Annotated in this window: 41 protein-coding genes and 7 pseudogenes (1 of these 48 only partly in view); 23 read left to right on the top strand and 25 right to left on the bottom strand. The window is 70.1% G+C overall.

What is annotated here, in order from left to right; genetic code table 11:
- Positions 1-327: 327 nt before the first annotated feature.
- Both AC07DS_RS40725 and AC07DS_RS40720 read left to right on the top strand, forming a co-directional pair.
- Complete coding sequence (locus tag AC07DS_RS40725; RefSeq protein ID WP_479153803.1) at positions 328-894, top strand: hypothetical protein; 567 nt, start codon at positions 328-330, stop codon at positions 892-894.
- Complete coding sequence (locus AC07DS_RS40720) at positions 891-3,536, top strand: helicase associated domain-containing protein (RefSeq protein ID WP_479153802.1); 2,646 nt, start codon at positions 891-893, stop codon at positions 3,534-3,536. Before AC07DS_RS40725 ends, AC07DS_RS40720 begins: the two co-directional genes overlap by 4 nt.
- A 52-nt stretch (positions 3,537-3,588) precedes the next feature.
- On the opposite strand, the gene AC07DS_RS40715 is transcribed toward AC07DS_RS40720, so the two are convergent.
- Entirely contained in the window at positions 3,589-3,726 is a 138-nt protein-coding gene (locus AC07DS_RS40715) for a hypothetical protein (RefSeq protein WP_479153801.1), read from the bottom strand.
- Here AC07DS_RS40715 and AC07DS_RS40710 point away from each other — a divergent pair.
- The 4 genes and pseudogenes from AC07DS_RS40710 to AC07DS_RS40695 form a co-directional block, all read left to right on the top strand.
- Positions 3,713-4,003, top strand: a complete 291-nt coding sequence (locus tag AC07DS_RS40710) for an NlpC/P60 family protein (RefSeq protein ID WP_479153800.1) — start codon at positions 3,713-3,715, stop codon at positions 4,001-4,003. The two genes, AC07DS_RS40715 and AC07DS_RS40710, sit on opposite strands and share 14 nt — an antisense overlap.
- A 564-nt stretch (positions 4,004-4,567) precedes the next feature.
- On the top strand, positions 4,568-4,843 hold the full coding sequence (locus tag AC07DS_RS40705) for a hypothetical protein (protein ID WP_479153799.1): 276 nt from the start codon (positions 4,568-4,570) through the stop codon (positions 4,841-4,843).
- Positions 4,844-4,874: 31 nt separating this feature from the next.
- Positions 4,875-5,459, top strand: a complete 585-nt coding sequence (locus tag AC07DS_RS40700; protein ID WP_479153798.1) for a helix-turn-helix domain-containing protein — start codon at positions 4,875-4,877, stop codon at positions 5,457-5,459.
- A gap of 130 nt (positions 5,460-5,589) precedes the next feature.
- Positions 5,590-5,835, top strand: a pseudogene (locus AC07DS_RS40695) (dihydrodipicolinate synthase family protein); the annotation flags it as partial.
- Positions 5,836-5,842: 7 nt separating this feature from the next.
- Here AC07DS_RS40695 and AC07DS_RS40690 read toward each other — a convergent pair.
- Complete coding sequence (locus AC07DS_RS40690; RefSeq protein ID WP_479153797.1) at positions 5,843-9,700, bottom strand: nSTAND1 domain-containing NTPase; 3,858 nt, start codon at positions 9,698-9,700, stop codon at positions 5,843-5,845.
- 258 nt (positions 9,701-9,958) lie between these two features.
- Here AC07DS_RS40690 and AC07DS_RS40685 point away from each other — a divergent pair, with 258 nt between their 5' ends.
- Positions 9,959-10,465 (top strand): hypothetical protein, encoded by a 507-nt coding sequence (locus tag AC07DS_RS40685; RefSeq protein WP_479153796.1) that lies wholly within the window; start codon positions 9,959-9,961, stop codon positions 10,463-10,465.
- Here the strand turns inward: AC07DS_RS40685 and AC07DS_RS40680 are convergent.
- Complete coding sequence (locus AC07DS_RS40680) at positions 10,453-11,184, bottom strand: exo-alpha-sialidase (RefSeq protein WP_479153795.1); 732 nt, start codon at positions 11,182-11,184, stop codon at positions 10,453-10,455. The genes AC07DS_RS40685 and AC07DS_RS40680 overlap by 13 nt on opposite strands.
- A gap of 520 nt (positions 11,185-11,704) precedes the next feature.
- Here AC07DS_RS40680 and AC07DS_RS40675 point away from each other — a divergent pair.
- Positions 11,705-11,854, top strand: a complete 150-nt coding sequence (locus AC07DS_RS40675; protein WP_479153794.1) for a hypothetical protein — start codon at positions 11,705-11,707, stop codon at positions 11,852-11,854.
- 130 nt (positions 11,855-11,984) lie between these two features.
- On the opposite strand, the gene AC07DS_RS40670 is transcribed toward AC07DS_RS40675, so the two are convergent.
- Both AC07DS_RS40670 and AC07DS_RS40665 read right to left on the bottom strand, forming a co-directional pair.
- Positions 11,985-12,329, bottom strand: coding sequence for a hypothetical protein (locus tag AC07DS_RS40670; RefSeq protein WP_479153793.1), 345 nt, complete (start codon positions 12,327-12,329; stop codon positions 11,985-11,987).
- The gene (locus AC07DS_RS40665) at positions 12,322-13,572 is read right to left on the bottom strand and encodes a serine/threonine-protein kinase (RefSeq protein ID WP_479153809.1); all 1,251 of its coding nucleotides are present in this window, start codon (positions 13,570-13,572) and stop codon (positions 12,322-12,324) included. The genes AC07DS_RS40670 and AC07DS_RS40665 overlap by 8 nt, the downstream gene beginning before the upstream one ends.
- A gap of 221 nt (positions 13,573-13,793) precedes the next feature.
- On the opposite strand from AC07DS_RS40665, the gene AC07DS_RS40660 reads away from it, so the two are divergent.
- A complete protein-coding gene (locus AC07DS_RS40660) occupies positions 13,794-14,612 on the top strand; it encodes a TIGR02391 family protein (RefSeq protein WP_479153792.1) in 819 nt (272 codons plus the stop codon).
- A gap of 45 nt (positions 14,613-14,657) precedes the next feature.
- On the opposite strand, the gene AC07DS_RS40655 is transcribed toward AC07DS_RS40660, so the two are convergent.
- Positions 14,658-15,383, bottom strand: a complete 726-nt coding sequence (locus AC07DS_RS40655) for a hypothetical protein (RefSeq protein ID WP_479153791.1) — start codon at positions 15,381-15,383, stop codon at positions 14,658-14,660.
- A gap of 150 nt (positions 15,384-15,533) precedes the next feature.
- On the opposite strand from AC07DS_RS40655, the gene AC07DS_RS40650 reads away from it, so the two are divergent.
- Positions 15,534-15,743, top strand: coding sequence for a DUF6207 family protein (locus tag AC07DS_RS40650; RefSeq protein WP_479153790.1), 210 nt, complete (start codon positions 15,534-15,536; stop codon positions 15,741-15,743).
- 120 nt (positions 15,744-15,863) lie between these two features.
- Here the strand turns inward: AC07DS_RS40650 and AC07DS_RS40645 are convergent, their stop codons facing one another.
- Positions 15,864-16,061: a hypothetical protein gene (locus tag AC07DS_RS40645; protein ID WP_479153789.1), complete on the bottom strand. Its 198-nt coding sequence runs from the start codon at positions 16,059-16,061 to the stop codon at positions 15,864-15,866.
- A 122-nt stretch (positions 16,062-16,183) separates the two neighbouring features.
- Between AC07DS_RS40645 and AC07DS_RS40640 the strand changes: the two genes are divergently transcribed.
- The gene (locus tag AC07DS_RS40640; RefSeq protein WP_479153788.1) at positions 16,184-19,339 is read left to right on the top strand and encodes a tetratricopeptide repeat protein; all 3,156 of its coding nucleotides are present in this window, start codon (positions 16,184-16,186) and stop codon (positions 19,337-19,339) included.
- A 290-nt stretch (positions 19,340-19,629) separates the two neighbouring features.
- On the opposite strand, the gene AC07DS_RS40635 is transcribed toward AC07DS_RS40640, so the two are convergent.
- The 3 genes from AC07DS_RS40635 to AC07DS_RS40625 form a co-directional block, all read right to left on the bottom strand.
- Complete coding sequence (locus tag AC07DS_RS40635; RefSeq protein ID WP_479153787.1) at positions 19,630-20,760, bottom strand: helix-turn-helix domain-containing protein; 1,131 nt, start codon at positions 20,758-20,760, stop codon at positions 19,630-19,632.
- Positions 20,761-21,455: 695 nt separating this feature from the next.
- Positions 21,456-21,719, bottom strand: a complete 264-nt coding sequence (locus AC07DS_RS40630; protein WP_479153786.1) for a hypothetical protein — start codon at positions 21,717-21,719, stop codon at positions 21,456-21,458.
- On the bottom strand, positions 21,716-22,012 hold the full coding sequence (locus AC07DS_RS40625; RefSeq protein WP_479153785.1) for a DUF6247 family protein: 297 nt from the start codon (positions 22,010-22,012) through the stop codon (positions 21,716-21,718). The genes AC07DS_RS40630 and AC07DS_RS40625 overlap by 4 nt, the downstream gene beginning before the upstream one ends.
- 566 nt (positions 22,013-22,578) lie before the next feature.
- Between AC07DS_RS40625 and AC07DS_RS40620 the strand changes: the two genes are divergently transcribed.
- Positions 22,579-22,746 carry a hypothetical protein gene (locus AC07DS_RS40620; protein ID WP_479153784.1) on the top strand — a complete coding sequence of 56 codons (168 nt, stop codon included), beginning with the start codon at positions 22,579-22,581 and terminating at the stop codon, positions 22,744-22,746.
- Between the two features lie 47 nt (positions 22,747-22,793).
- On the opposite strand, the gene tpg is transcribed toward AC07DS_RS40620, so the two are convergent.
- From tpg to AC07DS_RS40605, 3 genes are read right to left on the bottom strand one after another with little or no spacing between them, the layout of a single operon-like run.
- Positions 22,794-23,351: a telomere-protecting terminal protein Tpg gene (tpg, locus tag AC07DS_RS40615; RefSeq protein WP_479153783.1), complete on the bottom strand. Its 558-nt coding sequence runs from the start codon at positions 23,349-23,351 to the stop codon at positions 22,794-22,796.
- 9 nt (positions 23,352-23,360) lie between these two features.
- Positions 23,361-25,550, bottom strand: coding sequence for a telomere-associated protein Tap (gene tap, locus AC07DS_RS40610; protein ID WP_479153782.1), 2,190 nt, complete (start codon positions 25,548-25,550; stop codon positions 23,361-23,363).
- 23 nt (positions 25,551-25,573) lie between these two features.
- Positions 25,574-25,960 (bottom strand): hypothetical protein, encoded by a 387-nt coding sequence (locus AC07DS_RS40605; protein ID WP_479153781.1) that lies wholly within the window; start codon positions 25,958-25,960, stop codon positions 25,574-25,576.
- A gap of 495 nt (positions 25,961-26,455) precedes the next feature.
- On the opposite strand from AC07DS_RS40605, the gene AC07DS_RS40600 reads away from it, so the two are divergent.
- From AC07DS_RS40600 to AC07DS_RS40590, 3 genes and pseudogenes are all read left to right on the top strand, one after another.
- Positions 26,456-27,190, top strand: coding sequence for a hypothetical protein (locus AC07DS_RS40600; protein WP_479153780.1), 735 nt, complete (start codon positions 26,456-26,458; stop codon positions 27,188-27,190).
- A 147-nt stretch (positions 27,191-27,337) separates the two neighbouring features.
- Positions 27,338-27,625 (top strand): annotated as a pseudogene (locus AC07DS_RS40595) (transposase family protein); the annotation flags it as partial.
- 91 nt (positions 27,626-27,716) lie between these two features.
- Positions 27,717-28,343, top strand: coding sequence for a GntR family transcriptional regulator (locus tag AC07DS_RS40590; protein WP_145883771.1), 627 nt, complete (start codon positions 27,717-27,719; stop codon positions 28,341-28,343).
- A 142-nt stretch (positions 28,344-28,485) separates the two neighbouring features.
- On the opposite strand, the gene AC07DS_RS40585 is transcribed toward AC07DS_RS40590, so the two are convergent.
- The 3 genes and pseudogenes from AC07DS_RS40585 to AC07DS_RS40575 all read right to left on the bottom strand — a co-directional run.
- Positions 28,486-28,839: a cupin domain-containing protein gene (locus AC07DS_RS40585; RefSeq protein ID WP_479153779.1), complete on the bottom strand. Its 354-nt coding sequence runs from the start codon at positions 28,837-28,839 to the stop codon at positions 28,486-28,488.
- A complete protein-coding gene (locus AC07DS_RS40580) occupies positions 28,836-29,627 on the bottom strand; it encodes a carbon-nitrogen hydrolase family protein (RefSeq protein WP_479153778.1) in 792 nt (263 codons plus the stop codon). The genes AC07DS_RS40585 and AC07DS_RS40580 overlap by 4 nt, the downstream gene beginning before the upstream one ends.
- Positions 29,628-29,683: 56 nt before the next feature.
- Positions 29,684-30,022 (bottom strand): annotated as a pseudogene (locus AC07DS_RS40575) (MFS transporter); the annotation flags it as partial.
- A gap of 137 nt (positions 30,023-30,159) precedes the next feature.
- Here AC07DS_RS40575 and AC07DS_RS40570 point away from each other — a divergent pair.
- Positions 30,160-30,846: a DUF2848 domain-containing protein gene (locus AC07DS_RS40570; RefSeq protein ID WP_479153777.1), complete on the top strand. Its 687-nt coding sequence runs from the start codon at positions 30,160-30,162 to the stop codon at positions 30,844-30,846.
- A gap of 49 nt (positions 30,847-30,895) precedes the next feature.
- Here the strand turns inward: AC07DS_RS40570 and AC07DS_RS40565 are convergent, their stop codons facing one another.
- Positions 30,896-31,126: a hypothetical protein gene (locus AC07DS_RS40565; RefSeq protein WP_479153776.1), complete on the bottom strand. Its 231-nt coding sequence runs from the start codon at positions 31,124-31,126 to the stop codon at positions 30,896-30,898.
- A gap of 161 nt (positions 31,127-31,287) precedes the next feature.
- Between AC07DS_RS40565 and AC07DS_RS40560 the strand changes: the two are divergent.
- Positions 31,288-31,632 (top strand): annotated as a pseudogene (locus AC07DS_RS40560) (helix-turn-helix domain-containing protein); the annotation flags it as partial.
- Between the two features lie 311 nt (positions 31,633-31,943).
- Here AC07DS_RS40560 and AC07DS_RS40555 read toward each other — a convergent pair.
- Complete coding sequence (locus AC07DS_RS40555) at positions 31,944-32,516, bottom strand: hypothetical protein (RefSeq protein WP_479153775.1); 573 nt, start codon at positions 32,514-32,516, stop codon at positions 31,944-31,946.
- A 96-nt stretch (positions 32,517-32,612) separates the two neighbouring features.
- Here AC07DS_RS40555 and AC07DS_RS40550 point away from each other — a divergent pair.
- A pseudogene (locus AC07DS_RS40550) lies at positions 32,613-32,726 on the top strand (AlbA family DNA-binding domain-containing protein); the annotation flags it as partial.
- A gap of 74 nt (positions 32,727-32,800) precedes the next feature.
- Here AC07DS_RS40550 and AC07DS_RS40545 read toward each other — a convergent pair.
- The 5 genes from AC07DS_RS40545 to AC07DS_RS40525 form a co-directional block, all read right to left on the bottom strand.
- Complete coding sequence (locus AC07DS_RS40545) at positions 32,801-36,964, bottom strand: trypsin-like peptidase domain-containing protein (protein WP_479153774.1); 4,164 nt, start codon at positions 36,962-36,964, stop codon at positions 32,801-32,803.
- Positions 36,961-37,287, bottom strand: a complete 327-nt coding sequence (locus tag AC07DS_RS40540; protein WP_479153773.1) for a CU044_2847 family protein — start codon at positions 37,285-37,287, stop codon at positions 36,961-36,963. Before AC07DS_RS40540 ends, AC07DS_RS40545 begins: the two co-directional genes overlap by 4 nt.
- A gap of 429 nt (positions 37,288-37,716) precedes the next feature.
- The gene (locus AC07DS_RS40535; RefSeq protein WP_479153772.1) at positions 37,717-38,397 is read right to left on the bottom strand and encodes a hypothetical protein; all 681 of its coding nucleotides are present in this window, start codon (positions 38,395-38,397) and stop codon (positions 37,717-37,719) included.
- 166 nt (positions 38,398-38,563) lie between these two features.
- The gene (locus tag AC07DS_RS40530; protein ID WP_479153771.1) at positions 38,564-39,877 is read right to left on the bottom strand and encodes an ISL3 family transposase; all 1,314 of its coding nucleotides are present in this window, start codon (positions 39,875-39,877) and stop codon (positions 38,564-38,566) included.
- The gene (locus tag AC07DS_RS40525; protein ID WP_479153808.1) at positions 39,832-40,059 is read right to left on the bottom strand and encodes a transposase family protein; all 228 of its coding nucleotides are present in this window, start codon (positions 40,057-40,059) and stop codon (positions 39,832-39,834) included. Before AC07DS_RS40525 ends, AC07DS_RS40530 begins: the two co-directional genes overlap by 46 nt.
- Before the next feature lie 375 nt (positions 40,060-40,434).
- On the opposite strand from AC07DS_RS40525, the gene AC07DS_RS40520 reads away from it, so the two are divergent.
- On the top strand, positions 40,435-40,827 hold the full coding sequence (locus tag AC07DS_RS40520) for a hypothetical protein (protein WP_479153770.1): 393 nt from the start codon (positions 40,435-40,437) through the stop codon (positions 40,825-40,827).
- 62 nt (positions 40,828-40,889) lie between these two features.
- On the opposite strand, the gene AC07DS_RS40515 is transcribed toward AC07DS_RS40520, so the two are convergent.
- Complete coding sequence (locus AC07DS_RS40515; protein WP_479153807.1) at positions 40,890-42,014, bottom strand: DUF6183 family protein; 1,125 nt, start codon at positions 42,012-42,014, stop codon at positions 40,890-40,892.
- A gap of 82 nt (positions 42,015-42,096) precedes the next feature.
- Here AC07DS_RS40515 and AC07DS_RS40510 point away from each other — a divergent pair.
- Positions 42,097-42,450 (top strand): annotated as a pseudogene (locus AC07DS_RS40510) (phosphotransferase); the annotation flags it as partial.
- 11 nt (positions 42,451-42,461) lie between these two features.
- Here the strand turns inward: AC07DS_RS40510 and AC07DS_RS40505 are convergent.
- The gene (locus AC07DS_RS40505) at positions 42,462-42,983 is read right to left on the bottom strand and encodes a hypothetical protein (protein ID WP_479153769.1); all 522 of its coding nucleotides are present in this window, start codon (positions 42,981-42,983) and stop codon (positions 42,462-42,464) included.
- Positions 42,984-43,095: 112 nt separating this feature from the next.
- Here AC07DS_RS40505 and AC07DS_RS40500 point away from each other — a divergent pair.
- From AC07DS_RS40500 to AC07DS_RS40490, 3 genes and pseudogenes are all read left to right on the top strand, one after another.
- Positions 43,096-43,194, top strand: a pseudogene (locus tag AC07DS_RS40500) (IS5/IS1182 family transposase); the annotation flags it as partial.
- Positions 43,195-43,265: 71 nt separating this feature from the next.
- Positions 43,266-43,598 carry a hypothetical protein gene (locus AC07DS_RS40495; RefSeq protein WP_479153768.1) on the top strand — a complete coding sequence of 111 codons (333 nt, stop codon included), beginning with the start codon at positions 43,266-43,268 and terminating at the stop codon, positions 43,596-43,598.
- A gap of 49 nt (positions 43,599-43,647) precedes the next feature.
- A protein-coding gene (locus tag AC07DS_RS40490; RefSeq protein WP_479153767.1) for an IS256 family transposase crosses the window boundary here: on the top strand, positions 43,648-44,432 show its 5' portion. It continues 469 nt past the right edge of the window; 785 of the gene's 1,254 nt are visible here — the first part of the coding sequence; the start codon lies at positions 43,648-43,650; its stop codon lies off the right edge, out of view.

The following is a 44,432-nucleotide window of genomic DNA, read 5'->3' as shown; positions in this document are numbered from 1 at the left end:
GGAAAAAGGGGAGAGGAGGCCCCCCCCCCCCCCCCTCCCCCACCCCCCCCCCCCCCCCCCCCCCCCCCCCCCCCCCCCCCCCCGGCCACAGCAGAACGCCCACGGTGTAGAAGGAGCGGACGCGGTGGAGTTGCCGCACGGCCCGCAGGAACTGGATACGTTCGGTGCCATGCGGGGCTGTGTACCGCGATGCGCGATGGCCATCAGGGTCGGAAAGGCATCTTGTGAGGGGCGTCTTCTCGGGGAGGTTGCTTGGCTGCATCTTGGTGTGATGCAGCATGTAGCATTGGCGTAATTGAGGGACCCCCTTCAGGGAGTGGCGTGCGTGTGTTGATCTATGAGTATCTTCCGCATGAGCTTGCCCGGCTCGGGGTGATCGCGAGAGCCGCCGGACTCGATCGTCACCGGGTGGCTGTGCAGGTGTACCTGGCGCAGGAACGCGCCGGGCGTGCACGGGTGTGCCCTGCAGAGCCGCATCGTTTGAGTGAGCTGTTCATCGCGGAGTTGCGGCGTCTTCAGTGGGAGCGGATCGCCGCTCTGATGGACAGGGAGCAGGTGATCGCGTACGCGCCTTCCCGTGACTTGCGTGCTGTCCGCTGTGAAGAGCAGCGGTTGCAGCGGTTGATGACGGATGTGGCCGAGGCCGAGCGGTGCGGGCGCGCGGCTTTGGAGATTTCGCGGCATCGCGTCTACCGGGTCGGTGCGCGGCCCGTGGCCGGTCGGCCGCGCCCGGTCGTACCGGCTCCCGTCGTCCATCTGATGGCCGCGTCTCCCGGCAACGCGGCCGAGCGGGCTTGGGCAGTCCACGGCAAAGACGGCGGCCTCTTCCAGCGCACCGGATACCGCATCGCTTCCGTCGGCCAAGTCCTTCCTGAGCCTGGAGAACTCTTTTGATTCAGCTTCGAGAACACCAGGTACGTCAGAAATCGGCTTTTCAGAATTGGGTGGGATTCCCGGCAAGGTCTTCTGTACCGGCGCAGGGGGCGCGGGGCACGATTGTGTCCGCTACCGGGTCGGGGAAGACGATCACGGCGGCCGCGTGCGCGTTGGAGTGTTTCCCCGAAGGCCGGGTCCTCGTGACGGTGCCGACCCTGGACCTGCTCGTGCAGACCGTGCAGGCGTGGCGGTCGGTGGGTCATCGGGCTGCGATGGTGGCGGTGTGCTCGCTGGAGAACGACCCGGTGCTTGACTCGCTGGGCGTGCGCACCACCACGAACCCGATCCAGCTTGCCTTGTGGGCCGGCCGCGGGCCGGTCGTTGTCTTCGCTACGTACGCCTCTTTGGTGGACCGGGAGGACTTCGACGACCCTGTGGGCCGGGGGAAGATGCGCGGGCCGCTGGAGGCTGCTCTGGCGGGCGGGGAGCGGCTGTACGGACAGCAGATGGCCCCGTTCGACCTCGCGATCATCGATGAGGCCCATGGCACTACTGGTGATCTTGGTCGGTCGTGGGCGGCGATCCACGATAACCAGCGGATCCCCGCGGACTTCCGGCTCTATCTGACCGCTACCCCGCGGATCCTGGCATCACCTAGGCCGCAGCGCGGGAAGGACGGACGCGAGCTGGAGCTCTGTTCGATGAGCCGGGACTCCCGGACTTTCGGGCCGTGGCTCGCCGAGTTCGGGCTCTCGGAGGCCATCGAGCGGGGCGTCCTCGCCGCGTTCGAGATCGACGTCCTGGAGATCGAGGACCCCGATTACTCCGTCGGCCTGTCCGAGGCGGCGCGGCGTGGCCGGCGGCTCGCGCTGCTGCAGGCCGCTCTCCTGGAACACGCCGGCGCCCGCAACATCAAGACGATGATGACCTTCCACAGCAGGGTCGAGGAGGCCGAGGCCTTCGCGGTCCATCTGCCTCGGACGGCTGCGGACCTGTATGCGGACGAAGTCAGCGCCCATGCCCTGGGCGAAGCTGCCGCCAGGCCGCCGTCTCCTCTCGGTGCTGAGCCCGGGGACGTCGAGGCCGCCGGTCGGCACGTTCCCGCGGACCGGGTGTGGTCGGCGTGGCTGTGCGGGGACCACCTCGTCACCGAACGCCGCGAGGTCCTGCGCCAGTTCGCCAATGGCATCGACGCCTCGGGCCGGCGGGTGCACCGGGCGTTCCTCGCCAGTTGTCGTGTGCTCGGGGAGGGGGTCGACGTGCGCGGCGAGCGAGGTGTGGAGGCCGTCTGCTTCGCCGACACCCGCGGCTCACAGGTCGAGATCGTGCAGAACATCGGCCGGGCGCTGCGCCCCAACCTCGACGGCACCACCAAGACCGCCCGGATCATCGTGCCCGTCTTCCTCCAGCCCGGCGAAGATCCCACCGACATGATCGCCAGCGCCTCCTATGCCCCCCTCGTCGCCGTACTCCAAGGGCTGCGCTCCCACTCCGAGCACCTCACGGAGCAGCTCGCCAGCCGGGCGCTGACACGAGGGATGCGGAAGGTACACGTCCGGCGGGACGAGGACGGGCGCATCATCGCCGGCGCCGGTCAGCAGGAGGGGCGGGAGGCGGAGAGGGCGGAGTCGGAGCTGCTGCAGTTCTCCAGCCCTCGCGACCCGGCCACCATCGCCGCGTTCCTGCGCACCCGCGTCTACCGACCGCAGTCACTGGTCTGGCTCGAGGGCTACCAGGCCCTCCTGAGGTGGCGGGCCCAGAACAAGATCGGTGGGTTGTATGCCGTGCCGTATGACGTGGAGACCGAGGTCGGGGTGACGAAGGCGTTCCCGCTGGGGAGATGGGTGCACCAGCAGCGCAAGGCACTACGGGCCGGGGAACTCGACACCCACCGCAGAGAACTGCTGGACGCCCCCGACGCCGGGATGGTGTGGGAGCCCGGCGAGGAAGCCTGGGAGAACAAACTCGCCACGCTCCGGTCGTACCGGCGCGCCACCGGACACCTCGCGCCGCGACAGGACGCCGTGTGGGACGACCCCGATGGACAGCCGGTCGCGATCGGGCAGCTGATGGCCAACCTCCGCCGCCCCCACGGCCTCGGCAAGAAGGACGCGAAGACCGCCGCCACCCGGGCCGAACAGCTCACCGCGATCGACAAGGACTGGAAGTGTCCCTGGCCACTGGACTGGCAACGCCACCACCGTATCCTCGCCGACCTCGCCGCTGACGAGCCGGGCGGCCGGCTCCCCGACATCGCACCCGGCGTCCTCATGGACGGCGACGACCTCGGACGATGGCTGAAGCGGCAGGCCAATTCCTGGACGCAGCTGTCGCCCGAGCAGCAGCAGCGACTGACAGCACTGGGCATCACAGCCGTACAGCGGCCGGTGTCGGCCCCGACGGCCACGGGGCATAGATTGGCTGGCAGGAAGCCTTCGGCCGCCTTCCAACGCGGACTCGCGGCCCTCACGCAGTGGGTGGAGCGGGAAGGCGACCGCCCGGTGCCAAGGGGCCACAGTGAAGAGATCGCGGTCGACGGCGAAACGGAGCCGGTGGTCGTCAAGCTGGGCGTATGGATCTCCAACACTCGCGCGAGACACGACAAACTCACCCAGGACCAGCAGGACGCACTGCGGAGGCTGGGAGTTGAGTGGGTGTGACACCACTGCCGTCCGGTTTTTGAACGGTTCGAGAGCACGACGCCCTGGGGTGTCAGAGGACGACCCCCCGGGGCTTCGTGCTGTCGGCTGGTTCACGCCGTGAGCTCTTGAAGACCTCTTCGAAGCGGTCGAGGGTCTCGTCGTTGACCTGCTCGAAGAACGCGTCCCAATCGCGGGTGAGCGGGTGCACGGGACAAGGCCCTCCAGCTGGGAAGAAGGACTGCCTGTCGCGGTTCCAGTCGAAGGCGTACTGGCCCAACGTCAAGCTGCCCCGCACCGCCGCCGCCGACCACCCGGTCTCCCGCAGCAATCTCAAGCCCGGCGACCTGCTGTTCTGGGCCCACGGTGCCGCCATCTACCACGTCGCCGTCTACGCGGGTGACGGCAATGTCCTCCAGGCCCCCGCACCGGACGCGAGGTCTCCCTCTCCCCGCTCACCAGCGCCATGCCCGAATCCGACTACGTAGGCGCCACCCGCCCCTGAGAAGCCCGGCTTGGGACGACGCGCACACCTGGGACAGGCGTAGAGCGGCTGCGCCGTGTGCAGAGCAGGGCCGTACTGCACCTGTCTGGAAACGAATGCGGCCCGCGTCGGCATGACGCAGGCCTGACATTCATCGGCACACGTGGTGCCATATGGCGAGCGGGGCTCTGACCCCCTGCTCACCTGGGAGTTCACCCCCGGAGACGGAGGCGTTCCCATCCATTGAGCAGCGGAGCAGGCCTCCAGCGCTAATGTTCGGACGGTACTGGACGCGATCGGGCGCCCGCACCTCGCTGAACAGGCTTTTCCCCGCCTCATCTCCAGTTCCTTGTGACAGCTCTTCGGACACTCCCGCGGACGCGGCATCGGAGGAGACGAAGGTCATCACGTGTCGACGGGCCGCTCAACACCCTCAGAGCTCGCCAGATCTGACATTGCGTCGGAACCGGCCGGTACCTCACGCTGCGGGTATCGCGCACACACGCCGCGTAGGTGGGGGTCTCTGACACCCCCATCGCCCCCGGAGACGAAGGAAGGAACTGGCGACATGACTCGCTGGATCATCAACACCTGGCGCCGCTGGCGTCGTCACGCGCTGCCCGCGCCGGCCACCCCCGGCTGCGTCCAGGGCTCCGCTGCCATCTCCCCCGGCTTCGGCTTCTGGCCGTCCGTCGCGACGCTGGGAGTGCTCACCGGTGCCACGGCTGCGCTGGTCGCCCTGTGGCAGACACACCCGGTCGAAGTCGCGATCGGAGTCCTGTGCGCCCTCGTTCTGGAGGCAGCCTCCGAACTCGTCCGGGCGGCGCGCCGTGGGCGTCGCTAACAACCTCCAGCGACTTGCCGGGAGCCCCGCCGTGACGGCGCTGGTGACTCGGCAGATGGCTCAGCAGCTCGCGAGCCTGATGGAGCAGTCCGACCTGTACCTGACGGAGCTGGCCGAGAAGACCGGCATCCCGGCCACCATGCTGGCCGGGATCAAGATCGGGGTCATCGCTCCTGACCAGACTCAGGTGCTGGCACTGGTCCGCGCGCTGGCATCTCCCGACGAAGTCCAGGGCGGCCGCTTCGTGTCCCCGTCCAAGGGGCGCGTCAAGCGGGCCATCGACCGCGCGCGAGACCGGACCTACCGCTACGGGCCGCCCACCGGCGACCCGATCGACGTCGGCGCGCCGGACCCGCTGCTCATCCAGGACGCGACGCAACTCGTACCCGCGCTGCGCGAAGTGCACATCTGGGCGGGCAAGCCCTCCCTGCGCGAACTGGCGGGGCGCCATCCGCACCTCACCCGCAGCTCGGTGGGCGAGATGCTCAACGGCCGTGTGCCGATCCCGCCCTACAAGCGCTACCGCGCGTTCCTCGAAGCCTGCGGCATCCAGGAGCTGGAGCCGTGGACCTTCACCTGGTGCCGACTGACCAGAATCCAGGAGGGCCACGAATGACGGCCCCCACGGGCCCCTGACAGCGTGTGCCCCCCGGCCTACCGCCGGGGGGCACACCTGTTTGCCGATCTCCACCGGCCTACGGGCCCACTTGGCCTTGCCGCGTACCGATGCCTGCCCGACCGTCCAGTGCAGGGCCGGTGACTGGGAGGGCGCGCGAGCCGAACAGGACCGGCTGTGCGCCCTGTTCGGCATCACCGGCGCGGGCGACCCGTCCCGCATGGGTGGCAGCTCCTTCGCCCTGGGCGCCTTCAAGGCGGCCCTGCACCTGCGGGGCGTCATCGGCTGCCTGGTCACCGCCGAACCGCAGGTCCCGCTGTCCGGTGAGGAGGTCGAGCGGGTCGCCAAGCTCCTCGCGGCGGCGGGGCTGCTGTAGGCCGCCGTCAGGGGCAGGGGCTGCGGTAGGGCAGGTCCCCTACGTGGCGGCGCCACTGGGCACGGGTGAGGGTGTCCGCGGTGACCGCGCAGATGCGGCGGATGTTCCGTTCGGCGTCCAGCGTCCACAGCCGGGTGGTGCCGTCCAGGCCGCCGCTCGCGAGGGCCCGGCCGCCGGGGGCGAAGACCAGGCTGTCCGTCTCGGCGGTGTGCCCCACGAGCGGATTGCCGACCGCCGTGGCATTTGCCGGGTCGGTCACGTCGTACAGCTTGATCAGCCCGTCGCCGGTGCCCACCGCCAGCCGGGTCCCGGCGGGGTCGAACGCCAGGCCGGTGACGGAGCCGCCGGCGTCGAGCGCGGCGCCCAGCGCGGTGGGGTGGGCCGGGTCGGCGGTGTTCCAGAGGCGTACGGTGCCGTCCACGCTGCCGATGGCCAGCGTGTGGCCGTGCGGGGCGAAGGCCGGCACGTCGCCGACGAAGGACCGGCCGCGGTGGCGCGGGTGCTCCGGGTCGCTGGTGTCCCACAGCAGGATGCGCCGGTCCTCGTCCACGACCGCGAGCCCGCGACCGTCCGGGGCGCGGGCGACCGGACCGGCTCCGGCGTTCCTCTCCGGTACGACGGCCCGGCCCGTCTCCCGGGGGTGCCGGGGGTCGCCCAGGTCCCAGGTACGGATGCGGATCCCGTCGTCCAGGGGCTCGAAGCCGGGCATGCGGCCGTCGCCGTCCCCGATGCCCGACCCGATGGCGTGGGCGCGGTTGCTCGTCTCCTCGTAGGTGACCAGGCCGCGTTCGTCCGGGGTGAAGGCCGGGAGGACCATGCTGTGGTCGCGGGCGGCGGCGAGCTTGCCGAGGGCGCGGGGCCGTGCCGGGTCGGTCGCGTCGTAGATCCGTATCCCGCCGTCGGGCGTGGTGACGGCGAGCAGGTGCCCGTGCGGGGCGAACTGCCCGGCGGTGCCGGGAAGCGTGACGGGCAGCGGCCGGGGGCCGCCGGGATCGGTGATGTCCCACAGCCGCACCGGCCCGCCCTCGGCGCAGGCCGTCGCCATGGTCCGCGCGTCCGGGGAGAATCCGGTGGTGCCGGTCCCGCAGCCGAGCAGCACCCCCGGCGGCAGGCTCCAGATCCGCAGCACCCCGTCCTCGGTGATCAGGCTGCGCCCGTCGGGGGCGAACACCGGTGTGATGCCCGCCGACGAGCGCTGCCCCAGCGCCTGTCCCAGTCGCGTGGGCAGGTCGAAGGCGTCGATGTTCCAGAGCTGGACGCCGTTGTCCCCGCTGACCGCGACGATCCGGCCGTCGGGGCTGTAGGCCACCGCCTGGGCCTCGGTGGCGTCGGACGTGCCGAGCACGAAGCCGGAGGCGGTGGGCCGGTCCGGCCTGTGGACGTCCCACAGCGGCACCTGGCCGGTCCCCGCCCCGTTCGTGGCGAGATACCGCCCGTCGGGGCTGAAGGAAAGGATGGTCTCGTTGTCCGTGCGGATGTGCAGCACCCCGAGGGCGGGCGGGCTCCCCCGGTGCGAGGTGTCCCACAGACGGACCGTGCCTCCTTGGGTGTCGGCGGTGGCCAAGACCTTGCGGTCGGGGCTGAACGCGGACAGGTCCCCGGGCAGGGACCGGGCCAGCCGGTCCGGCTTGCGGGGATCGGTGACGTCCCACAGGGCGATGCTGCCCGTACCGACCGCGAGCAGGTGAGCGTCGTTCCCGAACGCCAGCGACGACACGTCGAAACCGTCGTCGGGCGCCGGAACGGAGCCGAGCGGCGCGGGGTGCGCGGGATCGGAGACGTCCCACAGCCGTACGCCGATGCCGGGGCCCCCTGCGGCCAGCACCCGCCCGTCGGGAGTCATGCCGATCACGCTGCCCGGCAGGGTCCGGCCCACGCGCCGTGGGTGCGTGAAGCGGGTGGTGTCCCACAGCCGCACGTTCCCGTCCTCGCCGACGACGGCCATGACGCGCTGCCGCCTGTCGTACGCCAGCCGCCGGCCGCCCCCGGGCCCGGAGACCACTCCAGTGCTCACCCGGCCCTGCTCCGGCACGTCCCTGAACAGCGCCGAGTTCGCCGCCTGCACCAGGCTCGTGTACGCCCGCGCGCTCCCGCGCATCCGGTACGACGTGACGTCCAGCAGCGCCGCCAGCGCCACGTCCTGGGTCTGGGCGGGCACCTCGGTCCCCCGTAACCGGTCCGCCTCCGCCGTGATCTGCCGGGCCACCGCCGTGGTCCGCTCGCTGTTCGCCGACGCCCGCTGTTTCACGGCCACGCCCGCGGCCGCGAGGGCGACGAGGAGAAGTGCGGTCAGCGCGGCGACGAGCGCGCGCAGGCGCCGGGTGGTGCGGGCGGCGGCTCTGCGTTCCCGGGCCCGGGCGTGGAGGCTCGCGGTGAGGAACTCCGCCTCGGCGGCGTTCAGTGCCCGGCGCCGGCCGGGGTCGGCGAACGCCCCCTCGGCGGCGGCCAGCCGGGTGCCCCGGTACAGCGCGCCCGGGTCCCGGTCCAGCGCCTCCCATGCGGCCGCGGCCTCGGTGAGCCGGCGGTGGGTGCGCAGCTGCTCGCGGTCGGCGTCGACCCAGGCGCGCAGCCGGGGCCAGCCGGTGATGAGGGCCTCGTGGGCGAGGTCGACGGTGTCCTCGTCGAGGGTGAGCAGCCGGGCCCGGACGAGGCGTTCCAGGACGGCGGCGCCCGCTCCGTGCCCGTCGGCGGCGAGTTCGGCCCGGGCGACGGGCCGGCGGGTGTCCGGCGCGCCGTCGCCGGGGGTGATCAGCCGCAGCAGGATGCGGCGCGCGGTGTCCACCTGGTCGCCGGTGAGGCCGCCGAGGACGTCCTCGGCGGTGCGGGCGACGGCTCCGTGCAGGCCGCCGCTGGCGTCGTAGGCGGCCGTGGTCAGGGTGCGGCCCTTGCGGCGGCGCCAGGTCTCCAGCAGCGCGTGGGACATCAGCGGCAGCCCGCCGGGTTCACCGGCGACCTCCTCGATGATCCGGGCGGTCAGGGCCCCTTCGACGATGAGGCCGCTCGCCATGGCCGGTCTGACGATCGCCGCGCGCAGTTCCTCGGGGCTCATCGGGCCGACCAGCAGGCCGGCCGTGCCGAGAGCGCGGGCGAGGCCGTCGTGGTCGGCGCAGCGGCCGTAGAAGTCGGCCCGTACGGCAAGCACCACGCGGATCCCCGACCCGGGGTCCGGCGCGGTCAGCACCAGGTCGATGAACGCCGTCCGTTCGGCGGGGTCGGCGCAGAGGGTGAAGACCTCCTCGAACTGGTCGACCACGACGACCGTGTCACCCGGGGCGGCCGCGGCCGTGAACGCCGTGGCGTGGGTGCGGGCCGGGTGCGGGCCCGGGGTGAGGATGCGGACGGCGGCCGGGCGCAGCCGGGGGTCGGGCTCCTCACGCAGGGCGGGGATGAGCCCGGCGCGCAGCAGGGAGGACTTGCCGCTGCCGGAGGGGCCGAACACGGCGCCCAGCCGGCGGTCCCGCATCAGGTCCAGCACCTCGGCGGCCAGCCGCTCCCGGCCGAAGAAGCGTGCGCTGTCGGACGGTTCGAACCGGGCGAGTCCCTGGTAGGGCGCGTCGGTGTCGTCCTCGTCGGTGGCCGTGCGGGCGCTCTCCTCGGCGGCGGCCTGCCAGCGCCGCTCCCACTCCTCGGTGTCGCCGCCGCACGCGGCCACGTAGGCGAGGGCCACCGGCAGCGAGGGCAGCTGTTCGCCGGCGGCGGCGCGGGACAGGGTCGAGACCGAGTAGCCGCAGCCGCGGGCCATGGTCCGGTAGGTGACGCCACCGGCCTCCTGGCGCAGCTTGCGCAGTTCGAAGGCGAAGAGCTCCACCGGACCCCGGCCCGGATCGAGCGGCGTCTCCTGGCGCCCCATCAGCTCCCCCGTCATGCACTGCGTCTGCCCAGCCACCCAAGCAAACGCCGGACCTGTGCACAACGCGGTAATCGGCCGCCGGAGCCGCGCCCCCCACGGGGCGATCCGTTTTTGTTTCATGCGGCCCAGGGGACCTGCGCAACAACCTGCAGGCCGCGAAAACTCGGTGGTGTTCGAGCCGGACAGGCCCTCTGAGCAGGCCTGTTCCTTCGAACGCCACTGTTTGGTGCGTCCGCCCCGCCGGGGACGGGCGCCGCGACCGAAAGGACACGCATGTCATCCACGACCGTACGCAACCGGGCGACGCTCGCCGTAGCCGCCCTTCTCATGGGCGCCGGCCTGGCCGCCGGCGCCACCCCCGCCGACGCCCAGCCCGCCCAGCCCGCCCAGCCCGCGCGGCCCGCAGCGCACGCCGCGCCGGCCACCGTGGGCTCGGCCTCCCACGCCACCCCGCAGCGGGCGGGCTGGCACCTGATCTGGGGGCCGAAGACCCACTCGGCCACCCGCTACTGGCCCACGAGTGACTTCATCCCGGACCGGCGCCACCTGGCCGTGAACTTCGGCTGCTGGGGTCACGACGGCGCGAAGCTGAGGGCGGCCATCGTACGGACCAAGGACAAGAAGGTCATGGCGACCAGCGGCTGGGACTACTGCCACGACGGGGCCCAGCGGCGCCTGGACCTCTACAACGCCGCCCCGGGCAACGCGTACTACATGCGCCTGCAGCTCTTTGGCCCGAAGCACTCCATCTGGGCGAAGGCGTACGACTACCACGAGTAGGAGCGCCCGGTCCACCAGGACGTGAGCCCGCGGAACTCGATCCTGTCGCAGGGGCGGGTGCCGCCGGTCTCGTAGAGGACGCCCAGCGCGGGGCGGTCCAGCTGGACGAGGTCAAAGCAGCCGGCCGGCCGGTCCGAGAGCTTCAGCGGGCCAGTGAAGGTAGGCCGCCGTCCCGGCTGGTCCACAGGGCCATGGCGCGGCGGGCCGCGGGCACGGACGGTGCGGAGAACAAGCAGGGGAACGTCCGTGCCCCGGAGCTGGAGGACCGAACCCTCGACCACCGGTACGTCGTTCAGTGCGGGCTGGACGGCGTAGGGCCGGTCAAGGGTTCGGCCACCGTCGCGCGAGTAGGCGTCCAGCCGGTTGCCGGGCACCCTGCCGTTCTGGTCACGGGCGTTGAAGTACAGCCCGCCGTCAAGGAGTTGGGCCGCCGTCGCATCGTTGGTGTTGGTCACGCCGTCGTAGGTGGCGTCCACGAAGCCAAGGTCCCAAGTACAGCCGCCGCCGTCGCTGCAAAGGACGTGGCCGCCGTAGTACTTCGGTTCCCGACCCGTGTCACGGAAGCCGGGCGGGTGGCGCCGCCGAGTGGTGGCGCCGCCGAGTGGTGGCGCCGCCGAGTGGTTCGCGGCGATCAGGAGGCGGCCGGTGTGCAGGCCCCGGGTGAGGGCGATCGCATGGCCGGGGCCGGTCGCGTACCAGCGCCAGGACGGGCGTTTCACCACTACCGTCGCCAGCCCGCCGTACGCGCACCAGGCCCACGCCGCGTCACCTCGACATAACGAACCGCTGCCCCACCAGGTCACGAGACGAACCCAGCCCCCAGCGGCACCGAACACCGGCCCGTCCCAGACCCAAGCCCGCCGGCCGCCCCGACCCCAAAACCGGGCGGCTCCCCCAAGCACCGCCGCATACCAACGATCACCGAAAACACACCACGCACAGCACAGATGACACGACCCGATCACCACGGCCAGCTACCTGACAAACCAGCAGATCACAACCCCACCCCAGGACCAACACCCATGATCGATAGGGCCGCTGAGACACCAGTACGAACCGGCCACAGCCACACACCAAACTGATCACCCCACGCCAGAACACCCACCCTTAGACCAAAAACACCACTCCGGGACACCGCACTCGTCGAACTGGGAGTCGAATGGGAGGCGTGATCAGGGGCAGTTGCGGTGTTCGGTCCTGTGCTGCATCCAGACGGCCACGTCGCACACCCGCAGCACGGTGACCGCCGCCGGCGCCACGGGACTCCTCTACGCCTTCGCCACCGGCAACGTCCAGCCCGTCTACGTGTGGCCCTGCGTCGCGCTCACCGGACTCGGCATGCTCTACGACCTCGGCCGCCGAGCCCTCGACCACCACCAGCACCGCTGACCAGACCGCCGGGGCTCAACGTCACGTACGAGTCCCGGCCCCCAGCACCCCCCGGCCCGAGACAGCATCCCGATTCCGCCCGCCCTGGCCGGGGGCGGCAGCCCGCGGGTGGACCAGGACGGCCGAGCCGTCACTCCTTTCGGTTGCGCACCGCGAGCACGGCACCCGCGAGCGCGGCGATCCCGCCGCCGATCATGGGCACGACCTGCATCGACGCCTTGTGGTCCACGGCGTAGAACCCCAGCCAGACGAAGGCCACACCGAACCCCACCACGATCGCGTGCCCAAGCAGCCGGAACCCGTACCCCGCCCACTGGTCGAGGCGCTCACGGCGCAGCTGGCGCTCGACGAGGTCCCGCCGCCACGCGAGGTGGTCCGGGTCGATCTCCTGCCACTTGCGCGCCTCGTCGGCCGCGGGAAAGGACGGCACCATCGAGGCGGACACCTCGACGGGCGGTGTCTCCTGGTCAGACATCACTCGTCCCCCTGCCCCCGCCCGGCGATGCAGCCGCCACCCGCCGGTCGACCGTCAGCAGTGCCTCGTCCACGGCCCGTTCGGCGGCAGCACGACGCCGCTCCCGCTCCTCGCCGGTCCACGGCGCGGGTGGCGCAAGCAACCGCACGCACCCCCGCCATAAGGGAACCTCGGGTGAGTTCCGCCGCGCGAGGGCCGCGCGCGCTTGTACAGCAAGGATGCAGACCCCGACGACGAGAACCGCCCAAGGCAGCAGGGGCATGAAGAAGGCCGAGACGTCGGCTGCGCTGACGTGAGCCCGCGTCAAGGCCAGTGCCACCGCGAGGACCGCCGCGAGCCCCCACCCGGCCGCGCCGACGGCGTAGCCGGCTGTCGCCCTGCCCGACACCACGGTGGCGGCTGATCCGGTCCCGGTGGTGTCGGCATCCGCGTACGGCTCAGGTCTGGCCCCTCCGACCTCTCCGAGCATCCGCCATGCCCCGGCCACCGTCAGCCGCCTCTCGGGGTCCTTGACCAGGAGCCCCTCGATGAGCCGTTCGAGCCCACCGATGTCGCCCAGTGGCGGCGGCTCGTCCAGCGCCACGGCCGAGAGGGTTGCCACGACGCTGTCCCGGTGGAAGGGCGCGTGCCCCGCGACGAGGTGGTAGAGCGTCGCCCCCAGCGAGAACAGGTCATTGCTCGGTCGCCGGGGTCTGCCGTGCAGGAGCTCGGGGGCGATGTAGTCCGCCGCGTCGACGCTTTCCACGCCCTCCCGGGTGGTCTCGGAGTCCGCCCGTGCCAGTGCACCTGTTCCGGGAAGCAGGACCCAATGGGACTGGTCTAAGCGGATGTTGGCGGGCCGTACATCTCCGTGGACGAGCCCGGCCTCGTGCATCGCTTCCAGCGCGGCAAGCAGTTCCATCGCCACCTCCCGCGCCGGCTCGACGGACATCCAGCCGCGCTCGGCCAGGTGGTCGGCGAGGGACGGGCCGGCGACAAAGGGCACGATGGCCCACACCACACCGTCTGCCTCCACGACGTCATGCACGAGGATGACGTTGGGATGGACCGACGGCCTTCTTGCAGCCGCGCGGAGGGACCGCGCCACCCGGTCCGTCCCCGCCGCATCCGCCTCCCCCACTTCCTCGACCGTTACCTCCACGTGCCGGAACGCGTCGTATGCCGTCCACACGCGCCTGTACCTGCCGGATCCCACCTGGCTCTGGATCCGATAGCGCCCACCGAGCACCCGCCCCGGCTCCATCCTCTGCACCACGGCCCCCTTCCGTACGGCTGAAAGCGCCGTACCCACCGTCCCGCGCCAGCAAGCCCCCGCCGCCGACTTCACCGTCTCCGGTACGAAGGGTGAGCACGGCGCAGCACTCAACTGGCGCCGAAGCTGGTGAATCCCGAGCGCCGCAGCGCGTGCACATGCCATTATGGTCGGCTGGCCTGCGCACGGAGCAGGCCCAGGAAGGGCGTGGCATGGGCACCTCCACCAAGTACCCGCTCTGGTCTGTCGCCACGGTCACCGCAGTTGCCGACGTGCTCGCCGCCACCGACGACGGCCTCACGGGCCGGGAGATCGGTCACCTGCTGGCCCAGACAGGCGTTGCGGACGCCGAGGGGGCGAACAAGCGCGAGCGGCTGGCCCGTGCGCTGGTGATCCGGCAGGCACATGACCAGGCGTCGAACTGCGTGATCAGGTTCATCAGCGAGGCGATGGCCCCCGTGCGCTACGCGCAGCAGCCCGAGGTGTTCTCCCGGCGCCGCGACGACCTCAACGAGGTCCTGGTCCACGTCGGCCTGCGGGTCAACGAGCAAGGCAAGGTGGCCAACGGACCGGCCGCGAGCACCCTGGGCCAGGCGGCCCGGCACGCCAACTCCCTGCGGGCGGAGCTGCACCGCCGGGGAACACACCCGCAGGTCCTTGCGTACTGTACCCGGGAGATCCTGGCGAAGAACGCCTTCCACGCCAGCCTGGAGGCCGCCAAGTCCGTCTTCGACCGGCTCAGGCAACTCACCGGCGAGCAGCTCGACGGCTCCCAGCTCATCGACGCCGTCCTCATGCCCGGCTCCACCGGCACACCGCGGGTGGCCATCAACACCGGCACGACGCCGACCGAGACCGGTGAGCAGAAGGGCTTCGCGATGCTGATCAAGGGGGTGGGCAGCATGTACCGCAATCCCACGGCACACGATCCTCGGCTGAAGCGGCCCGTCACCGACGAGGAGCTGCTGGAGTTGCTGACCACCTTGTCGATGGTCCACCGCCGTCTCGACCAAGCCCGCGTGCAGCCCTGACCGACGACGGCCCACTGATCGTGGGCGGTCGAGGACCGCGACAGGTCACGAGCGGCGGTGCTCGCGCCAGGAGCGGCACAGCGCGCTGAACTCCTGCTGGCGCTCGGTCAGGAGGTCCTCGGGGCGCTGCAGGTGGCAGTCGAGCATGTGCACGCCGTCCTGGAAGGGCTCGAAGCCGATGGTGGACCACAGGCGGCCGAGCTTGGCGGCCGCCTCGCGGTGCTGTCCCTCGGTCATCTCGCGGCCGTCGGCCGATCCCGGCTCGCACGCAACGGCGGTACAGCCCTCAGACAGCCGGCGGATGGCCGCACCGGCCAGGACCGGGCCCAGGCCGAAACCGCGCCAGGCGGGCTCGAGGATGACCCGGTCCATGACCAGCAGGTCACCGACCGGGTGCGCGAGCGCGTCCTCGAAGTCGCCGGCGAACTCGCCCCGGCCGACGTCCAGCACGGTCTCGCCGATGCGGGAGACGTCGCCGGTGTAGGCGTCCATGGCCTCGAAGGGGTCGTCGGGGCCGAACATGCGCACGCGCACGAAGGACATGCGGCCCACCGCCACGTCCTCGATGGCGTCCAGCGTCTCCTGGTCGGCGTCGCCGTGGGCGGCCAGGTCCTCGGCCAAAATGTCTGCGTCGATCCGCGCGCTGACCGTCCAGACCTCCAGTGTGTCGTCGAACTCGAATGCCTGGAGGGGGTGTTCGTGGCGGTAGGCGAGGCTGATCAGAGACGGGTCGGCAGGCAGCCGGGACAGATCAAGGGAGGCAGTCGTCACCGCCCCAACGTAGCGGCCGCCGCTGCCGGCGCGCAGGCCAAGGCGGCAGCGCCTGGCTCCCGGGGCTCGGGATCACCCGCGTGTGGGCCAGCCGGGTGAATACCCCGGTCCGGAAGAACCCGGCCGGCATCGCGGGGCGTCATGCCGTGCGTGGAAGCGATCAACGAGGTACACGTGTCCCAGCCGGGCCTGGTCGTGGTCGACATCGCCGCCGCCGACGACCGGACCGCCTTCGCCTTCCAGGCAGCCCTCGCCTCGACGTGGGCGACCACCGCAGTGGAACGCACCACCCGGGACGTGGGGCAGCCCGGAGTACGGCTGCGCTGCTACCTGGACAAGCGCCAGTGCCCCGGCACATGAACCAGGAGCCTGCTGGATGACGGTCGGCATCGTCGACCCGGGGCGGCAGCCTGCGACGTTCAGGCACGTGTGGCAAGGAGTTGGGCTCAGCCGGGGAGGTGGCCTGCTGGCGCATGGCGGTCAGGTCAGGAGCGTGGCGAAGGCACTGGCCACGGTGGCGGTGAGGGTGATGACCGCGGCGAAGGTGACGGCAGCACGGGTGAGAGCGGCCAGGTAGGTGGCGCCGTCCATGCGGGCGAGCTTGCCCGCGCCGGCGGCGGCCAGCAGCGCGACGACGATCACGAGTGCGGTGGCCAGGAGGACGACGGCGACGGTCACGGCAGACTCCCTTTACACGAGGGGGTGTTGACGCGGACGAAGGTCGTGGAAGTGGTGTGCGCCGGGGTTCGCCGGGACGAAGATGAACACCGGCGAACACATCACAGCCCGGGGGCGAGTACGTGCACGACGAACAGCACGGCGACAGTGCGGCACTCACCGACCTGCGCAGACGGCTGGATGCCGGACTGGCCCGCATGCGGCTGAACAAGAAGGATCTGGCCGGCCGGGCGGGACTGGGGCGTACGACCGTGTCGGAGGCCTTCCAGACCGATGGGCCGCTGCCGTCGGCAGAGACGGTGGCGGCGCTGGCCCGCGCGCTGAGGCTGCCGGTCGGCGAATTACTGGAGCTGCAGCGGGATGCGGCCGGGGGCGGTGAGCGACCGGGGCCCGGCAGGTCGATCGGCGAGTGGGAGCCGCACGATCTGGAGGTCCATCCGGCCGCGCACAGCGTGGTCGTTGACGGCTCGGATGCGCCCGGGACGCGGGCACTTCCCGGGTACGTGCGGCGCGAGCATGACCGGGTGCTGGCCGAGGCGGTGTCGGATGTGGCGGCCGGCCGCAGCCGGATCGTGGTCCTCGTGGGCACCTCGTCGACCGGGAAGACCCGGGCGTGCTGGGAGGCCGTGCAGCCGCTCGCGGAGAAGGGATGGCGGCTGTGGCATCCCTTCGACCCGATCCGGGCCGACGCCGCGCTGGAGGACCTGCACCGCGTCGGGCCGCGCACCGTGGTGTGGCTGAACGAGGCCCAGCACTACCTCGGGAACCGGGCGGACGGTGAGCGTATCGCGGCGGCCGTGCACCACCTGCTGGTCAGCCCGGAGCGCGGGCCGGTCCTCGTGCTGGGCACGCTCTGGCCCGAATACGCCCGCCAGTACACGGCCCTCCCCGCCCCGGGCGGGAGCGATCCGCACAGCCGGGTACGGGAACTGCTTTCCGGCTGCACACTGCGCATCCCGGATTCCTTCGACGCGCCGGCCCTGGCTGCGGCGGCTGCCCTCGCCGAGGCGGGTGACCGGCTGCTGGCCGACGCCCTCACGCGCGCCCGCGCCGATGGGCGGGTCACCCAGGACCTGGCCGGTGCCCCCGAACTCCTCAAGCGCTACCAGTACGCAAGTTCGCCAGCCAAAGCGCTGCTGGAAGCGGCGATGGACGCGCGCCGCCTCGGCGTCGGCCTCCATCTCCCGCAAGCCTTCCTCACCGACGCCGCCACCGACTACCTCAGCCAGACCGACTACGACCAGCTCACCGACAACTGGGCCGAAACCGCCTACGCCGAACTCGCCGAACCGGTCCACGGCAAACAAGCCCCCCTGCGCCGCACCACTCCCCGACCCCCACGACGTCCACCCACCCCCTCCACAGCTGCGGCCCCGCCGTCCCCGCAGCCCGCGGGGCCGGTGTTCCGGCTCGCCGACTACCTCGAACAACACGGCCGCACCACCCGCACCCACTTGTGCCCGCCCTCCTCCTTCTGGCACGCCGCCCACGCCTACCTCACTCACCCCGACGACTTGGACAACCTCATCGAGGCCGCCGACGCCCGGCACCGCCTGCAGTTGGCCCACCACCTCCAACACCGCGCCGCCGACCACGGCAGCACCCGCGCCCTGGTCAGCCTGGCCATGCTGCGGGTGGAGGCCGGGGACCAGCGGGGCGCCGAAACTCTGGCCCGGCAGGCCGCCGACCAGGGCAACAACTACGCCCTGTACCACCTGGCCGAGATCCGTGAGAAGGCCGGGGACCGGGAAGACGCGGAAGCCCTCTACCGGCAGGCTGCCGACCACGGCCACACCGACGCCCTGTACCGCCTGGCCGCGCTTCTTGAGAAGGCCGGGGACCAGCAGGGCGCCGAAACTCTGGCCCGGCAGGCCGCCGACCAGGGCGACGCCTACGCCCTGTACCTCCTGGCCGAGATCCGTGAGAAGGCCGGGGACCGGCAGGGCGCCAAAACCCTCTACCGGCGGGCCGCCGACCACGGCGACACCGACACCCTGTACTGCCTGGCCGTGCTGCGGAGGGTGGCCGGGGACCGGGAAGGCGCGGAAATCTTCTATCGGCAGGCCGCTGACCAGGGCAGCACCTACGCCCTGTACCTCCTGGCCGAAATCCGGGAGGAGGCCGGGGACCAGGAAGACGCCGAAACCCTCTACCGGCGGGCCGCCGAGCACGGCCACACCGACGCCCTGTATCGCCTGGCCATGCGGCGGGAGGAGGCCGGGGACCGGGAAGGCGCTGAAAAGGTGGCCCGGCAGGCTGTCGACCACGGCAACACCGGCGTTCTGTACGGCCTGGCCATGCGGCGGGAGGAGGCCGGGGACCGGGAAGGCGCGGAGAACGTGGCCCGGGAGGCTGTCGACCACGGCAACACCGTTGCCCTGTATGGCCTGGCCGAGATCCGGGAGAAGGCCGGGGACCGGGAAGGCGCCGAAAGCCTCTACCGGCAGGCTGCCGACCACGGCAACACCAGCGTCCTGTACCTCCTGGCCGTACGGCGGGAGGAGGCCGGGGACCGGGAAGGCGCGGAAACCTTATACCGGCAGGCTGCCGACCAGGGCAGCACCAGCGCCCTGTGCCGCCTGGCCAAGATCCGTGAGAAGGCCGGGGACCGGGAAGGCGCCGAAAGCCTCTACCGGCAGGCTGCCGACCAGGGCAGCACCAGCGCCCTGTGCCGCCTGGCCGAGATCCGTGAGAAGGCCGGGGACCCGGAAGACGCGGAAAACCTGGCCCGGCGGGCCACCGACCACGGCAACACCAGCGCCCTGTACCTCCTGGCCATGCGGCGGGAAGAGGCCGGAGACCAGCAGGGCGCGGAAAACCTGGCCCGGCAGGCCGCCGACCACGGCAACACCAGCGCCCTGTACGGCCTGGCCATGCGGCGGGAGGAGGCCGGCGACCGAGACGGCGCCGAAGCCATGGCTCGGCAGGCTGCCGACCACGGCAACACCGACGCCCCGTACCGCCTGGCCGAGATCCGGGAGAAGGCCGGGGACCGGGAAAGCGCGGAAGCCCTCTACCGGCAGGCTGCCGACCACGGCAACACCCGCGCCCTGGTCAACCTGATCGAGATCCGGGAGAAGGCCGGAGACCAGCACGGCGCCGAAACCATGGCTCGGCAGGTCACCGACCGCGGCAGGCCCCAAGCCCATGTCCGCCAGGTGGAGGTAGAGATGATGTTGCAAAGGCTGTGGCCGTATGGCCTGGACCCGGAAGGTACGCCGACCCCCCGATGGCAACCTACGGCGGACGCACCGGTAGGGGGACACAGAAACCCGTGAGAGTCTCCGCACCCCGCTCAGACGCAGCTGGGGGACCGAGAAGCGGTGCCAACGAGGACGACATGGACCGACCCGCCAGGACTCCGGAAACAGATTGCCCAATCGCAGACATCGCCAACATGCCTGAACACGCCCCCGGATAGCCGCCAGGCATGCTGCTGAACTCCCACATGGCTCACATGCCTGATGATCAGCCAGCACCAGAAATATCCTGCGCGGTCGCCGCGCGGGCCCCCGCCGGGCCCTGCGTCGTAGCCTCGTCGTCGCCCCCTTCAGCTGCCTGGAGTGGTCTATGCCGCGCAGCCGATCTGGCGTTCCGCCGGGCGACCACGCTGGAGAGCCACGGATGTTGCCACCGTGTCGGTGACGGCCGGCTTGTCTCCCTTCATGGCCACCACGGGGGTCGTGATGACGCGCTTGACGATGTCCTGGATCTCCACCCGCGCGGGCGCACGGTCGTTGTAGGCGCCCTCCATGAGCACGTCCCAGTACGTCATCCGTGTCCCGCCGCTCTTCAGCCAACGGGAGGCTACCTTCACCTCCTCCAGGGTGGGGCGGGCACGGACCTTCAGCCATGCGCGGATCCAGGGAGCGAGATCACTGCCGCCGATGCCGCAGCCCTCCAGGAAGAGGATGTACTGCCGGAACTCCCGAGGAACCGTGCGCCCCTTGGCGATGGCGTAGGCCGTGCTGCGGGGCAGCAGTCCGTGACCGCCGGCGGCCCTTTCCATGGCGCGGGACGAAGGCCCTCCCGCCCGGCGCCACGCGTCGCGCAGGGCGCCGCTCAGGTCGGCTTCATCGCGGGCGAACTGCGGCTTCGGCAGGACCGTCGACCGGCGAGATCGGCGCCTGGCCTCGGCGACGGCCTCCGCCGCCGCCTTGTGAAGTCGCGCCGAGGCCTGGGCAGCGTCGTAGTCCCTGCTGACCGTCACGCAACCGAGGGCGTACTCGGTCGCCACCGCGGGCGAGGGGAGCGATCTCCCGCTGGCCGCGCGCTTCAGGGTCGCTGCCGAGTAGCTCGTGCGGCAGGCCAGGTCCCGGTAGGTCAGGTGCGCAGCATGCCGCATGGCCCGCAACTGCTCCGCGAACCGGCCCAGCTCGGGCACGGTGTGGTCGACTGGTGCTTCCGGACGCGCGCTTCCCGAGCCGGACGCCAGGGCGTTCAGCAGCCGCAGCAGCCGCAGCAGCCGACGGCCGGTACCGCCGCTGCGGAGGAAGACGGTGAAGAGGAACAGGACGGCCACGCCGGTCAGGCCGGGAGCTGCCAGGAGGACGAGGATGCCGTGGACTGTCATGGGCGTGAACGGGCGCAGTACAACCGCGGCGGTCAGGAAGCCGAGGATGACGAAGGCCTGCGCCATGCCGAAGCGCGTCTGGGCCCCGGAAACGGAGGAGACCGATGCCTCGGGATTCTGGTCCATGTGAGGACCCCTTTTGAATCAGGGGCGGCGGCCCGGAGGCCGCCGCCTGTGCTGGTGAGAGGCGAACTGGGCAGATCGCGGGACGGCTTGGCATTGCGTCCCGGACGCGATCGTGAGTCCGGCTGGCGCCGAGGGGCACGGCCTGTTGGCATACAGTCCGCTGAGATCCCCCCGGAGGCCCGCAAGTCCCTAGGTTTCCAGGGCCGGACGGGCTGCCGGTAATCCCTCTGACATTGGCTCAGATGTCGTCCTTACTCGCTCTTGGCGGCACTGACCTGCGTACTTTTCCCGGCGTCGGGGGGTTGGCTCACGCTCTGTCCCGCTCGTGTCTTGGACGAGGGGGGACATCGGGTTGCACGCTTACGCCACGAACCCGCGACTTTATACAAAAGCGGTTTCGTAGCCCTGCATGGCATCGCTGGTGAGGCTGGACCGGGGTAGATACAACAGGGTCGCGATTGGCACGCGGCCGAACAGATACCGGGCCGGTGGCCGCCGTCTGGCAGCGGCGATCACCGGCCTGACGTTCGAGCAGATCGTGGAGTGGAAGTACGGCCCGACGGTGAACGGAGCCTTCGGGCGTGGCTGCGGTCTGTGCAGGGGCATGCGGAGCCCACCGCCCGATGGGCGGGTGCTGTCCAGCGCCATCTCAACGAGCAGAGCCGAGGCGGCACAGCGCCCGGGGCGGACGGGGGCTACCCGAGCCAGACGATGTCCACGATGTACAGGCGTCCGGCCGGTCGGTTGATCCAGTAGACGGCGGTGAGCCGGCCGACCGAGGCGGACCGGACATCCTCGCCTTCGGGGTCGCGGGCGTTGAAGGGCGGGAACGACCACGGGTCGCGGCCGGCGATGTCCAGGACGTCCCGGAGCATCTCGCGGGCATGGTCGGGCAACTCGCCCGCGGTGCCTGCGGCCTGGGGCGACAGGCGGGCGGGCCAGGGCGGCAGGTCGCTCACGCGCGGGCTCCAAGGACCTGGTCCAGGTCGATACCGTCGGAGTCGTCGCAGCCCCCGGCGACGAACGCGTCGACAGCCGGAGCCAAGGCGAGCCGGGCCCGCCAGGTACGAACGACGTCGTGGACCGGGGCGAGGCTGTAGCTGTGCCGGGCGTCGTCCAGGGCGCGCGCCCAGTCCTGCTCGAACGCGGGCACCCAGGTCTGTGCGCGCCGGTCGGCGCGCAACTCCTGGAGCAGCTGGGCGGCTGCGGCCGGGGCCGGCGCGGCGGGGGCTTCCTCGGGCTGCGCGCTCATCGGGTCCTCCAGAAGGGATGTATCGCCACCGTACGCGCGGGGCGGGGCCGTGGGGACGGACATGAGGTGATCCCTTCCCGGCGAAGCGCCGGTCAACGCTGTGGTGGTGGAACACTGAGGGCTCGGGTCCCCGGCAGCTGCAATGCCGGGGACCCGAGCCGTACAGGGCGGCCAGCCGGGCTGGCGCGGCTTAGCGGGTCAGCGTGCGGGCGACGGCCTGGGGCTCGGCATCGCCGGACAGGGCCTGGGCACCCCCATCACACGATGGGTCCGCAGCCAAGGAACCCCCGATGCCTACGACCGCGCCCTCGACGCGATCACCGAAGAACTCACCTCCGCGCCGATGGTCAACTACCGGCACCGCCGCGAACACCTCACCGACTGGGCGATGCCGCCAGACGCATGGCGCAAGATCACCGACCAGCTCGAGCGACAACCCAGCACCCGCTACATCTCCGAGACCCGCGCGCCTCGCCGCCACGGCCTACGTCTGGACCCAAGTCACTTACGGCGAGACCCAATTCGCCCCACAACCGTCTGAATCCCGCAGCAACCCCGAGCTCGACATGGCATGCAGTCAGGACCGGTTCAGCATCGGACAGTGGCTCCGGCAGAACAAAGTGCCTCTCTACCAGCAGATGAAGCCGCTGCTCGACGCCTACGCCGAGCAGCTCAGCCACGGCATCGACATGGAGCGCTCAAACGGCCAACTCGCACGCTCACTGGCCAACTGAAGCGCTCAGTCACACCGCCGTGAACCTGAACCTGCGGGCTTAGGTCTCTACAGGTCGAACTCGACGTGCTCGACGTCGGTGAAGCGGACCTCTTCCAGGCTGCCGGCGCGGCGGCCGCCGTCCTGGAAGTACACGTCCCTGAGCGCTTCGGCGGCGATCTGCTGCAGCTGCTGGTCTGTGGCCCCTTGCTGTTGGGCGTCGAAGAGGCGGGCGGCGTACTGCGGCGGTAGAGCGACGGTCAGGTGGCGGAGGCGGGCGTCGTCGGTGGTACCGATCGGGGCGCTGTAGCCGATCCGGGCGCGGGTGTCGATGACGATGCCGTCGGTGGTCGCCGCCTTCCGGCGGGCCTTGGCGCGGATCTGTGGCTGCCACCGCTTCTTCACCTCGTTCTCCAGGCGGGCGGCGAGGTCGGGGCGGGGCTTTTTGATCTGGTCCTTGACGTACCGTTCGACGGTGCGCTGGGAGATCCGCAGCATCTGGGCGACGGCTCTTGTGCCCTTGAGCTGTTTGACCAGGTAGCGCATCTGCGCGGGCGCGGTCTTGGGTGCCGGGCGGGTGAACGACTTCTGCACCGCGGCGTCCAGGCCGTTGCCGAACAGGCTCATCGCCCTCTCCTACTCTCCGTTGTCGACGTCGGTGACGGTGCCGTCCTTGATGTACCGGGCGAGGTTGAGTTCCGGGGCGTTGAACCGGTCGCGGACCTCTTCGCCCCACAGGACGCTCTGGGTGCCTTCGTGCTTGACCAGGCCCGGGTTGACGCCGAGCTTGAAGCCGCCCGGCAGCGGCTTGCCGTCCCGGTAGGGCAGGAAGTCCAGCGGGCTGGTGCCGCCGGCCGCGTACACGACGCAGTCGGACAGGATCGCAACCGGGTACTGCCCGGTGAACGCCGCGTGCTTGACGATCTTCCGGTGCAGGTTGATCCGTGTGCGGGAGATGACCGCGGCGCGGATGTCCGGCCGCCAGGTCGGGCGGGACAGCGCCCGCCACGGCTCGCCCGGCCGCCAGCCCTCACCCCGGGGACGCTCGCGCAGCTTGCCCAGCCCGCCCTTGACCGTCGCCTTGACCGCCGAGACGACGATCGCCAGCTCCGGGTCGCGTTCCTTGCAGCCGTCCATCGCCGCCAGGAAGTCGGCCGGCGGCAGGTCCGCGTCGACGCCGAGGTCGGCCATCGTGGCGAGGTAGGCGTCGCGCAGCCGGTTGTACCAGCCGTCCAGGTAGCGGCCGTTGTCATACCGCACGTAGGCCTCGATCGGACGCACGTCGTAGCCCAACTCCACCGCGTACGCCACGGTCGGTGTCGCGTACCAGGCCAGCCCCTCCGGGCGCTCGCCGTTCGGCGTGAACGGGCTGGGCAGCAGAATTGCGTCCAGCTCCGCCCACGTGTCCTTGCCGAGTTTCACCCTCGACAGGTCGATGTGGGACAGGTCCACCAGCCATGAGCCGGGCAGCTTCGCATCGAACACCGGCGCCTTGACGTGCGTCGGCTCGCCGAGACCGACGACCAGGCCGTTGGCGCCGGCGGCGAAGGCCATGTTCACGTCGATGCCGACCAGGAACCGATTCATGCACTCGGCGTCGGTGAGCGGCCGCGCCCAGTCGTACGCCTCCTCGAACAGCTTCTCGTCGGGGCCGCGGACGTGGAAGCGTGGCAGGTCCGCCAGGAGCGGGTGCCCGTCCGGGGCCTCGCAGGGCGCGCAGTTGACCGGGTCCTTGCCCAGGCTGCCGGGGTTGGGCTCGGAAGTCCGCTTGCCGTCGGCGTCGGGCTCGGAGGCGCGGGTCGGCGGGTGCAGGGCGGTCATCAGCTCCAGACCCGTGACAGCCGTGGAACCGCGCGGCGTCATCACCCGGGACGCGTATACGCCCAGAATCCGGGCAAGTTCCGCCGGTGGCAGCTGGGCGGCTTCTCCCCAGTGGCGGGAGTCGAGCGCGTGCCAGGACGGGATGCACAGCTGGACGCAGGCCCGCTCCGAGCCCTGCGCCGGACGGTAGATACGCGCCCACGGCCCGAACCCGCGCTTCGTCAGCTTCCACTCCGCGCGGACCAACTGCTTGATGACCTTGTGACCCTCCGGCAGCCGCCCGGCCAGACGCTCCTCATCGGTGAGGGCGACCGGCAGGCCGAAGCGCTCCAGCGCCGCTTCGGTGAGCACGAGCAGCGGGTCGGCGTCCTTGCCCGGCCCGGACAGCTTCGGCTGCCCGAGCTTCGCCTCCTTCAGGGTCCAGTCCACCAGGGCGGGGATGGACTTGGCGGGCACGTCCAGGACCAGGCCGCCCGTGCAGTACGCCACGATCTGGCCGTCGTCTTCGACGTCGACGACCGCCAGCGGACCATTCGCGAACCGCGGATCAACAGCAGCCTTGGCCGCCGTACCTGCCGCAGCAGCTTTCGGTGCAGCTGGGCGACGAGAGATCGGTCCGCGCCGTGGTGTCGACTTCGTGTCCGTAAAACGCTCGGGGCGAACGGTCGCAGTGGCGGCAGAGGGCTGCGCAGGACCCGGTGCCGGTGGCGCGGAAGCCGGTACGGGCGACGCCAGCGGCGGCGGAGCGGGATAGCGCTGGGCGAGGCCCTTGAGGAGGTGCCAGTAGGCCTGGAGCCGTTCGGGTTTCGGTTCGGCGCGGCCGTCCTCCCAGGCCTGGATGCTGGGCAGGCGCACACCGAGAGCCTGGGCGACGGCGGCCTGGGTCAGGCCGGCTGCCTCACGCAGGCGCACGCGTTCGGCCGGCGGAGGCAGCACGAGGCCGCCGTCGACAGCGGCGAGGAGCGCGTCGACAGCGGCGAGCGGGTCAGAGGACTGGTTGCTCATGGAAGGCTCTCTCATGCCCGCTGTCACCGGATGCCCTGGCGGATCTCTTCGAGTCGGGTCACCAGCCGCTGATAGCGCTGCGAGGCGGCCTGGGACGAGTTCAGGCCCTGATGGCGGGCGATCTGCCGCCAATCCATGGCGCGGCGCCGCGCCTCGAGAACGACCTGCTTCTCGAGGCGGTCGAGTTGCTCGCGCATGTCATCGAAGAGGCTGAGGGCTGCGCCGACCTCGTCCGCCGTGACCGATGCTTCTCCCCCGTCGTTGTCACGGTCACCGGCGGCCGCCAGGAGCAGACGTGACACCAGCAGGGCATCCTGCTGCAGGCCCTGCGCCGCCGCCACAGCCTGTACGGGCGGCTCCCCCAACGCGGACAGACGGTCACGGGCCTGCTGACGAGTATCGAATGCCATACCGACACCCTACTCCACGAAGCAAACTAAACAATGTTTTGTTGTTTCATTGGTGCGCGGGTCGCGCGGGCCGTTGGTACCGGGCGGCAGGGCCGTCACCGTGGGACCTGACGATGTACTCGACTCCGCGGCGCCTGTCGTGCGGGCGGGTGCAGCGCCCGCACGCCGACGGGTGGCGATGATGCGGTGAACGAAGTGGCACAGCAAATGCGCCAGATCCACCAATGACACGACCACGCAGCCCCCAGTGACACCCACACACAGCCCACCAGCAGCTCCCTTCTCGTCTGCGGTCGGCCTCGGCTGTCCGCACACCGTTGGAGCTTTGGAGCTTTGGAGCTTTCCTATGACAGCCGTCCTGGCATCCGAATCCGCCGTCCCGCGCGACTTCTTCTGCGAGCACGCACACAGCAAGAGCCGGGTCCTCGTCCTGCTGGCACACAAGAGCGGACCCAACTGTCTCTGCAGGCCGTGCTGACCTGTCGTGACGCCCTGTTGGCTCAGCACGCTGCAGTTCTGCTCGCCCTCGCCGCTCACAACGGCGCCCTCACCCGGCATCAGCAGGAAACCGCCCACAAGATCACCACATCACTGCCGGAGGCTCCCGCCGCCTCCTTCCGGCAGGCCCTGGAACGAGCCTGTGCTGGGGCGTGGCCCATCAACCTGTCGACGCTGTTCACCTGGCTGGCCGACGATCCGCTCGACTGGCTGGAAGAGGGCGACCGGGAGGGAACACTGCCCGTTTCCGCCACCCGCACGCCGGACAACGCTCGCCTGGCCGACCTGCCCGGCCCGGTGGTCAGGGTGGTGCAGTTGCGTGAGTTCCACGTGTACGACCAGGCCAGGGCGCTCGCTGCCGCAACTGCCGGCGGCGGGGAACCGCTGCCGGAGGAAGAGCTGGACGAGGACGATCCGGACGACCTGATCGGTGCCGTCATGTTCGCTGCGGAAGGGACCGGCGAGCTGCCAGGTATGGACTGCCTGACCGACGCGCAGGAGGGCCCGCACGCGGCGCTGCCCTCGCATCGTGACGACTACGACTTCGATGCCTGCTCGGACCTGTTCTTCCAGGACCATGACGTGCTGTGGCTGTACGACAGCGAGTACAGCTCCGATGAAGCGGACAACACCAGCGCCTCCCTCATGCCTCCCGCCCTGCATCCGAGCAACTGGTTCGAGGACTTCGGCAACGTCCCTCAACGCTCGCCCGAGCGCGGACACCGCCGCTGAGCCGCAGTCGTCGTCTCACCGACAGCCCCGAACCGCACCCGGGGCGTATCCCTTCTCATGCCCAGCCCCTACGGCCGGCAGGGTTGTTCTGTAACAGAGAGCACCTTCTATGAACGTGAGCACGCAGTCCGTGTGGGCTGAAAAGAGAACGGCATCGTCCAGGCCTGCCTGATCCGGCAGATCCTCATCCTGGCCGACCGCGCCTACCAGGGCGCCGGCGCCACCGTCCGCACCCCCTACTACCACCACAGCGAATAGCCCGCGCACTACCAGCAGTTCAACCGCGACCACGCCCGACTGCGACCCCCCGGCGAACGAGCCTTCGCCCGACTCAAGTCCTGGCGCATCATGCGACGAGCACGCTGCTCCACCCGCCGCATCAGCCGCACCGTCCAAGCCATCCACGTACTACTGACCTGCGACCATTCAGGATGAAAGAGGTTCACTGAACCAAACCGGAACATCGCACGGGGAAGCGGCGTGATAACGTTTGTATACAAGCTGTATGCGATGTCTGGGGGTTGCCGTGCCGTCCGGTCGGGAAAGGGCGTACGCGTATCTCAAGGACACGGTGCTGACGGATCCCGAGATGCAGGGGGTCTTCCTGTCGGAGCAGGAACTCGCCGACCGGATCGGTGTCTCCCGTACACCGATCCGGGAGGCTCTGCTGCAGCTCGCGGCCGAGGACCTGGTCGAGCTCGTGCCCAAGCGCGGCGCCCGGGTGGCGCCGTTGGCGGGGCGGGAGATCCGGGAGCTGATGGAGTTGCGGGGCATCGTCGAGCGGTACGCCGCCCAGCAGCTCGTCTCCCGGGGAGGAGCGCCGGTCGCGGAGCTGCGGTGCCTGCTGGAACGGCAGCGCGAACTCACCGGGGAGGACCAGGCCCGGGAGTTCATCGCCGTGGACCACCAGTTCCACTCGGCGCTGGTGTCCGCCGTCGGCAACACTCTCCTGGATCGGCACTACGACGGTCTGCGAAGCCGTCAGGTTCGCGCCGGAGTGGTGGCCCTCTTCAACCGGCAGGGGCGTCAGGAAGCCGTGCTGGAAGAACACGGGGCCATCCTGGACGCCCTGGCCGCCGGTGACGCCGAGGCGGCGTGTGCCGCCATCGACCACCATCTGGGGTCGACGCTCAAGGTACTGCTCGCGGGCTAGACGCTCCGGCGGCTGGACCCGCATGGTGGAACGGCCGGACCACCTGTGCATCAGATCTTCCCCGGCGCTTGGGCCACTCCGGCGACGCCTTCGTGGGCCGGCCGGCCGCCGTACCGGGGTCGCGTCTGCCTCGGTCCGTCGATCACTGCCTGCCGGGGTCAGGGTAGGTGATCACCAGCATGGTGACACCGTCCTGCGACGTCCAGGGGCCGTGCGGCATCCCGGGAGGGCGGCACGCATACATGCCCGCGGTGAAGGTCCGGCCCAGTGTCAGGTCGTGCAGCGTTCCCTCGACGAGGTAGACCTCCTCCCAGAAGCCGTGGTGTACCACGCCCTGTGCCGAGGTGTCGGTGCCCGGAGCCCAGCGGACGAGCGCGGTACGGCACCCGCGCCCGGGGTCATCGGCCAGGACCCGCTCCTCGACGCCCGGGCCGGCGCCGACTGGGGTGCTCCACGGTCCGCCGGGGAGGTGGAACTCCAGCTCGGGCTTGCTCACCGCCACACCTCCGGACGCCGGTTGGCCAGCACGGAGGTCTTCTGCCGGACCGCGGTGACCTCGTCGATGTCCAGGTCGGCCAGTAGCAGTTCGGGCTCGGCACCGAGGGAGTTGCGGACCGTGCCGTCGGGTCCGACGACCTGGCTGTGCCCGATGCCCGTCGGCAAGGGGCCCGCCGGAGTACCCGGGCAGGCCTGGTCGACGGCGGCGACCCATACGGTGGCGTCCAGTGCACGGGCCCGCACCAGCAGCTCCCATTGCGCGAGCTTGCCGGGCCCGGCGCCCCAGGAGGCGGCCAGCAGCGTGCCGACGGCTCCGGCGTCGGCGTGGGCCCGGAACAGTTCCGGGAAGCGCACGTCATAGCAGGTGGCGAGGCCCAGCCGGGTGCCGTCCACGTCGATCACCGTCGGGGTGGAGCCCGGGGCGACGGTCTCGGACTCGCGGTAGCCGAAGGCGTCGTACAGATGGATCTTGTCGTACGACGCCTCGACACCGGCCCCGGTGGCCAGCAGGGTGTTCGCCACCCTGCCGCCGGGAGCCGGGGTGAACATGCCAGCTACGACCACCGTGGAGGTGGCCCGGGCGATCTGCCGTACCCCGTCGGCCCAGGGACCGTCCAGGGGCTCGGCTACCGGGGCCAGCGGGGTGCCGAAACAGGCCATCGACGCCTCCGGGAAGACTACGACGCGGGCTCCAGCGTCCGCTGCGCGCTGGGTCCATTCCTCGATGAGCCGGAGGTTCTTCTCAGGATCGGGACCGGTGATGAGCTGGCTCAGGGCGATCCGCACGGTGCGGTTCCTCCTCTGCGGGACGGGGTCGGGGGAATTCACAGGGAAACGGACGGGGGGAGGACGCCGATCAGGAAGGGGGCCGCGCCGCTGAGGACCAGCGTGGCCATCAGCACCTTCTTGCGGCCGATCACATCACCGAGGCGACCGAAGACGACCCCGCCGAGCGGACGCGATACATAGCCGACCGCATAGCTGGAGAACGCCAGGAGCGCTGCGGTGAGCGGGTCCTCCGAGGGAAAGAACAGCATGCCGAAGACCAGGGCGGCCGCCGCGGAGTAGACGGCGAAGTCGTACCACTCCAAGGTCGTGCCGGTCAGGCTCGCGGCGAAGGCCCGGCCGACACCGGAGTGCCTGTCGTACGCCCTCGCGTCGCCGTTCGAGGTGTCGTGCATGGTTCTCATCCTTGCTCGGGGACATCGACCCTCTGGCATACTTCTTGTATACAGGTCGTATGCGCAAGTCCTGCGCGAGAACTCGACCACGGAGAATGCCGGCCGTGGTCCCTCACCCGATCTGCGGGAGTGCCCTCATGGCCGTACTGACCTTCGAACTGCCCGACGGATCGACGCGCGAGGTCGACGTCGTCCAGGTCCTCAACGCCGGGTACGCCGGACGCAGTCAGGAGGACGTCGCCGCGCACGTCGCAGAGCTCGCCGAGTTGGGCGTGCCCGGCCCGTCCGTGACGCCGGCCCTCTACCCCGTCTCCCCATATCTGGCCCAACAGACCGACCGCGTCCTGGCACAGCACGCGCGCACCTCCGGGGAGGCGGAGTGGGCGCTCGTGGTGGCGGACGGCGGGGAGCTCCTGCTGACGGCCGCCTGCGACCACACCGACCGTGACCTCGAGGTGCACGGCGTGGCCTGGAGCAAGAACGCCGGCCCCGATGTCCTCGCCCGGCGCGCCTGGCTCCTGGCCGACGTCGAGTCCCGCATCGACGAACTCACCCTGCGGGCCTGGGTCACGCACGGCGACCAGCGGACCGAGATCCAGCGCGGCACCCTCGCCGAACTCCTCACCCCCGCGTACTGGGTCGACGTCCTGCGCTCACGCGGCGCGCTCACACCCGGCACCGTCCTGATCTCCGGCACCATCCCCATGGCCCCTGGCGTCGACCAGTTCGCAGGCGGCTGGAGCGTGGAACTGGGGGACCCCGCCACCGGGGACACCATCCGCCTCAACTACGACGTCCAGCCGATGCCGGCTCCCATCGGCTGACACGACCGCTCGCCTGTCAGGCAGAGAGACATCTCACGTGCCCAAGAAGTCAAGCCGCGACCGCGAGATCGGCTGAGGAGGAGGTGAAGGCCTGTTGCTCGTCGAAGGGCTGCCGCGTATGGAGGCAGTGGTAGAGCTGGCCGATCACGCGATTGAACAGATGCCGCTGGTCCCGGGCAGCGAATGCCGGGCCAAGCCCTCGAACGCACTGCAAACCGCCGTCTTGGCCCGCCTGCGGTGCGTCCCTACGCTCAAGGCCCGTGACGACCATGGTGGCCACCCCGCCACCGCTTGGGCAGGTCCCGACTGTCCGCACCAGTCCGCAGCCCGCCCAAGGCCCGCACGTGACACCGGACCGGGGCGTGTGCCGGTCACAGCAGTGCGAGTCTGTCCGCACCACGGTGCGGACAGCGAAACGGCCACGACGGTGTGGAGGCAGCAATGGCACAAGCCGAAGAGGCGAATTACGCCGCAGAACTGCGGCGACTGCGGGACAAACTGACGCTGCGTGAACTCGCGCGCCGGGCCGCGTGCAGCAAGAGCATCATCAGCGATCTCGAACACAAACGCAGATCACCGACGCCCCCTATCGCGCACGCCCTGCACAAAGCCCTCGGGGCAGACGGCACACTGGTCTCCTTAGCCGACGCCCAACGACAGCGCTCGAGCCGGGAGATGGCCGAAGCGGCCCAGGACGCAGCTGCGGACGATCTCCTGCGGCAATGGTGGGACGACGACGTGTGGCGCAGAGACTTCCTCAAGGGCGCGGGCGCTGCCGGCGCCCTGCTGGCCACCGGCCTGGGCACAGGCAGCACCGCCATGGGCGGCCATGACCTGATGGACGCCCACACCCCTTTGCGGGCAGCCCACGGCCGTCTGGACAACCTGCGCGGAGCGTCCGCCGTCAACGCGCAGGCCGTCGACCATCACCGGCAGATCCTCGCCTGGCACGCCACCGCGACCACCACCGTCGAGCGGGAGTGCTGTCGCGGCACGGATGTTCTCGGGAAAGCCCTGGGAGCCCCAACCGCCGCGTACCCAGCCCTGCTCCGGCGGTTCGGGTCGCTCGTTCACCTACCCCTGCGTGGACGCGGGGCTCATCTGCGACCCCTCCGACCTCCTACTCGCCAGGTCGGCGGTTCGGGCAGTGGCTCAACCCGCGTGGCGACGGAACGCTGCCAGGAATCGCCGACCGCGTCCCGGCACACCAGGTTGAGCTGAATGTTCGTGCCGCGCGTATGGTAGTCCAGATCAACGTAGACGTCGTGAGTGCCACCGGCGGCCATGGGACCGATGTCGATGCGCTGCTCACGGCCGTAGTCCGAGTTTCTGTCGGGGTCATACGCGCCGCGCATGCCATCCACGCCGGTGCCGGTCGCGCTGACAGTGACCGAGCTGAGCGGCGGCCCGGAGACCTGCTTGACCACCAGCTTCCCGCGCGGCACGTTCACGTCGGACTCGTCGGTGTGGGCCGCTTCAATCTCGAACTGCGGTCCGCGGGCCTCGAAGCGGTCCGCTTCTTCGCCCTCGATCTGCCGGAGCAACAGGACAACCTGCTGCTCGGCAGACTCGGCGGCGCCCTTGGCGATGTGCGCCTGTCTTGCGGCGTAGACCGTGGCGATCGCGCTCACCCCGGCCGCGACGATCGCGGTGATCAGCTCCCCGTCCACAATTCCTCTTCCTGTCGGTCTACAGCTGCGGCGCCGGCCCGTACGCGCCTGCGGTCGGCTCGGGGCCGTCCTGCTGGGTGAACTCCGCCAGGCGCCATCCCTCTTCCGTCCAGCGCACGGTCAGGGTCGTTCGCCAAGGATGTCGCCGCCATGGCCAACACCCGCGGCGGTCTGCTCATCTACGGAGTCAGCGACGACATCGCGATGGTCGGCATCGAACACCAGCCACGAGTCCCGTGGCACCACGTACTGACCTTGGAGTCCGTTGGAGCCAGCGCGCAGGGCTATCGCCCACGGAGGCGGCGCCACCAGGGCCGGCCGTTGGTTGGAACAACGGGACCTTGTACTGCGCAGGCGGCTGGTGGCGCCGCATCGTCCTGGGTCACGCGGACCGCCAGGAGACCATGTTCAAGGGCAACGACGAGCAGTCCCGAGGAGGCGACCAGCGCGACAGGTTCACGTCGTACCGGGATGGTGACGACCAAGGCTGCGGTGACGGGGTCCCATAGCCGCACGGTCCAGCCGGGACCCCTGGTGGCTAGGAGGGTGCAACCGTGAAAGGTCACAGGACATATCTCGCTCATCGGTTCGTCGTCGGAAAGTGTCACGGCGAGGGCGTGAGCGAGCTGGCCATTGGCTGGGTCCCACAGTCGCACGGTCCGGACGTGATCGCTGGTGGCGAGCAGGACGCGGCCGTCTATGGTCACAGGGCACATCGTGCTGGTGGGAGCATCCTGTGCCAGGGTGAGGACGCGACGTCCGGTGTCCGGGTCCCACAAGGTCACCGGTCGGTCGGAGTGGGTGGTGGCCAGTAGCGAGCGGCCCTGCACGGTGATGGCGCACATGTTGTTCGCTGGGGTCTTGTGCTTGAGCGTGCGGACGCGACGTCCGGTGTCCGGGTCCCACAGGGTCACCGGTCGGTCGGATTGGCGGGTGGCCAGGAGCGAGCGGCCGTCCACGGTCACGGCGCTGATCCCGTTTGCGGCACAGTCGTGTCTGAGCGTGCGGACGCGACGTCTGGTCTCGGGGTCCCACAACGCCACCGGGCGTTGGTACTCGCAGGTGGCGACAAGTGAGCGGCCGTTCACGGTCACGGCGCACAGTTCCAGCAGCGGGCCGTCGAGCTTGAAGAGGGAGGAGATGAGTCTTCCCGTACCTGTCTCGTGCAGCCGCACCTCGCCCTCGGGACCGGTGACGACGGCAAGGAGGTCTTCCCCCTGCACCTTGACCGTATGTAGCGTCCGCACGTACTCAAACTGCCGCGCAGCCTCAGGGCTCGATGCGTACGGATCCCACAGTCGGACATTCTGGTCGTGGTCGCTGGTGGCGAGGAGGCTGCGCCCGTCCACGGTCACGGCGCACAACTCCTTCACGTGGCTGGCGCATTCGAGGGAGTTGACGATCTCCCCGGTGCCGGGGTCCCACAGTTCCACCCCGAAGCCCGCGCTGATCGCGACGAGGGTCCGGCCGGCCACGGTCACCGCCCACAGCGCTTCCACTGAGGAGCGGAGGCCTTGCAGGGAGCGGACAGTGTGCCCGCTCGCCGGGTTCCGCAGTTCGACCGTTTTCTTGGTGCTGATCGCGAGGAGGGGCTGGCCTTGGAGGTTCACCGAGCACAACCCTGTGATTTCGTCGGCGTAGGCAAGCTTTAGAGCGAAGGAGCCAGGCCAGTTGCCGGTGTCCGGGTCCCACAGGCGCAGTTTCTCGTTGCTCGCGAGGGCGACAAGGTCGCGGCCGCCCACAGTAACCGAGCAGAGCGCTCTCACCGGATGGAGAAGGTCGTAGAGGGTCCAAGGGACGCGTCGGCGCACCGTCCCAGTGCCCGGGTCCCAGGCCTGGACGAGGTCAGTGCTGGACGTACCCCTGCTGGCGAGGAGGTGGCGGCCACCCACAGTCACCGGGCACGCGTTCGCTCCCAGTGAGGCATGCTCGATGGTCCGGGTGAGGCGGCCGGTGTCCGGATCCCACATCCGCATGCTCCTGTCGCGATGGATGGAGGCAAAGTGGGTGCGGCCGTCGACGGTCACGGGGAACAGCGCTGTCACCGGGTCGGAGTGTTCAGCGAGGGTGCGGACCATGTCGCCGGTGGCCGGGTCCCACAGGCGCACGGTGCGGTCACCACCGGTGGCGAGGAGGGAACGGCCCTGCATGGTCACCGCGCAGATCGCTCTCACGGTGTCGGTGTGATCTCCCAGGACTGCCTCGTCCGCTTGGGGCGTCGTGGTGGCCCACACGGCGCGGTAGGGCGGGGAACCCCGGTGCTCGCGGTAGACCGAACCGAGGCCTTCCAGCGCCTCGGTCACCGAGAACAGCGCCGTGCGCGCCTCGGGCCCGGAACTGAGTGCTTCGGGCGTACGCCGCAGCAAGCGCATGCGCTTACGCCCTTCGGGGGTCGTGGCATAGGCTGCGGCGGGCACCAGGCGGTGCAGGTCTGCGTGCAGCAGGTACTCATCGTCGGCGAGCAGGCTGTCGATCCGCCCTGCGGCCAGGGCGTGGCCCGGGAGCGATCGGCGCAGGTAGGCGGGGGCGGAGGACCAGCCGGCCGTGCGGCCCACGGTGATGAAGGCGTCGGTGAGCTCACCCTCGTCGGTGAGCGGAGGATGGGTTTTGGCTCGGACGTGCCGCAGCGTGTCGTTGAGGGCCTGGTGGAACAGGCGGTACACGACGTCATGGTCGTCACTGCTGCTCGTTTCGACCAGGAAGTTGGCTGCCGAGGAATGGGCGAACTCGCGCAGTGCGCGCTCGCTGGGGCCGCGTTCGTACAGAGCGGTGACGGCAGTGCGCCACAGCTCGATCGTCAGTCCCGGGGCCTCCGCGAAGGCCAGGGCGGTCAGCAGGTGCTCGGCGGTGAGGCTCTCCACGGGGGGCAGCAGGCTCAGGTAGACACGCAGCGCCTCGGTCATGGTGGGGACGAACGTGATGTCCTGCGGAGCCACCGGGGATGGGTCGTGCATGCCATGGGCACGGGCGACGAGCCCAGCGACGAGGAAGTTGCCCTCGGACAGTGCCGCGATGCGGGCCGCCAGCGCCTGCGCGGCGCCGTCTGCGGACATGTAGGGGTTGTCGGGTCGCTCGTCCCCGAGGAGCTGGAGCGTGGCCAGCGTGTAAGCGGCGAGGTCCGCTTCCTCGAAGTAGCCGGGGCTGTCCAAATCGACAGTCTTCGCTGCCTGACCGAAGGCGGCCAGCAGGTCGCCGGCGTCGTCCCGGCGCCGTGTGCCGATGACAGCCCGCACCCCGAGATCTGCGCAGCCCTCCGCTAGCGGCAGGACGATCTCGCGGACAATCTGCCGCGCCTCGTCAGGGGTGGCGGTCTCGTCGAGCGCGTCAATGACGACAGTGAAACGCCGCGGCTTTTGGGTGAGCACGGTGCGCAGCGCCCCTGGGAGGTCCTGGACCTGGGCGGGTATCGCTGCTGAGGCAGCTCGGGCGATCTCCTGCGCGACGTCCAGGGCGGTTTTGCCCTTGGCGTGTACCGCACACGCCACCGATCCGAGCGGCGCGCGCACAGCGTCGTCTGTGGGAGGGAGCGCAGCGGCGATACCAGCGTCCGCGGTGGTGACGACCCGGCCCAGCACGGCGGACTTCCCCACGCCGGGGGAGCCGGTCACGATCAGCACGTCGCGCCGCACCATGTCGGCGGTGAGCCAGGTGACAATGTCCGTCAGCGCGGCGCTGCGGCCCCGGAAGCGGAAGCCGCGTTCGGCGTCGTTACTCACTCCCCGGGCCCTGGGCCTCCAGTGCCGCCCCGCTTCGGGGTCGTCGGCGAGCGTCCACCCCCAGGCAGCGAGGGCCTGCTCCCCGGCGGCCTCCACACGCCAGTGGGCGAGCAAGTCGAGCTTCTCGCCGTCCAGGCACTGGACAATCTCGTCGAGCGTCAGGGCCCGTGCGTCGCCCGAAGCGGCATGGGCGTGTCCCACCACCGCGACGACGGCCTGGTGTTCCGGCGACCACACCGGGCCGCCGCTGAAGCCCCGTCGGACAGGCGACGGCGACTGCGTCTCAAGCCGGACCCATCCGTAGCTGAGAGGGTCCCCGACCCGTCCACTCGCCGCGTCGCCGTGGATGCCGTTCGGGAAGCCGAAGGACCACCAGCGGTTCCCCGCCAGTTTCCCGGCTGGCGGACGCCGCAAGCGTGCGCTCATCCCCGCTGGCAGAGGCTCGGCCAGTCGCAGCACCGCAACGTCTTGGTCCTGCCGCTTGCGCACGTCCTCCGGCGGCGTGATCACATCGACGACGCGCACGCGCGGGTAGCGCAGCGCCGTCGCCTTCGGGAACGCCACCCACAACGCCCCTGAGTTCCCCCAACGGTCGCCAACGACGTGCGCGCAGGTGAGCACCCGCTGCGCATCGATGAGGAATCCCGTACCCAAGGGCGTCTGGTCGTGCTCGCTGGCGTGGATGGCGGTCACCCAGGCATCCGAGTCGGGCCTTGGACTGGAGATGCTCACTCGCCGGATTCGTCCTCGGCGCTCGCAGCTCCGGAAGCCCAGGTGAGGGTGATCTCGAAGTTGGCGTCCGTTGCGGCCTTGGCCACCAGCCAGTTGGCGGTGCCGCTCACCTTCACGCCGAACTTCACCTGCACGCTGTCCGGCCCGATCGCCCTGGCCTGTTCCAGCACGGTCCGGGCAGCCTGCACGGCGGGCTGCACCGCCTCACGCACTCGCGCGACGACCTCGCCTGCACTCGCAGGCGACCAGTCGTCTGTCGGCTCGGCCTCGAACCGGACGACCGTGCCGTCCTCCAGCGCGTACCCCACCACCTGAGCCGTCATCGCACCCCGCTCGCCCACAGCGCCCCCTCCGTCGCCCTCAGACTACTGACGCATGATTAGTGACGCAGCCCAATCGCCGTGCCTACGCAGTGCGGTACGCGGCCGGGGCCGCCCGCTTGTGGAGCGTACGGGCCGCGCCGGCCGGTCAAGGGCGCCTGCGGCGACGCTCCGCGCTGCGCTTCGCCCACCCGGGACAGCCCGTCACGACCCTGGAACTGGCCGGCTATCGGGCGGCCCCTCCCCTGCGGCGCCCGTCCGCAGGTCAGGCGGCCTGTGGGTGGGGAGATCCACTGAGCAGGTATGGGGTCACCACCGGGGAGGGGATGGGGAGATTCGAGGCTCTGTCCGCAGTTCCGTGAAAGGCGAGGCCAGCCCTGTGAGCGCGTTTGCTGTCCGAACCCGGCCGGCCTCCGCAGGGGCGCGGCTGCGCTAGAACGCGACAGCCGACAGGTCGGTAGCGACTTCGACGGCCTGGTACCCGTAGGTATCCGCCGCGTCGACGCGCAGCATGAGACAGAATCGATCGAGGGACTCGATCTCCCTAGCGAGCCGCTTGTAGTCGTGCTTGAGTAGGTGCACTGCCGCGCGGTTGGCGATCGCCGACTGCCCCATGATCATGAGGACGGGCTGTGCGGACTGGGGAGGGGTGAACTTCGCGACCAGCGCATGGTCCGTTCGTCCCTGCTTGTGGAGGAAGCGCTGACCGCCGACGGTGAAGTCACCACGTTGATTGACCTTCACACCGGGCAGGTGTCTCGCCAAGTACTCGACGTTGCGTCGGTTCGACCCAAGGCCACCGATGCTGAGTTCGGTGCGATCCCCATTCAGCTCAGGTGCTTCTGCGGCGACGAGGGAGAATGCACACCCTGACTCCTCGGCGAGCATCGCAAGTTCGATGATCGCGTAGACGTCACCGTGCTCGGTGACGGTGGGCATCTGCCAGTGGCTGTTCAGGATGATGACGCACGGTGCACCGGCTCGCAGGCCAAGGAGTGCCTGCTTATGGTGCAGGATGCGAGCGGTGCTCACACGCCTCCAGGCCCAGACGGACCCGCCGCTGACCACGCTCGTGATCAGCCCGATCACGACATTCAGCACTGCATCCGACACGGAGCCCCCGCCCTTGTCGTGGCAACACGATCTGATAGTCGGTGTGTCAGCCTACTGATCAACGACCCCTACGGCGTAGTGATTCGGTGGCTCTAGACTCATCAGCCCCCGCCTTTGCAGCGTCCAACCTGATGAGAATCATGGGCCTGAGAGTGGCTCTGAATGATCACGGATGGGTGAGGATGCGGGCCCGGAGGAGTTCGAACGAGGCCCGGCCGTACATGGCTCGCTTGAGTGTTTTGAACCTATTTACGTGGCCTTCGACGACTCCGGAACTCCACGGGAGGGTGAGCCCGGCGGTGACGGCGTCGAGGTCCTGACGGAGGAAGCCGGCGAAGCCTTGCATTGGCTTGGGCGCGTCCTGTTCGGCCTGGCGGATCCACTCCAGAAGAAGGTATCCGCGCCGGTGTCGGACGAGATCAGCGAACGTGCGGGCGAGGTCGCAGGCCCGGGTGATGTCCGGGCAGGCGAGTCGGACCTGCAGTCGCTTGTCCTGGCTCTCGGTGAGGATCTCGCGGGGCCGCACGATCCATGAGGTGATCTTGCGGGGGCTCGGTATGTCGGCGCGGACCGGTTCGGCGGTGCCCGCGCGCAGAGCGGCGAGGTGTTTGCGGACCACCTGGCGGCTGCCGCTGTAGCCGCGTTCGTGGATCTCTTGGAACAGGCGGGTGCCGCTGGCCTGGCCTTGGGTCTCGGTGAAGCGGGCGTTGAGGTACGCCTTGAACGGTTCCAGGACGCCGTTGGGGCGGCGGTCGCGGGCGGAGGCCAGGAGTTCGTCGAGATCGGTGTCGCGGAAGCGGCGTACGGTCTTGCGGTCGAGGTTCAGGCGGCGGGCGATGGCGCTGATCGTCCAGCCCTTCTCCACCAGGCGGTGGATGTCCTCGTAGCGGTGGCGGGTCCGTTCGATGATCTGGGTGCGGGGCAGTTCCGGCACCGGCAGTTCCCTCGGGACCGGTTCCGACGCGATCGGCTCCCTCTCCTGATCGGCGTGTTTGCGCAGGCAGTTGCGGTGCTGGTGGCAGGTCTTCTCCACCGCGGCAGACAGGTTCTGCAGCAAATGCCACCTGTCTGCGACTTCGAGGGCGTTGGGGGCGGCTTCCTTGACCGCCTTCGTGTAGGTGGCGGCCCGGTCACGGCAGATGATCTCCGCACCGGGATGGTCCTTGAGCCAGGCCGCGAACGTCTCGGAGGTGCCGTCGGGCAGCACGTCCACGACCCGGCCGGCCTCGACGTCGACCAGCACGGTGCCGTAGGTACAGCCCTTGCGGAAGGCGAACTCGTCCACCCCCAGCACTCGCGGGGCGCGGTCCGGCACCGCCGGCGCCTTCAGCAGCCTGAGCAACTGGGTCCGGCCTGCGGCCATCCGCAGACGCCGGCACAGCCGTGCGGCCGGACGGCCGCCGAGTTCGATCGCGATCGACCGAAGCCAGCCCGTCAGCCCGGTACTCGACCGGCGGTGCCGCTCGGACAGGCCCGGCACTGCTCGACGAACGTCCTGCGGGAACACCTCTTCCGGTCGCAGAAGTACCGGCGCACACGGAGTCGAACGACGACCCGCCGCGATGCCAACGGCCGCTCATCCAGGCTGCGTTGGTACGAACTGTGCACGCGTCTCGCCCGCTTCTGGCAGCCCGGACAGCGGCCCGGCCGACCGGTGGACACTGCCTCCACCACCAGGGTGCCGGAGGAGTCGCTGACACACTCAACTCGCACAGCGATCCCGGGAAACAGCACATCCTCAACCGTTTTGCTCGCCACGGCAGGAAACACGCTGCCGAAACGATCCCTCGTTCCCACCCCTGACCTGCGGATTCACGGAACTGCGGACAGAGCCCAGCAGGTTCTGGTCGACCCGAAGTGGGCCGACGCCGACCGGCGGGGCCACCGCTGTTCTGGACCCATGTGAACTCGTACGGCATGTTCGAGCTGGACATGAACAGCCGTCTCGATCTCGGTTCCGTCGTGCCCATCCCGGATCAACGGACGGGCGAACCGCAGCCGACAACCACCGGGTGAGGAAGCGGAACCTGTTGGCCCATGACGAAGCGCCGCCGGTACGGTCAGTCCGTGTGCACCTACGCCTTCGTCCACTACAAGCTGCACTACGCGTGCGTATCGTGCCGGATCAGTTTCAAACGGCATCCCGGCGACGCCGGACACACGTGCCCGCGATGCACCGGGCCGCTGCTGTGTGCTGGCCACGACTTCGCGGCACCCCGCCGCAGCAATCGGAAGGCATGGTCGGTCGTCGCCGTGGTCCTGGGCGCCGGGCTGCGCTACGAGGGCTTCGAGCCGTGCGGTTGCGGACGGGATCCGAAGTTCCGCCCCCGTACCCGTGCCCAGCTGCGCGCCCGCCGCGTCGTCGCCACTCGCACCGGCGCCCCGCTCGCGGAGCTGCTAGGCCAGGCCGACCCGCTGGAAACCCGCTGATCCCGGCAGGACTCGGCGCAGTTCACTCGGTCCAGCTCCTCGACACACGAACCACGGCCAGCTCAGTCGGTATCGGTGGCGGCAAGCACAGCCAGGCGCCGTCGGCCTGGGGAGAGCGCGGCCAGACCGATGTCCCAGGCCACCTGCTCGAACCACTTCGTGTCGGCGCCGAAGCCGTGCCAGACGCAGTCCAGCACATGTGCTTCGACCTCAGCGGCGCTGGCGCCTTCTGGACTTCCGGCCAGTGCGGCCAGGGACTGCCAGGCCGCCAGCCGGCCGTAGGCGCCGTAGCAACCCGAGTTGTACGCCCCTCCCGTTGACGCCGCGGCGAAGAGCACCCGCCATGCCTGCGCCGGCGGACGGACAGCAACTGACAGAGCCGTCTTCTTCCCCGCCCCGTGCAGACACTCCAGCCCTAGCGTCAGGAGCGCGGTCGGTACCGACTCGGCGTCCAGGGGTTCGGCGAGGTCGAACACCCGCGCCTCGATGCGCCCGTTGGACTCCTCGGCCCAGTTCGCCACGGCCGTGCCCATCGCCGTGGCAGCGGCCGGTGTTGTCGTCTCCTCAGCCGTCGGCACGCGCGCGCCGGCGTTCACCGCCAGTTCGCGGCTCTCCGATGGTCCGTACGGCATCGAGTGACTGCTGCCGCGGATGCTGTAGCTCGGCAGATCCGCACTTTCCTCCATACCGGACAGCATCAGGGGCAGCCAGCCCAGTGGGTGATGACTCCAATGCGGCGACGTCGCCCAACCCGCGATCCCCGGCGCCTCCCCGACGACCACTCCCCTGAGTACCAGCTCGTGGACCAGACAGGCCCGAAGCTCCTCCGAACCCCGGCCGGTGAACGCCGCAGCCAGGTCCGCCGCCTCATGGCTGGAAGCCAGCAACGAGGCCGTGTAGCGATCCAGCTTCCTGCTGGTGACCTCAGCCGAGGAGACCAGCCGGAACGCCTGGGTGACGCTCTCGGGACCAGCGGTGGTGGCCAGCAGCCGAAGCAGATGGTCGAAGACACTTCGATACTGCCACATTTGCTCCCCGGTGCCGTACATCCTGGCGAGAGCGATGCCAAGGTCAGCAGCAAAGGCAGCATCCCCCTGCTCGACCCGGCCATCGGCCACCGCCCACACGCCGGTGACATCCGCCAGGTCCGGCAGCCCCGTCACGATCTTCTGTATCGGATCAGCCACGGCCCTGAGCCTACGCATCCGGCCGCCCCACCACATCTCATAAACGACTGCCGAAACCACGCGGGCGCCGTAGTCGCTGTGGCACGCCTGGCTGTCCGTCCTCGCCCCGGATCTCCCTCCTGCAGGACCCCGTCCCGCAGTGCCTCGGGGAGCTTTCCGAGCGGTTCCCGCGGCCCTGGATCGTCACCACCTGGGTGCCGGGCGCGCCTGCCGACCGTCAACACCACTGCGGACGCGGCCGAGACCTTGGCTGCCTACCTGACAACTCTTCACCGATCCACACCCGACGGGACGCCCCCCGGGCGTGGACGCAGGAACCAATCGGCCGACCAGGCCGAGCCTTTCGCCGAGATACCCGTCTCGATCACCCAACTGTGGGCTTCTCCCGGACCCGGACGCCGTTCGCGCGGTGTGGAAAGACGCCGCCCCGGACCCGCCAGATGCTCTCTAGCACGGCCCCCACCAGGACGGGGAAACACTCAACGCCCACACGTCGCCCGCTTGGTGAACCTCCGGGTCGTCGACATCGTGGTTGCCGTCCCCATACGGGTCGGGATCGGTGATGACGAAAATGCGCGCGCCGGACTCGGGCACGCGATAGCGGTGGATGTCCCCTGAAAGGTCATCGGGCTCGACCGTGCACCCCAGGGACAGGATCACGGACCGCAACTCCTCGTACCGGGCACGGGGCGCGAACTGTCCGTACTGCCGTTCCAGGTTCGGCGGTACGCAGGGGCCGTGGACCAACCGGTGGACCTGCACACTCACCCCGAAGCAGGACAGAGGCCCGTCGGCATCCGAGAAGGAGAGCTCCACCAGCCCGTAGTCCCGACGGAGCACCCCCTTGCCGGCATCGTCGAGGTAGTCGGGCCCCACCGTGGCCTCCCATGCGGCGAGGCCGGATCCGATTCCGGCCCCGAGGACGTCGCAGTGCGTGGCGACGTGGGCGTAGAAGTCCAGATCGGACACCCGTTGTTCTCCTCGACGAGTTTGGTCATACGTACTGACCAAACCCTAACGAGAGCGGCATTGACCGCGCGGCAAGCGTGCGCCACACCCCCATATAGTGGAGGCGAGCTTCAAGCAGTGGCGCGGTCTGGCCCTGCGGACAAACAAGCTCGCCATCGCCTACCAGGCGGCACTTCACCTCGCTGCCATCCTCATCTGGACCCGCAGGTGACCCCGCTCATCAGGTGGGCTCATCACGGTGAGCCCACCTGATGGCCCTTGCCGATGCGTGAAGATGAACCCATGGACGACCTCGTGAAGTTCCTTCGGGACCGCAACATGGCGGACAACCACGCCTATGCCGAGGTGGCCCATCGCTTCGGCGGCGACGCCCTCCTCGACAGCCACCTGCCGATGCTCGACCTGGTCGACCTGCTGGCCAGGGACTACGAGGCAATGGACCCGGCGGATGCACGCTACGCAGGTCTCGCGTACACACTCAAAGTGCTCGCGCAGTCGTACGCCGAAGACCCCCATTACCGCCAGGAGTGGAGCAATGCTCAAGATCTGTGGATCGGCCTCGGGAGGGGTGCTTCGCGAAACGCGGAGGGCGTACCTTCCCGAGTGATCGATTGATGGTCACCGAGTAGACCCGCGTTGCACCGCGGGTTGGGAAGGCACGCCGGTGCTCAGCGTAGTCAACAACGACGGAACCACCGAGACCGGATCCCTGATGCACGACATCGTCCGCGAGGGTGCCCGGCGGATGCTCGCCGCGGCCCTGGAGGCCGAAGTCAACCAGTACATAGCCGAGTTGACCGGAGTGCGGGACGAGGTCGGCCGCCGTCTGGTGGTCCGCAACGGCCATCATCGTGAACGGGCGGTGACCACCGCCGCCGGGCCGGTCGCGGTGAAGGCGCCCCGCGTGAACGACAAGCGCGTCGACGTGGAGACCGGTCAGCGCAAGCGGTTCTCGTCGAAGATCCTCGCGCCGCGGTGCCGCAAGTCCCCGAAGATCAGCGAGGTCCTCCCCCTGCTCTACCTCCACGGACTGTCCTCCGGGGACTTCGTGCCCGCGATGGAGCAGTTCCTGGGCTCCTCGGCCGGCCTCTCACCGGCGACGGTGACCCGGCTGACGAAGCAGTGGACCGACGACCACACCGCCTTCCAGGCCCGCGACCTGTCGGATTCCGACTACGTCCATGTGTGGGCCGACGGTGTCCACCCCAAGGTCCGCCTCGGCCGGGCCCACTCCTGCGTCCTGGTCCTCGTGGGCGCGCGCCCCGACGGCCGCAAGGAACTCATCGCGCTGGCCGAGGGGCTACGTGAATCGACCGAGTCGTGGGCGGATCTGCTGCGTGACTGCCGCCGGCGCGGCATGCGCGATCCCGAACTCGTGGTCGGTGACGGCGCGATGGGCCTGTGGAGGGCTCTCGCGGAGGTGTTTCCGCAGGCCAGGCACCAGAGGTG

The sequence above is a fragment of the Streptomyces sp. NPDC044064 genome (genome assembly GCF_056434245.1).
Note: the sequence above shows the minus strand (reverse complement) of the source record. Positions and strands in the feature narration are given on the sequence as shown.

What these genes read in the sequence shown, in the direction of transcription:
- AC07DS_RS40495 (WP_479153768.1), top strand. Translation starts at nt 43,266, where the DNA reads ATGGACGACCTCGTGAAGTTCCTTCGGGACCGCAACATGGCGGACAAC.
- AC07DS_RS40635 (WP_479153787.1), bottom strand. Translation starts at nt 20,760, where the DNA reads ATGGACCAGAATCCCGAGGCATCGGTCTCCTCCGTTTCCGGGGCCCAG.
- AC07DS_RS40685 (WP_479153796.1), top strand. Translation starts at nt 9,959, where the DNA reads ATGTCATCCACGACCGTACGCAACCGGGCGACGCTCGCCGTAGCCGCC.
- tap (WP_479153782.1), bottom strand. Translation starts at nt 25,550, where the DNA reads ATGAGCAACCAGTCCTCTGACCCGCTCGCCGCTGTCGACGCGCTCCTC.
- AC07DS_RS40540 (WP_479153773.1), bottom strand. Translation starts at nt 37,287, where the DNA reads ATGACGGCTCAGGTGGTGGGGTACGCGCTGGAGGACGGCACGGTCGTC.
- tpg (WP_479153783.1), bottom strand. Translation starts at nt 23,351, where the DNA reads ATGAGCCTGTTCGGCAACGGCCTGGACGCCGCGGTGCAGAAGTCGTTC.
- AC07DS_RS40520 (WP_479153770.1), top strand. Translation starts at nt 40,435, where the DNA reads ATGACGAAGCGCCGCCGGTACGGTCAGTCCGTGTGCACCTACGCCTTC.
- AC07DS_RS40625 (WP_479153785.1), bottom strand. Translation starts at nt 22,012, where the DNA reads ATGAGCGCGCAGCCCGAGGAAGCCCCCGCCGCGCCGGCCCCGGCCGCA.
- AC07DS_RS40660 (WP_479153792.1), top strand. Translation starts at nt 13,794, where the DNA reads ATGGGCACCTCCACCAAGTACCCGCTCTGGTCTGTCGCCACGGTCACC.
- AC07DS_RS40705 (WP_479153799.1), top strand. Translation starts at nt 4,568, where the DNA reads ATGACTCGCTGGATCATCAACACCTGGCGCCGCTGGCGTCGTCACGCG.
- AC07DS_RS40690 (WP_479153797.1), bottom strand. Translation starts at nt 9,700, where the DNA reads ATGACGGGGGAGCTGATGGGGCGCCAGGAGACGCCGCTCGATCCGGGC.
- AC07DS_RS40665 (WP_479153809.1), bottom strand. Translation starts at nt 13,572, where the DNA reads ATGGAGCCGGGGCGGGTGCTCGGTGGGCGCTATCGGATCCAGAGCCAG.
- AC07DS_RS40620 (WP_479153784.1), top strand. Translation starts at nt 22,579, where the DNA reads ATGGCATGCAGTCAGGACCGGTTCAGCATCGGACAGTGGCTCCGGCAG.
- AC07DS_RS40605 (WP_479153781.1), bottom strand. Translation starts at nt 25,960, where the DNA reads ATGGCATTCGATACTCGTCAGCAGGCCCGTGACCGTCTGTCCGCGTTG.
- AC07DS_RS40570 (WP_479153777.1), top strand. Translation starts at nt 30,160, where the DNA reads ATGGCCGTACTGACCTTCGAACTGCCCGACGGATCGACGCGCGAGGTC.
- AC07DS_RS40670 (WP_479153793.1), bottom strand. Translation starts at nt 12,329, where the DNA reads ATGTCTGACCAGGAGACACCGCCCGTCGAGGTGTCCGCCTCGATGGTG.